Genomic DNA, 57671 nt, shown 5'->3' on the forward strand with positions numbered 1-57671 from the left:
GCACCCGGCCGTCCTGACCGGTCACCTCGCGCAGCACGTACGCGGATTTGCCGACGATCGCCTGGATCCCGAACCGCTGGCTCCGGGGCTGCAGCCCCTTGAGATGGCGCCTGGCGACGGGTCGGATCGCGACCACCCCCGCGCCCAGGGAGGCGACGAAGACCAGGAGCTGGAGCGGGAGCGGCAGTCCGAGACCGGCGGCGACGGAGGCGATGAGGGCGGCGCCCCCGAGCAGGCCGAGAGCGGTGGTCAGGGTGAAGATCTCGGCGACTACCAGCACGACCGCCAGAATCAGCCAGATGACCCAGTAATCCATGCTCCGGCCCTCCTGCCTTTTTCAACGGGTCGGACGTCGGGGAGGTTCCTTTCCCTACCGTATGTCTTCTGCTCGACGCCTGTCAGGATCGATCACGACGCTCCTGCCTCGCGGGTGCGATCTTTCCCGACACCTCGCCCAGAGTGATCACGGTTCCGCCGGGTCCCGGGGCCGTCGCGGTGATCGTAACGGTGTCCCCGTCCTCCAGGAACGACCTGGTGGAGCCGTCGGGCAGCTTGAGCGGCTCGGTCCCGTTCCAGGTCAGCTCGATCAGCGAGCCGCGCTCGCCCGGCCCGGTGCCGGAGATCGTGCCGCTGGCGTAGAGATCGCCGGTGCGCAGCGCGGCGCCGTTGACGGTCATGTGGGCGAGCATCTGGTCCGGCGTCCAGTACATGTCCCGGTACGGGGGACGGGAGACGACCTCGCCGTTCACCGCGACCTCCAGCCGCAGGTCGAGCCCCCAGGGCTCCTCGCGGCGCAGGTAGCCGAGCGGCTCGGGATCCTGCGCCCTGCCCTCGACGCGGGCCTCGGACAGGGCGGCGAGCGGGGTGATCCACGGTGAGATCGAGGTGGCGAAGGACTTGCCGAGGAACGGGCCGAGCGGGACGTACTCCCAGGCCTGGATGTCGCGGGCGCTCCAGTCGTTCACCAGGGTCACGCCGAACACGTGGTCCTCGAAGCGTCCGGCCCGGTCGCCGAGGGCCGTCGGGGTGCCGACGACGAACCCCAGCTCCGCCTCGATGTCCAGCCTGACGGACGGGCCGAAGACCCCCGCGCCGCGCTGCCCGGACGGCCGGGTGATCGGGGTGCCGGAGGCGACGACGGTCCCGGCCCTGCCGTGGTAGCCGACCGGCAGGTGCCGCCAGTTCGGCTTGAGCGGCTCCTCGTCGGGGCGGAAGATCCGGCCCAGGTTGGAGGCGTGCTCCAGCGAGCAGTAGAAGTCGACGTAGTCGGCCACCTCGATCGGCAGGTGCAGCGTCACCTCCTCCAGCGGGACGAGGTGCGGCTCGACCACCGGCAGGTCGGTGCGGAGCTTGTTCTGGATCAGGGTGCGGGTGTCGCGCCAGGCGACCGGGCCCCTGGCCATGAAGGCGTTGAGCGATCCGGTGGCGAACACCTCGTCGTGCAGGGCCCCGGCCAGGTCGACGATCTGATCGCCGTACCGGACGCCGACGCGAGGGGTCTCCCCCTCGTGGCGGGAGAAGACTCCGTAGGGCAGGTTCTCCAGGCCCCAAGCCATCACTTGCTCTCCTTCGTTGTGCGGGTGGTCACGCTCGGGCGCCGGGCGACGAGGCCCAGGGCCGTCAGGTCCTCGATCGGGGTGCTCGTGCTGCATGATCCGTACGAGACCAGCAGCTTCCTGGCGCGCGTCGCGGTCTCCTGGGGAACGGCCCGCGCGAGCCGCACCAACTCGCCGACGTCCGTCAGCTTCAGCACCGGCACCGGATCGTGGCCTTCGGTGGCCGCGCAGACCGCGAGGACCAGGTTGAGGAAGCCGTGCCGGTCCACGCCCAGCGCGGAGTCGAAGTGGCGGACCGCGTTGTGCAGGCCCGCGGTCGCCTTGAACGGCACGCCGTACTCCGCGCAGTGCGCGATGAGGGCGCCCAGGTCGACGGCGCTGGGAAAGGCGTCGGCGGTCAGTCCGCCGCAGCGGAACTTCAGGCCGGGCCCCGAGCCGTCGCGCGGCAGGGGCCCACGGCCGTCGAGGGGCACCTCGACGAAGAGCCTGGCCCCGGCGGGCAGCCCGTCGGCCAGCCGCTCCGACACGGCCTGAGGCGTCTCGTCCGGCGCCTGCCGCACCTCGACCAGCTCGACGGTGAGGCCGTCGAGTGGCGGGAGGGCGGGGGTGTCCATGATCAGGCCGAGCCGGATCGGGAAGGTCAGGTGGTCGCGGAGCTCCGCCAGGCGGCCGGCCGGGCAGAGGAACCGGTGGGTGAGCACCGGATCGTTGCCGGCCAGGTCGTTCCTGTGCCGCTCCAGGGCCTCGGTCATCGGCAGCCCGGTCGGCGGGAACAGTCCGGCGTCGTCGACGAGCCCACGGAAGAGCGCCGCCGTTCCCATTCCCGGGTCCGTGTTCATGTCTGTACCCATGGCCCTGCCCATACCCAGTGGCGATCCCGTGACCGTGTCCGCCCCGCACCTGTACTCGGGGTGGCCGAGGAGGCGGGGTCCGTGCTCGGGCCGACCGTGGCAGCCGAACCCGCCGCCGGGCACCCGCCCGTCAACGGGCCCACGTCCACGCGTAGCCGGGGTCCTCCACCGACAGGCCGGCGGGGCCGAGGTCGAGGGGACGGAAGGTGTCGACCATCACGGCCAGCTCGCTCGTCTGGGTGTGGCCCTGCCCGACCGCCTCGATGACCGCCTCGACGGCGCCCGGCTGCGGGCCGTGGGTGAACCCGGCCGGATGCAGCGAGACCGAGCCGATGTCGATGCCCGAGCCCCTGCGCGCGGTGTAGTCGCCGCCCGCGTAGAACATCAGCTCGTCGGAGTCGACGTTGTGGTGGTTGTACGGGATCGGGACCGCGTCGGGGTGGAAGTCGAGCGGCCGGGGGCAGAACGAGCAGATCACGAAGTTCGGGCCCTCGAAGGTCTGGTGCACCGGCGGCGGGGCGTGGGTGCGCTTCACGATGGGCTCGAAGTCGTTGATGTTGAACGCGTACGGGTAGAGGCAGCCGTCCCAGCCGACCACGTCGAACGGGTGGTTGCGGTAGACCAGCCGGGTCAGCCCGCCGCGGGTGCGGACCAGCACCGGCACCTCCTCGCCCTCGACGATGAGGGGCTCGCCGGGGGAGCGCAGGTCGCGCTCGCAGTAGGGGGCGTGCTCCAGGAACTGGCCGTGGGTGGACAGGTAGCGCTTGGGGGGGCGGATGTGCCCCGCGGCCTCGATGGTGAACGCCGTGACGCGGCCCTGCGGCACCCAGCGGTGGATGGTCCCGGTGGGGATGACGACGTAGTCGCCCTCCCCGGCCTCGATCACCCCGTACGTCGACTCGAACCTGACCCGTCCGCTCGCGATGTAGACGCACTCGTCGCCCATGGAGTTGCGGTAGAGCTCGCTGGGCGTCTCGCTCGCGGCGTACGACATGCGGACGTCGGCGTTGCCGGCGAGCAGCCCGCGCCCGGTGACCAGGTCGCCTCCGACCGGCAGGTCCTGGGTGCGCAGGTGACGGGGGGAGAGCGGCAGGTTGGGGACGAGCCTGCCGGCCTCGGTGGGCTCGACGGCCTCGGCCTTGAGGATCGCCGTGGGGAGATGGCGGTGGTAGAGCAGCGACGAGTCGCTGGAGAACCCCTCCTCACCCATCAGCTCCTCGGCGTACAGCCCGCCGTCGGGCCGCCGGAACTGCACGTGCCGCTTGCGAGGTATCTCCCCCACGACCCGGTAGTACGGCATCCGCTTCTCCCGCTCTGTCCGCTTATCGGACACTCGTGTCCTTTATACGAACAACCATCTGTCAGGGCGGGATGGATGTCAAACGTCGTCCGCCGGTTCCCGGTGTGCCGGACGGCTTGACAGCCGGGCGTAACGGCGGTGGAGAAGGAGAGCCCGGGGCTGTCGCGCGTTCCGCCGGTCGGTGCGGGGCCTGGAGAACCGCACCTCGGCCGTCAGGAGGGAGGCCGAACATGAAAGAAGGGCCCGCTGAGGAAGCGGGCCCCGGTTGCTCCGGCGACAGAGCGTCTCTCAGCGCATCAGGGCTTGCGGCCGACGGCGCAGAACTCGTCCACCTCGCGGAGGCCGCCGACGATCGACGGTCCGGGACGCCAGAGCGGGCACGAGACCACGCCGGGCTCCACCAGTTCCAGACCCTCGAAGTAGCTCGCGATCTGCTCGGGGCTGCGCAGGATGTACGGGACCGAGCCGGCCTCGTTCCAGATGGCGATGGCCTTCTCGAACTCCTCGCCGTTGATGACGTTGGTGCCGTCGGCGACCGCCAGGTAGCTGCCGGAGGGCAGGGCGGCCAGCAGGCGGCGCGCGATCGAGCGGCCCTCGTCGATGTCGGGAATGTGCCCCAGGATGTTCATCAGCATGAGCCCGACGGGCCTGTCGAAGTCCAGGGTGGCCTGGGCCGCCTTCAGGATCCCGTCGGGGTCGCGCAGGTCGGAGTCGATGTACTCGGTCGCGCCCTCGGCGGTGCCGGTCAGCAGGGCGCGGGCGTGCGTCAGCACCATGGGGTCGTTGTCGACGTAGACGATGCGCGCGTCCGGGGCCACCCGCTGGGCGACCTGGTGGGTGTTGTCGACGGTGGGCAGCCCGGTGCCGATGTCGAGGAACTGGCGGATCCCGCCCTCACCGGCCATGTACTCGACAGCGCGGGAGAGAAACGCCCTGGACGAGCGGGCAATATCCACGATTTCAGGAAATATCCCGACAAACTGGTCGCCGATCTCACGGTCGATGGCGTAGTTGTCCTTGCCGCCGAGCCAGTAGTTCCAGATCCGGGCGGAGTGGGCCACACCGGAGTCGATCGGGGTCGCCGGCCGCCGGTCGGAGGCGTGCGGGGAGGTCTCGTCGGACACGGAGGCTCTTTCTCTGGCGTCAGTGGGGGAAGATCTCTATTTTGCCATCTTGTCGGTCCTATGCCGCTCTCGTCATTGTTTGTCGTTTATTGCGGTATTTAATATGCGGAACCGTCAGGCCAAGCGGACTGCTCGGGATGATGGATCTCGGGGCGAGGGGAAGGGGACCACGTCCACCGAACCGCCAGGCACATGGGCCGGACGGGGCGGAGCGGAAAGGGATCACATCCGTCGGATCGTCAGGCGAGCGAGCCGGACAGTTCGGCGGCGGCGGCGGCCACCCGGGGACCGACGGAGTCCTGGTCGAGGGGGGTGAAGGCGACCACGCCCACCGATGCCTCCAGCCAGGGGACGCCGGGCACCGGGGCGGCGACACCCCGGGCGCCCTCCTGGAGTTGCCCCTCGGAGACCTGGTAGCCGGTGCGGCCCTCGCGCAGGGCGAGGATGGCCAGCCCGGCGGCACCCCGGGTCAGCGGGTGGCGGGACCCCTCGCGGTAGGCGACGTGCATGTTCGTCCAGGAGGGCTCGACCACCGCCACCGCCAGGCCCTCGTCGCCCTCGGCCACCGTCAGGTGCGCGGTCGCGCCCACCTCCTCGGCCAGCCCGCGCAGGGTGGGCAGAGCGCCCTCCCGGAGTAGCGGCTGCACGGCACGGGCCAGGACGAGAACCCCGAAGCCCAGGTGGACCCGCCCGGCACTGTCCCGGCGGACGAAGCCCTCGCCCTGCAGGGTGGTGAGCAGGCGGTACACCGCCGGGCGGCTCAGCTCCAGCTCGGCCGCCAGCTCCGTGGGAGTACGACCCCGGCGCCCGTCGGCGAGCAGGCGGAGCAGCCGCAGGCCGCGCTCCAGGGTCTGCGAGGATTCGGCCGGCATCTAGGACACCCACTGGGCTGGAACCATGCCCCGATTATCGCCGCCGCCCCGGCACCGGCCGGTACGTCCCCTGCCGAAGGCGAGCACGCTCCGGCCCCGGCGGAGTACGTCGCGGAGATCCTCGATGGCGCCGGGGAGCCCGAGCCTCGCTTCGGCCTGCACGAGCGGGTCCCCGCCAGGGGCCCGCCTGCGAGCGGTCGGACGGATCTGTGACAGGGGATCCGGGGTCCGGCCAGGTTCGCACGAGCGGTCAGATCGATTGGTGATCAGTTGTCATGCCGGTAATAACCGGCAGCCGGGAATGTGGAGTGCTTTGGCAAGAATTGCGAGATACCCCTGACGTAAGTTGCTAGGTCCCTGTACCTCGGCGAGGGGACCTTGAGCATGAGCGAGATGCTGATCGCCCAGGTTGAGCGGTGGGCACGGGAGATCCCTGACGCTCCGGCCTACACCTTCCTTGACTACTCCGCCGGGCGCGACGGGGTGCGGCACACGCTCTCCTGGGCGAAGGCCGACCTACGGGCACGGGCGCTGGCCGTACGGCTGCGAGAGGTGATGCATCCGGGCGAGCGGGTGGCGATCCTGGCGCCGCAGGGGCTTGAGTACGTGGTCGCGATGCTCGGGGCGATGTACGCCCGGGTGGTCGCGGTACCGCTCTTCGCGCCGGACCTGCCCGGTCACGCCGACCGGCTGATCCGCGCCTACGCCGACGCCGACCCGGTGTGCGTGCTCACCACGACGCCCGCCCTGGAGGGGGTGCACGCCTTCCTGGACGGCCGCTCCGTGCCCCGGCCCAAGCGGATCATCACCCTGGACACGGTCTCCGACCTGCTGGCCGACGAGTGGGACCCCGAACCGATCGGCCCCGACGACCTGGCGTACCTGCAGTACACCTCCGGCTCGACCCGTGCCCCGGCGGGGGTCGAGATCGGCCATGGCAACTTCACGGCCAACGCCAGGCAGTTGTGGACCGCGTTCCGCGCCACCCCCAGGGTGTCCACGGCCGCGCTCTGGCTGCCGCTCTTCCACGACATGGGCCTGATCGCCACCATCGCCGCGCCGATCGTGGGCGGCAACCAGTCGATGTTCATGGACCCGGTGGCGTTCGTCATGCACCCGGTGCGCTGGCTGCGGATGCTCTCCGGGCAGGAGGACGTGTTCACCGGCGGCCCCAACTTCGCCTACGAGTACACGGCGAGCCGGGTCACCGAGGCGGAGAAGGCCACGCTCGACCTGTCCGGGGTGTCGGTGATGCTCAACGGCGCCGAGCCGCTCCGGGGCGGCACGATCGACCGTTTCTCCGAGGCGTTCGCCAGGTGCGGGCTACGGCCCGAGGCGCACACCCCGGGCTACGGCCTGGCCGAGGCGACGGTGTTCGTCACCGCGATGGACCGGGACCTGCCCGCCCGCGTCACCCTGTTCGACCGCGACGCGCTGACCGCGGGGCGCGCGGTGCCGCACACGGGACGGGGCCGGGTCAGCGACCTCGTCTCCTGCGGGGTGCCGACGGGCCAGCGGGTGGTCATCGCCTCCGTATCCGGCACGACGTCCGGCATGACGTCCGGTACGGCCAGACCTGACGGCGAGGTCGGCGAGATCTGGGTGCGGGGGCCCAACGTGGCGCGGGCCTACTGGCGGGACGCCGAGCGCAGCGCCGAGGTCTTCGGCAACGTCCTCGACGGGGAGGAGGGCACCTGGCTGCGCACCGGTGACCTGGGCGTCATGCACGGGGGCGAGCTCTACATCACCGGACGGATCAAGGACCTGATCATCGTCGACGGGCGCAATCACTATCCACAGGATGTGGAGGTGACTGTGCAGGAGGCCGAGGAGGCCATCCGCAGGGACCATGTGGCCGCGTTCGCGGTGCCGGGGGAGGAGACCGAGCGGCTGGTGGTGGTGGCCGAGCGGTCACGGAAGGCCGACGGGCGGGACATCGACGAGATCGCGGCCAACGTCCGCGCCGCTGTCACGAAAAATCATGATCTGCGGCTGCATGACTTCGTACTGGTCGAGGCGGGGGCCGTGCCGCGCACGTCCAGCGGGAAGATCGCCAGACGTGCCTGTGCGCGGGCCTACCTGGACGGCGAGTTCCCGCCCGGCGCCTTCCCCGCCGACGGGCTTCCGGCCGATGCGCTTCCGGCCGATGGGGTCTCGGCCGATGGGCAAGGTGCCGGCGTCTGATGTTCGAGTCGCTTGGGCGGGCCGTCTACCGAGGGCGCTGGTCCCTGCTGGTCCTGGGGACGGTGTTCGCGGTCCTCGCCGGCTACTTCGGGCTGGGGCTGTTCGGCAGGATGTCCGACGGCGGCTTCGAGGACCCGGGGGCCGAGTCGACCTCGGCCGCCGAGTGGAGCCAGAAGTGGTTCGGCGGCAACTCACCCGACGTGGTGGCCCTCTACACGCATCCCAGGTACGAGGCCACCGACGAGCGGTTCGAAAAGGACGTGCGGGAAGCGCTCCGCGCACTGCCCGCCGAGCAGGTCGCGAGCACCACCACCTACTGGTCGACCAAGGCCGGGGAACTCGTCTCCGAGGACGGGCACTCCACCTACGCGCTGATCACCCTGCGCGGCGGGCAGCTGACCAAGCAGAGCGGGTACGAGAAGATCAGGGACGAGCTCCGCAGAGCGCCCGCCGGGTACACGGTCAAGATCGGCGGCAGGATCCCGCTGCTCAAGGACCTCAACGCGCAGACCGGCGCCGACCTGCAGCAGGCCGAGGCCATCTCGATGCCGGTCCTGCTCGTCCTGCTCGTCATGGTCTTCGGCAGCCTGGTGGCGGCGGGCCTGCCACTGGTCGTCGGGCTGCTCTCGGTGGCCGGGGCGCTGTTGCTGCTGAGGCTGCTCACCGAGGTCACGGACGTCTCGGTGTTCTCGCTGAACGTCGTGACGATGCTCGGGCTCGGCCTGGCCATCGACTACTCGCTCTTCGTGCTGAACGCCTTCAGGGAGGAGATCCACAGAGGGGCGTCCACCGAGGCGGCGGTCGTGCGGACCATCGCCACCGCCGGACGCACCGTCGCCTTCTCCGGGCTGACCGTGGCGACCTCGCTCAGCGGGCTGCTGCTCTTCCCGCAGATGTTCCTGCGCTCGATAGGGCTGGGCGCGGCGGCGGTGGTGCTGGTCGCGATGGTGTCCGCGATCGTGGTACTGCCCGCGCTGCTGGCCGTGCTCGGGCCGAAGGTGGACGCGATCAAGGTCATGCCCGATTTCGGCAGTCGCAGGGGCGGCACCTGGCACGCCATCGCGTCCAGCGTGATGCGCCGCCCGGTCGCGTACCTCCTCGGGGTCGGGCTGCTCCTCGTCGCGCTGGCCGCGCCCTTCGCGCACGCGCGGTTCGGCAGCGTGGACCATCGCGTACTGCCGGAGGGGTTCGAGAGCCGCCAGGTGGCCGAGGAGATCAACGCGAGGTTCGCCAAGAACGCCCTCGCGCCGATCGAGGTCATCGTGCTCGTCGAGCGCGACCTGGTCGGGCCGATGACCGCGTCGGCGCCCGGCGCGCTCACCTCCGAGGTCGGTACCCAGCGCGGCCCCATCGGCGTCGGAAACTCGGGGATCACCCCGGTCACCCCGGTCGGCCCGCTGGACGTCAAGGTCTTCGCCGAGCGGCTGGAGGCGCTCGACCACGTCACCGGCGTCGACGTCACCGGCGTCTCCCAGAACAGCGGCGCCGTGCGGCTGGCGGTCCGCTACGACAGGGACCCGATGTCGGACGAGGCCCGCGCGCTGGTCGACAGGATCCGCGAGCTGCCGCCCGAGCCGAACTTCCAGGACGTCGTCGTCGGCGGCCCCACCGCGGCTCAGCTGGACCTCCAGGCCAGCCTGCGGGCCACCCTGCCGTGGACCGCACTGGTGGTCTGTCTCATGACGGGCCTGCTGCTGTTCGCCGCGTTCGGCTCGATCCTGCTGCCGGTCAAGGCGATCCTGATGAACGTCGTGTCGCTGGGGGCGTCGTTCGGCGTGATCGTCTGGGCCTTCCAGGACGGCCACCTCGCGAGCGTCCTGGGCTTCACCCCGACGGGGAGCATCGAGGCGACCATCACGGTGCTGATCCTGGCCGTGGTGTTCGGGCTCTCCATGGACTACGAGCTGTTCCTGCTCAGCAGGGTCCGTGCGGAGTGGCTCAGAACCGGCGACAACACCGTGGCCGTGGCGGTCGGGCTGGAGCGGACCGGAGGGGTCATCACCAGCGCGGCCCTGCTGCTGCTGGTCGTCATCGGGGCGTTCTCCACGGCCGGGATCACGATCGTCAAGATGCTCGGCGTCGGCATGTTCGTGGCCATCGTGGTGGACGCCACCCTGGTCAGGGCGCTGCTGGTGCCCGCGACAATGCGACTGATGGGCGAGGCCAACTGGTGGCTGCCGAGCTTCCTGCGCGGCTTCCACCGGCGGATCGAGATCCGCGAGCACGCCACGGACGAGCTTCCCGCCACGTACGTGATGGTGGAGCGCGCGGGTGCCCCCGGTGCCCACCGTGCCGCTCCCGCGCGCCGCCTCGCCCACTTCCCGCGGCTCCCGCAGCTCGCCGCCGGAACCTCCCCGCAGGTTCCCGCCGGGCCTCCCCCGCCACCGCCCGCCGAACCGCCGCCGATCGCCCCCGCCGTTCCGGTACGCGTCATCAGGACCGGCCGGGACGGCGACTGGCAGTGGGCCGAGGAGTTTCCCCCGTCCCCCGCCTCACCTCTGGACCCGCATGTCCCGGTGCCGGATGTCCATGTGGCAGAGGGGGAATCCTGGGACTCGTCCATGGACCCGCATGTTCCGGTGCCGGGTGTTCGCGCTGCAGGGGAGGAGTCCTGGGGTGTGCACCTGGACCCGCATGTTCCGGTGCCGGGTGTTCGTGCTGCGGGGGAGGAGTCCTGGGGGGCGCCCGTGGACCCGTATGTCCACGCTGAAGGGGCGCCCGCGGGCTCGCATGTCCCGGTGTCGAACGCCCGTGCGGCGCGGGAGGAGACCCGGGGCTCGCGCCCGGACCCGGCGGTACCGCGCAACGGGTCCCGCACCCCGTCTCCCGAGCCCGGTACGGCACGTCCCTGGCGGTCCCGGATCCCGGATGCCTCCTTCCGGCAGAACCGGTCGAATCCCTACCCCATGCCCGGACTCGACGCCGAGCCGCCCCCGCCCGCCCGGCCGGCGGCCAGGCCCGCCGCCGCGTCCACCGCACCGCCGAGGTCCGGACCCGGGCCGGCCGGGGGGAGGACCAGGAAGGTCATCAAGCCGAACCTGGACGGTCCCGGCTGGCACTGGGCCGAGGAGCAGGAGAAGCCGTCCCCGCCGGAGCCCCTGCTGACCGTGCGGGACGCGATGGAACAGTCTCCCCGTCACCCGGCCCCCGTACCTGGGGAGACGGGGAGGCCGGAACCCGGGGAGGGGGCGGAGGACGCGCGCCGCGCACCGAGCCTGCCGCCGGTCAGCAGCCATCTGATCGACCAGCTGGAGCCGCTGGTACGGCCGGTGGCCAGGGCGATCGAGCCGGCTCCTCCGGCGCTCCGGCAGGCGATCCCGGCATCCCCACAGGCTCCCCCCTCGGCCCCCTCCCCGCCTGCGGTTCCGCAGACCCCGGCCCCGTCACCGTCGTCGCTTCCGGTCTCTCAGGCTCCTGCCTCCCAGGTTCCGGTACACCAGGCTCCGGCCTCCCAGGTTCCGCGACCTCCGGCGGGGGTGCAGCGGAGGGCGACGGTCCCCGCTGCCGTACCGCGTGGTGAGGGGGAGGCCGTGGGCAGGGCGCCCGCGAGGCGGGAGGCGGAGGAACCGGCGGGAGGCTGGGTCGCCGTGGGCACCAGGACCACGCGGGTCGTACGCCCCAAGGCCGACGGATCCGGCTGGGAGTGGACAGAGGTGGACGAGTGAGCGATCGGGCCGTACCGGACGCACAGGTCGTACCGGCTCCGTCCGCCGCGTTGCCATCAGGGGCGCCATCAGGGGCGCCGGCAGCGCGGCGAGGGCTGCTGCTACTGGTCATCGGGCTGGCTGGATTCGTGACGACCCTGGACAACACCGTCGTGACGGTCGCGCTGCCCACCCTGCAGGCGGAGTTGGGCGCGTCGCTGGCGGCGCTCGAATGGGTCGTCACCGGCTACGTCCTCACCTTCTCGGGCTTCATGCTCGCCGGTGGCAGGCTGGCCGACGTCTACGGCCGTCGCAGGGTGCTCGTCGCGGGACTGGCCGTCTTCGCGGCGGCGTCCCTCGCGGCGGGGCTGGCCACCTCGGTGGGCGCGCTCGTCGCCGCCAGGCTGGTGCAGGGTTCCGGGGCGGCGCTGATCCTGCCCGCGATGCTGGCGATCGTCGCGGTCGGCAACGACGAGCGGCGGCGGTCCGTCGGGGTCGCCGTCTGGATGGCGTCAGGGGCGGGCGCGCTCGCCCTGGGGCCGGTCGTCGGCGGCTATCTCACCCAGCACTTCCACTGGAGCTGGATCTTCCTGCTCAATGTCCCGCTCGGCGTCCTCATCATCGCGCTCGCGACCGTCGCGATCCCGGAGTCGCGCGACGAGCGGGCCGCCCGGGTGGACGTCCCAGGGGTCGCGTCGTCGGTGGTCGTCCTGTCGGCGGGTACCTTCGCCCTGACCTTCGGGGCCGAGCTGGGCTGGACCTCGCCGCCGATCCTGGTCGCGGTGCTGTTCGCGGTGGCCGCCGCCCTGCTCTTCGCCGTCGCCGAGAGGCTCGGCGAGGACCCGATGGTGGACCTCGCGCTGTTCCGGTCGCGAACCTTCACCGGCGGGGTGATCGCCCAGGTGCTCTGGGGACTCGGGGTCAACGGGGTCTTCTTCTTCACCGCGCTGTTCCTGCAGGGCGTGCTCGGTTTCAGCCCCACCGCGTCCGGGCTGGCGTTCGTGCCGCTGGCGCTGCTGGTCGTCGTGGTCACGCCGCTGGTGCCGTTCGCGGAACGCCGGATCGGCGCCGCGCGCACCGTGGCGCTGGGGCTCGTCCTCGTCGCCGCGGGCATGGCCGCCGTCGCGTTCCTGCGCCCGGGGGACGGCTGGGCCGAACTGCTGCCATCGGTATGCGTGATCGGGATCGGCTCGGCGCTGACCATGCCGCTGGGGTCGGCGGTGCTGGGTGCCGTACCCGAGTCCAGGGCAGGGGTGGCCGGGGGGGTGTTCAGCGTGGCCCGGGAGATGTCGGGGCTGTTCGGCATCGCGATCATCGGAGTGATCGTCAACGGTTCCGCGAGCTTCACGGCCGGCTACTCGACGGGCCTGCTGGTGGCCGCGGGGCTGGTCGTCACGGGGGCGGCCATCAGCCTGGTGACGCTCCGATGAGCCGCCGGACCGGTGAGTTCCGGCGGGCAGTCGGTTCTGGGAGGCTCCGGTGAGAATCGCGGTCCTGGCGTTCGGTTCGCGGGGTGACACCCAGCCGTGCGTCGCGCTCGGCGCCGGGCTCGCCCGGCGGGGGCACCAGGTCATGATCGTGGCGGCGGGCCGCTACGGCGGGCTGGTCGAGGAGGCGGGGCTGGAGTTCAGCCCGATCAGCGTGGACCCGCTGAAGATCATGGAGTCCGAGGAGGGGCAGGCGTGGCTGCGGAGTGGCCCCGCCGGGTTCGCCAGGGGGTTTCGCATGATCGTGGAACCGCTCGCCGAGCGCCTGGTCGCCGAGGTGGACGCGGCCTGCGCCGGAGCCGACCTCGTCCTGTCACCCGCGCTGGGCGGTTTCGGGCACCATCTCTCCGAGCGGTACGGCATGCCGTACGCGCTGCTGCACTTCCAGCCCAGCGAGCCCACCAGGGCCTTCCCCAACCCGCTGGTGCCGTTGCGCACGCTCGGCGGAGCCGGTAACCGGGCCAGCTACGCGCTGGTCGAGGGGTTGAGCTGGCTGCTGCTCGGCCGCATGGTGAACCGGCTGCGGGGCCGGGTGCTCAAGCTCGGGCCCATGCGGGGCAGCCCGTTCCGGCGGGCACGGGCCGATCGGGTGCCGGTGCTGTGCGGGGTCAGCCCCTGGATCGTCGGCCGCCCGCGGGACTGGCCGGACTACGTGCACCTGACCGGTTTCTGGTCGCTTGAGCGCGCGCTGCCTCCCCGCTCCGAGATCGTCGCGTTCCTCGACGCGGGGCCGCCACCGGTCTTCGTGGGCTTCGGCAGCATGGTTCCGGCCAACCCGGTCGCGACGGCGGAGACGGTGGTGGCGGCGCTGCGCAGGGCCGGGGTGCGGGGGGTCCTTCAGGGCATGCCGTACGAGGGCGCCGACGACATGCTCGTCATCGGCGACATCGATCACGAGTGGCTCTTCCCGCGAATGGCCGCGGTGGTGCACCACGGCGGCGCCGGGACCACGGGGGCGGGCCTGCGGGCCGGGATACCGGGGGTGATCTGTCCCTTCTTCTCCGACCAGCCGTTCTGGGGAGCACGGGTGGCGTCGCTGGGGGCCGGGCCCGCGCCGCTGCCGATCGGAAGGGCCACCGTGGGAGCGCTGGCCGCACGGGTGGCACATGCCGTACGGGATCCGGGAACGCGGGCGGTGGCGGCGCGGCTGGGGGAGCGGCTGCGGGCCGAGGACGGAGTGGGACGCGCGTGCGAGGCGCTCGGAGCCTGACCCGAAGGCTCAGCGCCGGGTCAGGGATTCGGTGGTGCTCAGGCCGTTTGAGGCCTGACGGCGTGGGGTTCGCGGTGGCCCGCCGGAGGGGCTCCACTCATGCCAGCGACCTCCCGGGTTTCCCGCTAGCTGCAATGTGCCGACGCCGCTCCCCTGAGATCCTCGAGGTGTGGCCATAAGTTGTCTAATCGTCGATGATAGCGATCACTTCCGCTGTGCCGCCCGGGCGTTGCTTGAGCGGGAGGGGATCGCCGTGGTCGGCATGGCCTCCGCGGGCGAAGAGGCCCTTCGGCAGATCAGCGATTGCCGGCCGGACGTCGCGCTCGTCGACATCGATCTCGGTGAGGAGAGCGGTTTCGACGTCGCTCAGCGGCTCGCGCGGGTGCGGCCCGACAGCCGCCCGCACATCATCATGATCTCGACCCACGCAGAGAGGGACTTCGTGGACATGATCGTGGCCGGTCCCGCCATCGCGTTCCTGTCGAAGTCAGCCCTTTCCGGGGCGGCGATCCGCGACATTCTCCGGGAAGCCTGCGAGGAGGGGAAGCTGGGCTCCAGCTGACCCGGGGCGTGTTCCGCGGGTCTCCCACCGGATCGGCCCGCGACGCCAAGCCGCCTCATCGGTACCACCGGCCCCACCGGTCCTTCACGGCACGTCGGCCGTCCCCCGGGCGGTGCCCCCTGTCAGCGGGATTCGAGGAAGGCCAGCACGGCGAGGACACGGCGGTGGTCGTCCTCCGTCCCCGGTATCCGCATCCTGGACAGGATGCTGTGCACGTGCTTCTCGACCGTGCCCTCGGTGATCCAGAGTTTGCTCGCTATGCCGGCATTGGAGCGTCCCTCGGCCATCAGGGCGAGGACCTCCTGCTCGCGCGTGGTGAGAAGTTCCAGCGGATCGTCCTTGCGGTGGGCCCTGATGAGTTCCCGCACCAGGCTCGGATCGACGATCGAGCCGCCCAGGGCGATGTGCTCAAGCGTCTCCATGAAGTCGCTCACCCCGGTCACCCGGCTCTTGAGCAGGTAGCCGACCCGGTGCCCGGTGGCGAGCAGCTCCATCGCCTCCTCCACCTCGATGTGCGCCGACAGCAGGAGGATCCCCATGTCCGGGAACTCCTCACGGATCACCCGGGCCGCGTCAAGTCCCTCGTTCGTATGGGTCGGGGGCATCCGGATGTCGAGGACGACGAGATCCGGCCGGTGCTCACGGACCAGAGGGAGGATCTCCGCCGCGTCTCCGGCCTGGCCGACGACTTCGAAGCCCGACCGTGTCAGGAGGCTCGACATCCCCTCGCGGAAAAGCACGTCGTCGTCCGCCACTGCTACGCGTATCCGGTTCTCGTACACGACCATCGTCCTTTCGTGGTCTGTTTCCCGCCGGACCTGTCATTAAAAGAATGGCTACTTTAGGGTTAAGGAATTCCCAATACTCTGGACAATTAGCCGTAAGTCCGCCAGGCGGGGTACGGTCAGGGACGAAGTGTGAAATATCCCGTTGACATGCGAGTATCTTAGTACTTATGCGCGAGCGGCTGCTGTCGTCATTGGCGCACACAGAGCGTCAATCCTTCGTGCTGGGGATTGTATGCGGCGCCGTGTGCATCGCGGCGGAAGTCGTCCTGTCCACTTTTCTGTCCCGCTTGACACCGGGTGGTTTCCTGAGCGGGATCTACCTGCTCGGCGTGCTGTTGATCTCGGCCGTCTGGGGCCTGTGGCCGGGACTGGTGACCCTGCTGGCCAGCGCCATCGCCTTCGACTACTTCACCCTCCCCCCGCTGGAGGCCTTCTCCCCCGGGGAGAACTGGCGCTGGACCCCGCTTCCGATCTTCCTTCTCGTCGGGCTCGCGACCAGTTTGATCGCGGCGCGGGTGCGCTCACTGGGCGTCCAGGCGAACGAACGTCGCCGCGAAGCGGACCTTTCCGTGCAACTGGCCCACATCCTGCTGGGTGCGGAGAATCTGAGCGCGGCGCTGCCGCCGGCCTCGCGCCTCCTGGCGCGGGGTCTGGGGGCACCGAACGTGGAGATCCGGCTTGATGAGGTCCCCATCGGTGAGCACGACGAGGCTCTGCCGCTCATGGAGAACGGCAGCCGGATCGGCACGCTCGTCGTTCCCGCCGGCGTGCCGGAGGACGTGCGGATACGCCTGCGCGACCGGATGCTGCCCTCCTTGGAAGCACTGTTGCGGGCGGCCCGCGATCGCGAGAGCGTCAGGGCGGTCCTGGCGTCCAGCCGTGACGAGCTCCGCAGGATCGCGCAGGAGCAGGCGACGTTGCGGCGTGTCGCGACGCTCGTGGCGCGGGGCATCTCCTCGACGGAGCTGTTCAACGCGGTCGCCTGCGAGATGGGCTCCCTCATGAAGGCGGACCACGTGTCGATCAGCCGCTACAACCACGACCACACGACGGTGGCGGGTTCGTGGAGTCTCCGGGAGGACGCGCGGAAGGTGATGCCTATCGGCTCGCAGTGGCCGATCAACGAGACGCTCGTCTCCGGCATGGTGCTGAGGACGGGAAGGCCGGCCCGGATAGCGAACTATGAGGAGGCCTCGGGAGCGATCGTGAAGTGGGCCCATGACATGGGCGTCACCTCCGCGCTCGGCTCTCCCGTGATCGTCGATGGCTCGCTGTGGGGTGTGGTGCTCGCCTTCTACAACCGCTGGGAGCCAAGGCTCGAAGGTGCCGAGGGGCGGATGAGGGACTTCACCGAGCTGATCGCGACCGCCATCTCGAACGCGCAGGCCCGTGCCGATCTCGCCGCCTCCCGTGCGCGCCTCGTCGCCGCGTCCGACGAGACCCGCCGGCGCATCGAGCGCGACCTGCACGACGGTGCCCAGCAGCGGCTGGTCTCGCTCGGGCTCGAACTGCGCGCGGTGGAGGCCGGGGTGCCACCGGGGATGACCGAGCTCAGGGAGCAGCTGTCCCAGGCGGTCCAGGGGCTGACCGGGATCGTGGAGGATCTGCAGGAGCTCTCCAGGGGCATCCACCCGGCGATCCTCTCGAAGGGCGGTCTCGCACCCGCGCTGAAGACGCTCGCACGCCGCTCCGCCGTTCCGGTGGAACTCCAGCTGGGCTCCGTCCCGCGCCTGCCGGAACGCGTCGAGGTGGCTCTCTATTACACGACGGCGGAGGCACTGACCAATGTGGTGAAACACGCGCACGCCTCCGTGGTGTGCGTCACCCTCGACGTGACCGGGGCGACGGTCCGGCTCTCGGTCAGCGACGACGGGACCGGGGGAGCCGAGTACGGCGGGGGGTCGGGGCTCATCGGGCTCAGGGACCGCGTCGAGACGCTCGGCGGAAAGCTGACGATCACGAGTTCCGCGGGGGAGGGGACGTCGCTTCTGGTGATGGTGCCGATCGAGAGCTGACGGCCGCGGCCGGCCTTGCCGGGGTGAGCGGGGGATCTGCCCCACCGGCCGCCGGCCGGTGGGGCAGGCTCGCCCGGGAGGCATCGGGCGAGCGGGCCGGAGAGGGAACTCGGCCGCGGGTCCGGGGGAGCTTGGACGGGCGGCCGTCCGGTCAGGGGCGGGGGCTTGGTGGATCCCGCGGTCATCCGGACAGGTGTCAGGAGGCGGTCTCTTCATGGTCGTCCAGCCGTGCGGCGGTGGCGAGCGGAAGGCGGAGGACGAACCGTGCGCCGCCCAGGGGAGAGCCGTCCACCTTGATGGTTCCCAGGTGGGCTTCGGCGATGTCACGGGCGATCGTGAGGCCGAGCCCGGTGCCTCCCCGATTGCGGCAGCGGGCCGTGTCCAGCCGGGTGAACCGCTCGAAGACCCGTTCCCTGTCGGCGTCGGCGATGCCGTCCCCGTCGTCGGTGACGGTCAGCTCGCCGTATTCACCGTCCCTGCGCACCTCGACCAGCACCGTGCGCCTGGCATGGCGCTGCGCGTTGTCCAGGAGGTTGGAGAGGAGCCGGTCGATCTCCGCGTCGACGACGTTCGCCCTGACACCGGGGACGAGCCGAAGTCGTACGGGGATGTCGTCCTCGCGCCGCGAGACCGTAGCGCGGGCCAGCTCGCCCAGGTCCGTGCTGACGAACGCGTCCGGCGGGTTCGTGCCGACCTTCGCCAGCATCAGCAGGTCGCTGACGATCTTCTGAAGCCGGTCGACGTTTCCCAGCGTGTCCGCCAGCAGCTCGTGCAGGTCCGTCTCCTCGGGATGCAGCCGGGCCTCTTCCAGGAGAGCCCTGAGCCCGGCGATCGGGGTGAACAGCTCGTGCGAGGCGTCGGACACGAATCGCTGCTGCTGGAGCAGAGACCGGTCGATCCGGTTCCTGGCGCTCTCCATCCGCTTCAGCAGGTCGCTGGTCGCCAGGGCGAGACAAATGATCTCGTCCGACCCTGGGAGCCCGTGGAACCGGCTGCTCAGATCGTTGACGTGCGGCGACATGAAGATCCTGTTTCGGTCTGCACCGATTGGTGCGCTTTCGAGAAGGGTGGTGGAGTCTCGTCATCGACTCGACACCGCGGCGGAGATTCCCCGTCTCCCCGGGCGGTTGCCCTCACCACCATGATGTTGTCCCCACCGCCCGTCGTCTGCGCTGGCAGCCTCCGTTTGTCGCTTCACGCCAGCGGGATACCGGCATTCCGGCTACCTGCAATGCCCCGGGCTCCTGCCCGCGTGGGACGCCGGATCGGCCGGGAGGTATCAAAGTCCTGTGGGTCCTTGACTGGGGCTGTTGAGCCCATTGCGATCTGGGTAAAGTGTGGATCGATCGTTTTGACCAGCTTTACCCGGGGAGTTCAGGACATGCGACTTACTCTGCGCCGGGCCCTCGCCGTCGGCGCCGCGCTCGCGCTCGTCGGGATCATGACGCCCGGGGCCGCGTACTCGCAGGACGATCCCCGCAGCTGCAACGATCTGATGGGGGCCGACGCCCCGGCCTACGTCGTGTGTCACTGGCTGGCCAAGCCGGAGGAGGCCCTCGGCGTCGCGCTCTTCTGGGGCAGCGACGACGCGGCCCACCTCAAGGAGGCCAACCCGATCGGCGGCAAGTTCATCGACTGCTCGGCCGGCGCCTGCCCCGAGCCGCCCGGCGGCGGCGCCGAGGGCGACGAGAACTCCCCCCTCCCCGAGGGGGCGGGAGAGGACGGCGCGCCCGAGTGCGAGGCGGGCCAGCAGTGCTCGATCGACGGGCACGGCGAGGGCGGCGACGGCACCGTCAACGGATCCGAACTGACCGGTGCCGCCAAGTCGACCTCCACGAGCACCCAGGATCCCGCCGTCGCGGCGGCCGCGCGGACTCCGGCCGGCCAGGCGATCACCGCGGCGAAGGCCCAGCAGCTGCGGGTCTGGATCGACACCGAACTGGCCGACGACTGGAAGGCGGGCACCGAGGCCTTCACCGCCGCCGTCAAGCGCATCGGCGCGCTTGCCGCGCGTCCGGAGGTCGCGGGCATCCGGTTCACCTCCCAGCTGGGCTACAACAGCACGTTCAAGACGGACGCGGAGATCACCGCGTTCGTCACCGCGGCCTCCGACGCCCTCCGCCAGGCCGCGCCCGGCAAGCGGCTGGGCGTGCACACCGTGGTCCCCGAGCTCGCCTGCGGCGCCAACGACACCTGCAAGGCGGAGATGCGCAAGCGGTACCCGCTGCTCGCCCCCGAGAAGATCGAGTCCCCGCTGATCGCGGGCCGCGTCGACCAGCTCTCCCTGGACACCGGCCTGCTGTACGGCGGCTACGACACCTGGAAGATCGACGCCGAGCAGGCCCACCGCAACCAGTGGATCCAGGTCCGTGCCCGGTCGTGGGACGTCCTGACCCAGATCGCCGCGGAGGAGACCGGTCTCGTCGGCCAGGTGACCGATGAGCAGATCGCCTCCCGGCTGTCGGTGCCGGTCAAGGACGGCGCCGCCCAGCAGGTGAACGTCTGGACCCGCGTCCAGGACGCCCAGGGCGCGGTGAACCGGCTGACCGCCTGGGAGCAGCTGAAGAAGCTCACCCCGATCCAGCGTCGCCTGGCCGCCGTCTACGACCCGGCCAACCCCGAGGTGGACGTGACCACCGACCTCAAGAAGCTCTCCGAGGCCTTCGGCCAGATCTATCTCGCGGCCGTCTGACACACTCCCGCGACCTCCCGGTGAAGCGGCTCAGGCCGATTTCACCGGGACATCGCGAACCGGCAGACCCGGTCGGCGGGCGGGGCGAGCGGGGGAGTCCCCGGCCTCCTGGCTTTCCGGGTGCCGAATGGCCACCGGGCCGGGCGGGGAGGACGTCACGTGCCTCCCTGATCGGTGAGATGTTCCAGCGCGGTGAGGTCGATCTCCATGACGCTCGTCCCCGGTGGCAGGCCCAGGGCCTGGACCGTGGCGGTGTGCAGCTCGCCGGCGTGGCCGAGCACCGCCTCGCCGACGAGCAGCTCCAGGCAGCGTCCAGGGCGCCAGGGCGCGTACTCGGTGGGGCGCGTGATCAGGCCGGCCCCCATGACGTACGCGGCCGTCCGCGCGGTGTCGACGGCGCGGGCCCACGACGACTCGCCGGTCAGGGCGATGGCGAGATGGCTGGGCTGGGCGGGGACGGTGGCGTTCAGCGCGTCGAGCCGGCTCGCGGTGGGGCGGTGGTCCGCCAGGGGCCAGAGGGTGGGGTCGGCGCCCGTGCGGGGTGCGAAGACCACTCCCTGCTCGAAGAGCGCCGGGTAGTGATTTCCCAGGGCGAGGTTGAGCCCCAGCGCGGCCAGCAGCCCGGGGAGGAGCGTGGTGCGCAGCGACGGCTCGCGCGGGCTGATCGGGTTCGTGAGCGTCAGCGTGGCGCGGCGCGGGTCGTCGGGCGCCAGGCCGAAGGCGTCCCATGCGGCGTCGCAGACGAAGGGGAAGCGCGGCGTCTCGACGTACCCCGCCCCCGCCAGCGCGTGCCCGATCCGCCGTCGCAGGCTCTGCGAGCGGGTGAGCCCCCCGCCGGCCTCCCGTCCCCGCGGGCCTCTCCTGCCGTGGCCGCCTCGGGCCAACGGGATGATCTCCAGATCGGGCACGGCCCGTGCGGCCGGCACGGCGCGTGTGGTGGCCGTGCTCCGGGGGCGGGGAGTGGGCCTGGGCCTGCCGCCGGGGGCGAACTCGTCCATCCCGAGCGGGAAGCGGATGTCGCCGCCGACGATGTCGCTGATGTCCTTCAGGCCGTGCCGGAGCATCAGGGTGCGCTCGACGCCCACGCCGAAGGCGAACGCGCCGTACCTGTGCGGATCGACGCCGCAGGTGGTCAGCACCAGGGGGCGGACCGTGCCGCACCAGCCCCACTCGATCCATCCCCCGCCGCCGCACGTCCCGCACGGGCCTGCGGCGGCGTCTCCGGCGGCGTCCTCGGAGACGTCCTCCCGGACGCCGTGGCAGACCGCGCACTCCACGTACACCTTCGCCGACGGGTCGGTGTAGGCGGACCGGTGGGTGCGGAGCCGGGTCACCGTGCCCCTGCCGAACACGGCGGCGGCGAAGTGGTCGAGGGTCTTCTTCAGGTCGACCATGGTGAGCCCCAGGTCGACGGCGAGACCCTCGACCTGGTTGAACACCGGGCTGTGGATGGTGTCGGCCGCGTCGGGACGGAAGGCGCGGCCCGCGCAGACCAGGCGGAGCGGCGGGGTCCTGCCGAGCATCGCCCGCACCTGCGCCGGTGAGGTGCGGGTGCGCAGCACGAGGCCCGACCTCCCGCCGGGCTCCGCGGGGTCTTCGAGGTGGAAGGCCCGGCCGGGGGTGCGGCCGGGGTGGTCGTCGTCCATGTTGAGCGCGTCAAAGGCGAACCACTCGGCCTCGACCTCGGGTCCCTCGACGATGCGGTAACCAAGGTCGAGAAAGACGTCGGTCATCTGCTCGGCCATGACGGTCACCGGATGCCGGGCCCCGCGCGAGTCGTGCGGCGCGCCCCCGGCACGTCCGCTGGATGCGCTCCTCATTGACTGTGCTGCCTCTTCCTGTATGAGCGCGCCTCCCGTGCTTCCCCGAGACGGTCAGGCGAGAGCCGCGGGTCACCCTTCGCGGGGATACGCGGGGATACGACGGCACGCGACCGGACGACCTCGCACGTGAGACCGGAGGTGGGATCCGCGTCCGACGTCCGTTACGGAACGCCGGAGTTCACGCGCGACCTCGAACGTCCGCCACGCTGGGTGTTGGAACAACTACTCAAAGTTATTATCTGGTCAACGGTGAGTCAACACGCCACCGGGTCGGCGATGAGGGTTCGAGAGGACGGCCGTTCCGTCAGGGGCAGGTCATCGGCGCGTGTCCGCCTCTTCGGGAAGCGGATCCCCGGGGCCCGCCGAACGCCGCCGGATGATGTCGACGGCAGCGGATCGTCGGGCCGGGACCGGCGACCGCCACGCATCCGGCTCTCACGTTCCGCCGAGCAGGTTCCAGACGTTCTCCTGCTCCCGGGGTGCGGAGGCGTCGTCCTGGGCGGCCTTCAGGCCCAGGGCGGCCAGGATCATCGGGAAGGACCTGCGGAACTCGCGCTCCCAGTAGGGCCAGCTGTGGGTGCCGTCCTGGTACAGGTTCACCACGGGCTTGATGCCGTGGAAGCGGAGCTTGGCGATCAGGTCCCTGGCCGTGTAGGCGGAGATCGGCTCGCCGAGATGGGCCGGGCTCCAGGGGACTCCCGGCGGGTCGAGTTCGCCCAGCCTGCTGGTCGTGCCGCTGGAGATGTAGATGCTCACGCCGCGCAGGTTCCCGGCGTGGGCCGCGGGGTCGTTGGCCCTCCAGACGTCCCGGTTCCTGAGCGGATCGCCCCACAGCGCCTGCGGATCCTGTCCCTCGGAGGCCTGTGCGTTCATGATGAGTTCGGGGATGCCCGGCAGGCGGGTGGACATGACGCCGCTGTAGGCGCCCACGAAGCGGAACATCCCCCGGTGCAGCGCGGCGTACTTCATCGCGCCGTACGCGCCCATGGAGAGCCCCGCGACGGCGCGGCGGCTCCCCGCGCGGTAGCCGGTCTCCAGCAGGCGGCGCACCTCGGAGGTGTGGAAGGTCTCCCAGCCGGGTGCGCCTCCCTTGCCCTTGTTGTACCAGTTCGAGTAGTTACCCGCCCGGCCCGCCTCGGGCATCACGATGATCGCGTCCATGTCCTCGGTCATGCCCGCGATGTCGGTCATCCGGGTCCACGAGGTGTAGTCGTCGGCGCCGCCGTGCAGCAGGTACAGGACCGGCCAGGTACGGCGCGCGCCCTTCGACCAGCCCTGGGGTACCAGCACGCGGACCGGCAGGGTCGCGTTGACCGCGGGCGACGAGATCTGGAGGTCGAGCATGCGCGGGCCGAGCCAGGTCTCCTTGACCACGCGCGCGGCGCCCGGCCTGGCGGCAGGCCAGGGCCCCCATGGGCTCCTGCCTCCCTTGCCGGCGGAGGGGCTCGGGCTCGGCTGCGGTTTCACCGCCGGTCTCACCGCCGAGGCGGTCCTGCCCGCCGGTCTGGTGATCAGGGTGTTGCTCTTCGCGGGTTCCCCTTTCCGGGCGGTCCCTCCCGCCGGGTTCACCTCCGGAGCGGTCCGGGCCGCCGCGCCTGCCTCGCCGCTCCTGTCACCGAATGCCGAGGCCCAGGCCGGGTCGGCGTGCGCGGTCGAGGGGAGTCCGACGACAAGCGCGGTCGCCAGCGCCAGAAGTCCGCGTCGAGCAGGTCGCATGGTCGTTCCTCCGCCCGGCCTGGAGACAGTGGCCGTGGCAGGCGACCCTAGGCGGGGTGATCGCCTCTCAGCTATGAGCGTTCGCAACGAAATGACGCGGTCACTTGCGCTTTAACCACAAATCTCATCAGATATCGCGCGTTATCACGTTCGTTATAAAACGCCGAGATGGATTGTGGTCTGCCATGGCTCCCTTATCCCGATATGTCTGGGTAAGTTTGCCGACCACCTCGGGTGTTCTTGGAGCTGCCACGTGGACCTGTTCGGTGAAGACGAGATTCGCCGCTTCCTCACGGGGCGTATCGCGGCCCGCTGCCGCCTGTCCCTCGCGGATGTCGACCCCGACCGTCCCCTGGAGGAGTTCGGGCTCTCCTCCCGCGACGCCGTCGCGGTGGCGGGGGAGTTGGAGGTGCTCCTCGGCCGCGAGCTGGGACCCACGCTGGTCTGGGAGTATCCCACGATCAACCGCCTGGCCAGGGGGCTCGCGCCCCGCGCGCGGACCGCCCCGGAGAAGGCCGGACCGGCCGTCTCCGACGAGCCGATCGCGGTGATCGGCGTCGGGTGCCGCCTCCCCGGCTCGGTACGCGGTCCCGGAGACTTCTGGCGGCTGCTCATGGCGGGCGGCGACGCCGTCGGCCAGGTGCCCGAGGGCCGGTGGGAGCCCTTCGACGACGGATCTCCCCGCACCGCCGAGGCTCTGGCCAGGACGACCAGGCACGGCGGCTTCCTGGAGGACATCGCCGGGTTCGACGCGGAGTTCTTCGGGATCGTCCCGGGCGAGGCCGAGACCATGGACCCGCAGCAGCGACTGCTGCTGGAGACGGCCTGGGAGGCGCTGGAGCACGCGGGCGTCGCGCCCCGGTCGTTGCGCGGCAGCCGCACCGGCGCGTTCGTCGGCATATCCGGCAACGAGTACGCCCACCTGACCGCGGCCGACACCGCGAGGGTGGACGCCTGGACCGCGACGGGCGCGGCGTTCAGCATCGCCGCCAACCGGCTCTCCTACCTGCTGGACCTGCGCGGGCCCAGCCTGGCGGTCGACACCGCGTGCTCGTCCTCGCTGGTCGCCACGCACCTCGCCGCAGGCAGCCTCAGGTCGGGGGAGAGCGACCTGGCCATCGCCGCCGGGGTCAACCTGCTGCTCTCACCCGTGATCACCATGGCGTTCGACCAGGGCGGCGGCACCGCGCCCGACGGGCGCTGCAAGAGTTTCGACGCCTCGGCGGACGGGATGGTCAGGGCCGAAGGCTGCGGGGTCGTCGTGCTCAAGAGGCTGTCCGACGCCCAGCGGGACGGCGACCGGGTCATGGCGGTGCTCCGCGCCACCGCGGTGAACCAGGACGGCCGGTCGAACGGGCTGGTCGCGCCCAACCCCGAGGCCCAGGAGGAGCTCCTGCGCGGCGTCTACTCGGGTCTGGGCAGTCCCGGCTACATCGAGGCGCACGGCACCGGCACCTTCCTGGGCGATCCGATCGAGGCCCGCGCCGTCGCCGCCGCCCTCTGCGAGGGCCGTACCGCGCCGCTGCTCCTCGGCTCCGCGAAGAGCAACCTCGGCCACCTGGAGGCCGCCGCCGGGATCACCGGCCTGATCAAGACGGTCCTCGCCCTCCACCACGGCGTGATCCCGCCCAGCGTCCACTTCCACCGGCCCAACCCGCACATTCCCTGGGAACATCTCCAGGTCGTCACCGCCCCCACCCCCTGGCCGGACGGGTACCCCCTGGCGGGTGTCTCCTCCTTCGGCTTCGGCGGCACCAACGCCCACGTCGTCCTGGAGCCCGCTCCGCAGTGGCGGGAACCGGAACGCGAGGGGCCGGTAGCGAAGATCTTCCTGCTCGCGGACGTGTCTCCCGAGCGGGTCAGGGATCATGCCGGGACGCTCGCGAACTGGGCCGACGCCGAACTCGCCGAGCCCGCCCGGCCCGATGCCGCCTCCCCGGACGCGTCCGCCGCCGGGAGCACCCCCGCCGCGGGGGCCCGTCGGCAGGTCTCGCTCGGCGATGTCGCGCACACCCTCGCCCGGCGGGCGGGGCGGGGCAGGGCAGGGGCCGCGGTCGTGGCCGCGAACCGGGAGGAACTGGTCGCCGGGCTGCGGGCCGTACGGGACGGGGCGGGCGTCACCGGAGCGGCGCAGGCCGGGGGGCGCGGGCCGGTCTGGGTGTTCTCCGGCTACGGATCGCAGTGGGCGGGCATGGGAGCCCGCCTCTACGCGGAAGAGCCGATATTCGCCCGGACCATCGACGAGCTGGACCCGATGCTCGCCGAGGAGGCGGACATCCGGCTGCGCGAGATCATCGCCGAGGGGGCGGACGTGCCGGGGGTGGCCCTCGCGCAGCCGGTGATCTTCGCGGTGCAGGTGGCGCTGGCCCGGCTCTGGACGGCGTACGGGACGCGGCCGGCGGCGGTCGTCGGGCACTCCATGGGGGAGGTCGCGGCCGCCGTGGTCGCGGGCGGGATCGGGCTGCGGGACGCGGTACGGGTGATCTGCCGCCGGGCCGCGCTGCTCGGCACCATCGGCGGCGGCGGGGCCATGGCGGTGCTTGAGGTGCCCGCCGAGGAGGTGCCCGGTGACCTGCACGTCGCGGTGTACTCCTCGCCCAGGCAGTGCGTCGTCACCGGCGCTCCCGACCGGCTGGCCGCCTTCGCCGCCGAGGTTGAGGCCCGCGGCCTGCTCGCGCGGGTGCTGACCGCCGAGGGTGCCGGGCACTCGCCACAGGTCAAGCCGCTCCTGCCCAGGCTCCGCGAGGCCCTGGAGGGCATCGCGGGCGGCAAGCCGGAGCTCCCGTTCTACTCGACGGTCTTCGACGACCCCCGCGAGGTGCCGACCTTCGAGCCCGCCTACTGGGCGGCGGGGGTGCGCCGCCCGGTCCGCCTGCTCGACGCGATCAGGGCCGCCGCGGCGGACGGTCATACCCTCTTCACCGAGATCAGCCCGCACCCGGTCCTGGCCGGAGCGCTGCGCGAGAGCCTTCCCGCGGGAACGGTGATCACCCACTCCCTGCGCCGGGGCCACGACGAGGAGATCCGTGCCCAGCTCGCCGCGACCGTGGTCGCGATGCCCTCGCTGCTGCTGCCGTCCTCCTCCGGCACGCTCGCCGACGTGCCGTCGTCACCCTGGCGGCACGAACGCCACTGGGTCTCCGCCGCCAGGTCGTCCGCGCTCCCGCCGGGCACTCATCCGCTGCTCGGGGTGCACGTCGAGAGCCCGGCGGGGCACGTGTGGACGACCAGGCTGGACGACCTGTCCGACGTCCCCTGGCGGCTGGAGCCCGCGGTGTGGCAGCCGCACGGCCTGCCGGTCATGCCGCTGGCCGCGGTCGCGGCCCTGGCCCAGGCGGCGGCCCTCGCCGGGTACGGTCAGGCCGAGCTGGCCGACGTCAGCCTGAACGGCTTCCTGCCGCTGCCCGCCACGGTCACCACCACCCTCACCCCTTCGGGCGAGGTCGAGATCGACGCCAGGAACGCCGCCGGGGTCTGGGTCCGGTACGGCACGGCGAGGATCGTCGCGGACTCGCCCGTCGTCGCCGCCGTACCGAGCCCGGCCGAGCTGGCCGGACGGCTGCGCGTACCGGCGGGGACGCCGGTCGAGATCGAGGTGCTGGAGCCGGACGGCACCCCGGTCGGGCTGCTGGCCAGGGACGTCCCGGCCGGCGCGCTACCGGTGCCCCTGGCGGGCAAGCTGGTGCGGCGCCTCTGGGCCACCGAGGCGGGGACCGAGGCCCGGCCTGCGGAGCGGGGACTCGACTCCCTTCGGGGTCGTGGCTGGCTCATCCTGGCCGGAGACGAGAACCCGCGGGCCGAGCGCCTGGCCGCCGAGCTCGCCACCGCCGGGCACGCCGCCCGCACGCTCACGATGCCCTGCCTCTCCCCGCCTCCTGCCGCGGCCTCGTCCCTGGTGCCGGCCCAGCGACCCGCCCCGCACACCGCGACCCGCCTCGTACCATCGCCCCCGGCCGGACTACCGGCGAGTGACGAGGTCGTGCTGCTCGTCCCCGCGGGTCTGACCCCGGCGGGGAGCGAAGCGCTGCTCCTCGCGGTGACCGCGATCGTCCGCGAACTCGTGGGGCCGCGGGCCGGTGAGGGGCCCGGCGGCGGTGCCGGCACCCGGCTGAGGATCGTCACCGACCGGGCACAGGCCGTACTGGACGGGGAGCCGGGTGACCCGGGGGCCGCCGCGCTGCGCGGGCTGGTCCGGGTCCTGGCCTTCGAGCATCCGGAGCTGCGAGCCTGCCTGGTGGACGTCGACGACACGGAGTCGCTCCTGACGGAGCTGGCGGCCGACGAGCCGGACGACGAGGTCGCCTGGCGCTTCGGCGTCCGGTACACCGCCCGTCTCGCCGCCGTACCCGACCTGGCGGGCGGCCCTGACCCCGGCGCCGGCGCGGCCCACGGGTCCGGCACGGTCGGGCGGCGCGGGGCGACACCGGTGGTACGGCGCGGCGGGGGATATCTGATCACCGGAGGGTACGGCGGCCTGGGGCTGGTCGTGGCCCGCTGGCTGGCCGAGCGGGGCGCGGGGCGGATCGTGCTCGGCGGGCGGTCGGGGCCGTCCGCCGAGGGGGCCGCCGAGATCGAGCGGCTGCGCGAGCTGGGCGTCGACGTCCAGGTGGTGACCGGCGACCTGGCCGCGCCGGGGGGCGCCGTACGGCTGGTCAGGGCCGTGATCGACGGAGGGGTGTGGCTCCGTGGCGTGGTGCACGCGGCGGGCGTGCTGGACGACCGTCTCGTCGTCGACGTGGGCTCGCCGGACCTGCACCGGGTCTGGTCGGCCAAGGTCCACGGTGGCCTGGCACTGCACCAGGCGACCAGGCACGCGAGCCTGGACTGGTGGGTGGCGTTCTCCTCGGCGGCCGCGCTGCTCGGCTCGCCCGGACAGGCCGCCTACGCGGCGGCGAACGCCTGGCTGGACGCGCTCTGCGACCTGCGCAGGTCCGAGGGACTGCCGGGAACGACGATCAACTGGGGCACCTGGGCCGAGGTCGGCGGGGCGAGCCAGGCGGCGCCGCCCGCCGTCTCGCCCATCACGCCCGGCGAGGGAGTCGAGGCGCTGGAGGCGCTTCTCGCCGCCGAGGCGGACGCGGCGGGCGTGCTGCGGCTGGACGTGGCGACCGCCGTCGAGCTGTTCCCCGGCATCGCGCGCATGCCGTACTTCGCCGACCTGGCGGGCGCGGGGGCGAGCTCCGGAGGCTGGGCGGGTGCCGAGGCCCTGGCCGGCATGGAGCCGGGCAGGGCCGTCGAGATCGTGGTCGGCAAGATCAGGGAGCGGACGGCGGCGGTGCTGGGGTTCGACGTCGCCTGGCTCCAGGAGGACACGGTGCTCACCGAGGCGGGCCTCGACTCGCTGGCGGCCACCCGGCTGCGCGGCACGATCGAGCACGACTTCGGGGTGGTGGTGCCCGCCGCGCCGATGCTGCAGGGGGCGACCCTCGGGGACGTGGCCATGGCCGTCGCCGCGGAGCTCGGCCTGCGCGGCACGGCGGCCCCGGCCCGCCAGGTGGAGCCGAGGGACGTGGCGGAGCGGCAGGTCGTCGCCGCGCTCACCCGGATACTCGGGCGCGAGCCGGGGGTGACCGAGGAGATTCCCGAGGACGTCCTGCCGGTCCTGCTCGACGTCCTCGGCCGGGAGACGGGCCGTGCGCTCGCCGAGGGCGAGGGGGAGGGCGAGGGCGAGGGTAAACAGGCCGGCCTGCGGACCGGTGCCCAGGTGGCCGACCTAATACGGGGGATCGACGAGGAGGAGGCCGCCCGTGGCCTCGTCCGCCCGCTCACCCCCGCCGCCCACGCCTACCTGGCGGCCCGCCCTACCGAGGTGGGGAAGCGGGTGCCGCTCTTCCTGGGGCATCCGGCGGGTGGGACCACGGGGGTGTACTCGCTGCTGGCGGGGCTGCTCGGCGCCGAGCAGGTGGTGTTCGGGCTGGAGCGGCCGGCGGACATGGGCGTGTTCGGTCCCGAGGCCGGGGTCGAGGAGCGGGCCGCCCGGTACGTGGAGGAGATCAGGAAGGTGTGCCCCTCCGGCCCCTACCGGCTGGGGGGTTGGTCGTTCGGGGGAATCCTGGCGTTCGAGATCGCGCGGCGGCTCGGGGCGGAGAACGTGGAACTGGTCGCGATGATCGACTCGGGTCTGCCCGACGAGGTCGAGGCGGCGGAGCGGGCGGAGATCGTCGCGCGGCGGTACACGGACTTCGCCGCCTATCTCGACGAGACCTACGGGGTGCGGGTCCGCCTCTCCGGGGAGGAGCTGGTGGCCCTGGACGAGGCCGGGCAGCTCGCGCTGGTGGAGGCGCGCGTCGCCGAGTCGGGGGTGCTGGACCTGCTTGGGAAGGCCATCCTGCGGCACCAGATCACCTCGCACGAGGACACCCGGGCGCTGGAGGCGTACCGGGCGGGGAGCTACCCGGGGCGGGTGCTGCTCTACCGCTCGACGGAACCGACCCCGTGGGCCGTGGAGGACGTCCGCTACGCCCATGCCGACGACCCCTCGCGGGGGTTCGGCCCGTTCAGCCCGGCGCTGGAGATCGTCACGATCCCCGGTTCGCACCACCTCAACCTGCTCGATCCGCCGCACGTCGAAGTCGTCGCCGCTCACCTTGGAGGCCAGGAATGACCCTCGCACAGGCCGTCGTCGACGGCGCCGATCCCGAAGAGCTCGCGCGGCTCGACATTCCCACGACCTTCAGGGCCGCGCACACCCGCAAGGGTGAGGTGGGCATGTTCGGCCGGAGCAGGCACGGCGTGAACGGCGTCGACAAGGACATCACCAGATCCGTCCACGTGGGCGAGGTGCCCATGCCGGAGCTCGGCCCCAACGAGGTGCTGGTCGCCGTCATGGCGAGCGCGATCAACTTCAACACCGTGTGGACGGCCATGTTCGAGCCGATCCCCACCTTCGCCTTCCTGGAGCGGTTCGGGCGCGAGGACCCCCGGCACGACAAGGACTTCCACGTGCTCGGCTCGGACGCCTCCGGGGTGATCGTCCGGATGGGCGCCGCGGTACGGCACTGGAAGATCGGTGACCGGGTCGTCGTCTCGCCCGCCTACGTCGACGAGCAGGACCCGATCAGCCACTCCGACTCCATGCTCGGCTCCGACCTGCGCGCCTGGGGGTTCGAGACCAACTACGGCGGGCTGGCCGAGTTCGCGGTGGTCAAGTCCACCCAGCTGCTGGCCAAGCCCAGGCACCTGACCTGGGAGGAGGCCGCCTGCAACATGCTGTGCGCGTCCACCGCCTACCGCATGCTGGTCAGCGAGCGCGGATCCCGGATGAAGCAGGGCGACGTCGTGCTCATCTGGGGGGCGACCGGCGGGCTCGGCGCGTACGGCGTGCAGCTGGTGAGGAACGGCGGCGGCATCCCGGTGGGTGTCGTCAGCTCCGCGGAGAAGGCGGAGCTGCTCCGCAGGATGGGCTGCGAACACGTGGTGGACCGCTCGCAGTTCGAGCATCTCGACGATGAGAAGGCCTGGCGGAGGTTCGGCGCCGAGGTCCGCCGCCAGGTCGGCGAGGACCCGCACATCGTCTTCGAGCACACCGGTCAGGACACCTTCGGTGCCTCCGTCTACGTCGCGCGGCGCGGTGGCTCGGTCGTCACGTGCGGGTCGTCCAGCGGCTACGACCACGCTTACGACAACCGGCACCTGTGGATGAAGCTCAAGCGGATCGTCGGCTCCCACGGGGCGAACTACCAGGAGTGCCACGAGGTCAACCGGCTGCTCTCGCTGGGCTTGCTGCATCCCACCCTGTCGGCCGTCTACCCGCTCGCCGAGACCGGCGACGCCGCCCGCGCCGTGCAGCTCAACGAGCACGTCGGCAAGGTAGGCGTGCTCGCCCTGGCGCCCACCGGGGACCTCGGCGTCGAGGACCACGCGCTCAGGGAGCGCGTCGGCGAGGACCGGCTCAGGCTGTTCCGGGGCCGGTAGGGGCGCCGGTGCGGCGGGAGCGGGCCAGCGCCAGCCCGCCGAGGACCATGGCGATCAGCCCGACCACCAGGGCCACGTAGCCCCCGACTATGCCGTAGCCGGTGCCGGGACCACCGTCGGCGGCGGCCACCACCAGCCCGCCGACGACCGCGCCGGCCAGCCCCGCCACCAGGGCCACGATGGCCCCCCTTCGCCCGTTGCCGGTGCCGATACGACCGGCGGAGCGGGCCAGGGCCAGCCCGCCGACGACCACGCCGGCCAGCCCCAGCAGCGCGGCCACCAAGGACCAGAGACGCCCGGTGGTCAAGGCGTAGGCACTGGCGGGGTCCGGCTGGACCAAGACGTGTGCGGCCGCCGGTGCGGCAAGCTCGAAACCTTCGATCAGGGTGGCTCCGGCCACCGCAAGCACAAATCGGACTGACATGAGGTGCTCCTTCTCCCGCCGCGAGTGGACGTCGCCTGATCATGCCCGCCGGACCCACCGCCGGTCGTCCAGCGGACGCAGGCGATTCGCGCTGCCGCCGATGTCGCAGCCGGCTACCGCGGACGCCGCAGGAGCCGCGAAGGTACCGCGTGTGCGGTAGCCGGCCGATCATCCGCGCGCAGGAGTCGCCCGCGCGGACATCCGGCTAAGGTGCGCGCATGGGTACGGGACGGGCCGGTGTCAAAGATTGGGCGATCGCCGTCTGCGTGGCGGCGACGCTGCTGGTCACCGGGCTGTCCGGGCAGAACCCCGCCACGAACCTCGACCTGTTCGGCTACGCGCTGCTGGCGGCCGGCGGCCTGGTGCTGGCCGCGCACCGCCGGGCTCCGGTTCCCGTCCTGGCCGTCACCGGGCTGTGCGCGGTGGGTTACCAGGCGGCCGGTTTCGACGTGCCTGCCGTTGCGTACCTGTGCGCGGTGTACGCGGCCGTACGGGCGGGACACCGCACCATCACGGTGGTGGTGAGCGTGCTCATGCTGGCCGCTCTTCCCCTCGCGGCCCTGGCCTCGGGTCTGCACGACACGGGCGAGGCGCTCGCGCAGGCCCGCGGCGCCCTGGAGATAGCCTGGCTGATCGCCGCGGGCGCCGCGGGTGAGGCGCTGCGGCAGGCCGAGCGGCGGGCGGAGGAAGCCGAGCGCACCCGGGAGGAGACCGCGCGGCGCCGCGCCGATGAGGAGCGGCTGCACATCGCGCGGGAACTGCACGATTCGCTCACCCACCAGATCTCGATCATCAAGGTGCAGGCCGAGGTCGCCGTCCACGTGGCCCGCAGGCGTGGTGAACAGGTGCCGGAGGCCCTGCTGGCGATCCAGCAGGCCGGACGCGAGGCGACCCGGGAGCTGCGCGCGACCCTGCAGGCGTTGCGCGAGGACGACACGACCCCGCCGCGTGGGCTCGACCACGTCCCGGAACTGGTGGAACGGGCCCGTACCATCGGCCTGGACGCGACGCTGACGATCGAAGGGCAACGACACGACGTGCCGGTCGCGGTGAGCCGGACCGTCTACCGGATCGTTCAGGAGTCGCTCACCAACATCGCCCGCCATGCCGCCGCCGCTACCGCGTCGGTCCGGATCGACTACCGTCCGGACGCCCTCGCGATACGCATCGATGACGACGGCAAGGCCACACCGGACACCGCCCCGGTGCCCGGCGTCGGGCTGCTCGGGATGCGCGAACGAGTCACCGCCCTCGGCGGCCGGCTGTGCGCGGAGCCGCGCAGCGAGGGAGGCTTCACCGTCCAGGCCGAACTTCCCGTGGACCGAACGTCATGATCCGTGTCCTGCTGGTCGACGACCAGCCGCTCCTGCGCAGCGGATTCCGCGCTCTCCTCGACCTCGAAGACGACATCGAGGTGGTGGCCGAGGCCGGCGACGGGATGGAGGGCCTGGCCCTGGCCAGGGAACATCTGCCCGACATCGCTCTCATCGACATCCAGATGCCGGTCGTCGACGGCATCGAGGCGACCCGGCGCATCGCTGCGGACCCGGCCCTGGCCGGGGTGCACGTCGTCATCCTGACCAACTACGGCTTTGACGAATACGTCTTCAACGCGCTGCGCGCCGGCGCAGCCGGATTCCTCGTCAAGGACATCCAGCCGGAGGACTTCCTGCACGCCGTACGCGTCGCCGCGCGCGGCGACGCGCTGCTCGCCCCGTCGATCACCCGCAGGCTCATCGACAGGTACGTCACCCAGCCGCTCGACACCGGCACCGGCACGGGGCTGAAAGAACTGACCAACCGCGAACGCGAGGCCGTCGTCCTGGTCGCGCGGGGCCTGTCCAACGACCAGATCGCCGAGCGCATGGTGATCAGCCCGCAGACCGCGAAAACCCACATCAACCGAGCCATGGCCAAGCTGCACGCCCGTGACCGCGCTCAGCTCGTGATCCTCGCCTACGAATCCGGACTGGTAGCCCCGCGCGGCTCCTGACCTCTCCTCCCATCACCCCGCGCCTTCAAACGCCCACTGAGGACCGGCCATGGCGACGCCGGTCACCTGGAGCTCATGGACGGCCCGGCTGCCGGGTATCCGCCTGGTATCCGCTGGTTCGGCCACCGCGGTCGGTCGTTTCCGGTCCGCGGTGATCAGGCCGTTCCGGCGGCGGCGGACTGGCGGGCCCGCAGGACGATCTCCAGCTCGAACCGGACGTCCGGGTCGCTGAGCTGGTCGCCGTACAGCTCCTCCAACTGCCGCAGGCGATAGCGCACGGTCTGCGGGTGCACGTGGAGCCTGGCGGCGACCTCCCCGGCACCCCGGCCGTGCCGCAACCACGCCAGCAGCGTCTCCGCCAGCCGGTCCTGCTGGCTGGGCCGCAGGTGGGCCAGGGGCGCCAGCCGCACCTTGGTGAGCGCGGTGACCAGCTCCTCGTCCTTGAACACGATCAGCGTGGCCATGTGGTCGGAGCAGCGGAGCAGGCCGCGCTGTTCGGTGAGCACGCCGCGCCTGTGCAGGTCGAGCGCCTCGCGGGCCCAGCGCAGTGAGGTCGCGGCGACGGCCAGCGGGACTGCGGGACCCACGGCCGCCTTCCAGCCGCGCAGGCTTCTCTCCAGGGTCTGGGCCTGCCCCGGGCCGTCGGGGTCGGGCACGATCAGGCAGGGCCCCGGCCGGTCGAGACCGGCCAGCACGTCCGGCGGCAGCGAGGGGGGGCGGTAACCACCGGGATGCTCCTCCAGCGCGACCCCGGCCACGGTCTTGGGCAGCCGCCATCCGGCGGTCTTGGCCAGGTCGGCGATCGCGTCGGGGGACGCGGCCGGCTGGCTGAGCAGCAGGTCCATCAGCCGGTGGCGGCGGCGCTCGATCTCCCCGGCCGCGCGGGCCCTGGCCTCCTCGAACCCTTCGGCCGCGGCGTCGGCCAGCTGGTCGAGATAGACGAAGATGGCCTCCCCCAGGTCGTAGAGGTGCTGCGGGGTGAGGCCGAGTTGCTCGGACTGCTCGGTGAGCCGCCGCCAGGCGACCCGGGCGCCCAGGCGCATCGCGGTCTGCAGGGGGTCGAGGTTGCGGCCCTCGTTGGCCTCGCCGCGCCCGATCGTCCGGAAGACGTCGGGCTCCCACGGCGCGTTGGGGTTCTCGATCCGGTCGACGAACTGGCGCAGGGCCTCGTCCACGGCCAGCCTGATGACCTTGATGTAGTTCGTGTCGGCCGGCCGGGCGTACTCGGGGATCCGCGCCGTGATCTCGTCGATCACCTGGTGCGCGACCTGGGCCAGGCCCGGCCTCAGGAGCCTGGCGACGTTGGCCGGAGCCGAACGCCACAGCCGCTGGTCGGGCAGGTCGTGAGATCTCGTTCTTCGGCCGTTCAAGCCGGGGACAGCGATCCGGGTGTGTTCCTTTGTCGCCATGGACCCTCCTGTCGGAGTGCGCCTCAGATTCTCACCTAATTGACACTTTGGACAATTAGCAAACGCTTGTTCTTGTCTCAAATGCAACATGTGATGTCTTCGACGGGAGGGACTGATCGGGGCTGAGCGGTCCCGTGCCTGGCCAAGGGGTACGGGAGGCGACGGGGCGTACCGGCGGCGAAACCGAGGTCGGCGGGGCCGGGGTTGACAAGAGCGGGGTCGGCGGGGCCGGTCGGTCGGTAAGACCTGCCGTCGCAGGGGCGCGGAGGCGGCGGGCGTGCCGGCGGTGAAACCGAGGTCGAGAGGCCGGTGGGACCTGGCGTTGGTCGGGTGTCCGCGATGGAGGAACCGGACCTGATCGGGGTGCCCGGTTCGGGTCCTGGGCGGGCACCCCGATCGGATCAGGTCGGTCAGCCCCTGGCCTGGGCGAGATAGCCGGCGAACTCATCCAGGGAGATGAGGCCGTCACCGTCCTGGTCGATCCTGACGACGGCGGCCGCGGCCGCCTCGGGGGTGATCGGCTGGCCGAGCACCTCCATGAGCCTGGTCAGCTCGGGGACCGAGATGAGGCCGTCACCGTCAACATCGACGATCTTGAAAGTTGTCGCGTAGTCGTCCGCCACGATCGCATCCGCCTTAGGCAGCAGGGAAATCAGACGGCAAGCACACTAGCGGCATTCAGGGTGCCCTTCTCGGCCGAACCCGGAGGATTACCTCTGTCCGGGTACCGCACGGGCAGGGGCGCCGCCGATTCGATCGGCGGCGCCCCTTTTTTTTCGCGCCCTATGGCTGGAGGATCCGTGAGTGGTGTGAAAGCCGGTCGACGGCTCAGGACCGCGCGTTCGCCATCGTCCGGCACGCCTCGGCCCAGGCCCGGCACGCGTCGGCGCACTCCTTCATCATCGGGTCGTTCTCCATGGACATGCACGCGTCGGCGCACTTGTTCGCGGCCTTCGCGCACATCGTGGCCATCTCCTTCGCCATCGGCGACTGGCGCATCATCATGTCCGCGCAGAGGCGGGTCATGTCGGCACAGTCCATGAGCGGGCCTATCAGTGCCATGTCGGCGTACCGACCCCCCTGCATGAGGCAGTAGGTCATGGTCTGCTCGCAACGGCTGTGGCTCTCCAGGCACATGTCAATGCTCTTCTGTACCTGAGGGTTCATCTTCACCGCATGGCTCATGCTTGCTCCCCGTGTTCGTGACCGCTCTGCTTTAACGGCCGAAGATCTCGCACCAGTGTTGTGCCCCGCCGGACGCCTCGGCCTCTCAGAAAAAAGCGGCTTTAATGCCCCATCGAAATAGTTTTGTGTATAAATTCACCTATCGTCTGTAGGGTTAGTGGGAAAGTCATGGAGGTTGGGCGGCTCCTCCCAGATCCTGTGGGGAGCCGCCCGCCGGACACCGGGCCGGAACGAGTTCCGGCCCGGTGTTCCCCGCCACTCAGAGCACGGCGCCCGAACCCTGGCGGGCGGGAGCCGGGCCCTTCCGCTTGGGCCGCGGCGGCGCGCCTGGCTTGCGCTTCTCCAGCTCGATCGCCGCCGGCCCCGCGACCAGCGCGGAGGAGAGCGTGCCGACGATGATCCCGATCAGCAGCGCCACCGCGAAGTCGGTCAGCGAGTCGCCACCGAGCACCGCCAGCGCGGCCAGGATGAACAGCGCGCCCAGACCGGTGTTGACGGTACGGGGCACGGTCTGCAGGATCGAGGTGTTGACCACCTCGGCGAACGAGCTCTTCGGCCGCGCACCCCACAGCTCGCGGACCCGGTCGAAGACCACCACCTTGTCGTTGACCGAGTAGCCGATCACGGTGAGCATCGAGGCCAGGAACACTCCGTCCACCGGCTTGCCCAGCCAGGCGAACGCGCCGATCACGACCGCCGCGTCGACGACCAGGGCCACCACCGTGGCCAGGCCGAACGTCCAGCGGAACCGGAAGGCGAGGTAGGCGAGCTGTGCGGCGAGCGCGACGCCCAGCGCGATCAGCGCGTTGCGGCGCAGCTCGTCCCCGAGGCTCGGCCCGATGAGCTCGTCGCGCTCCTTGGTGACCTGGCCACCCTCGCTCTCCAGCGCCTTCTCGATCTTCACCACCTCGGCGGGAGTGATCTGACCCGTCCGTACGGAGATGTCCTCACCGGAGGCCTGCACCACCGCGTTGGGGAACCCGGCCTTGCTGACCAGCTCGCGGGCGGCGTCGGCGCTCATCGGGGTGGTCGTGGAGTACTCCACGAGCCTGCCCCCGGTGAACTCCACGCCGAAGTTGAGCCCCCGCACCGCCACCCCGGCCACGGACGCGGCCACCAGCAGGCCGGTGACCGCGAAGTACCAGGCGCGGCGGCTCATCAGATCCGGCTTGCGGGTGTTCAGCCAGGCGCGGACCCGCCCGATGTTGGACAGGCCGGTGATCTTCGGCCGTGCGGACACCACCTTGAACCTCACCGCCCACTGGGCCAGGACGCGGGTGATGACCATCGCGGTGATCAGCGAGGCGATCACACCGATGCTCAGCGTGACGCCGAAGCCGCGTACCGGGCCGGAGGCCAGGAAGAACAACAGCCCGGCGGCGAGCAGGGTGGTGATGTTGGAGTCGGCCACCGCGCTCCACGCGTTGCGGAACCCCTTCTCCAGCGAGCCTCCGAGGTTGGGCGTCTCGGCGTACTCCTCACGTGCCCGTTCGAAGACCAGCACGTTGGCGTCGACGGCCATGCCGATCGCCAGCACGAAGCCGGCCAGTCCCGGCAGGGTGAGCGTGGCGCCGAGCCCCACCAGTGCCGCGTACGAGATGAGGGCGTAGCAGGCCAGGGCGATGGCGGCGAGGAAGCCCACCAGCCGGTAGATCACGATGATGAACAGCGCGGTGAGTGCGATGCCGATGACCGCGGCCCAGGCGCTGGCCTTGATCGCGGCGGCGCCGAGCGTCGGGCCGACGGTCCGCTGCTCGACGATCTCGACGGGCACCGGCAGCGAGCCGCCCTTGATCAGCAGGGCCAGGTCCGAGGCCTCCTCGGCGGTGAAGGTGCCGGTGATCTGGGTGGTGTTACCCGGCAGGCCGACCTTGCAGCCCACGTCCTCGTTCACCTGGGGGGAGACGATCACCTTGGAGTCGAGCACGATGGCGATCCTGCGCCTGGGGTCGCCCGGCTCGTTGCAGGCCGCCTCGCCGGTCAGCTTGGCCCACGCCGCCCGTCCCTGGTCGCGGAAGTCGACGGTGACGAACCAGCCACTGCCCAGCTGGGCGTCGATCCCGGCCTCGGCGCCGCCGACGCCGTCACCGCTGAGGGCGGCCGGCCCGATGTGCAGCGGGGCGCCGCGATCGTCGGGCAGGATCTGCTCTCCCTTGCCCGGCTTGGTCTCCGCTCCCGGGTCGGGGGCGCCGAGGACGGGGTGGAAGGTGAGCTGCGCGGTCTTGCCGATGACCTCGGCGGCCTTGGTCGGGTCCTGCACACCCGGCAGTTCCACGATGATGCGCCGCTCGCCGGAGCGGGCCAGCGGCGCGTCCGCCACGCCCAGGCTGTCGGCCCGGCGGCGGAGCACCTCAAGGGTGCGGTCGGTGGCCGCGGCGTCGGCCTTGACCGTCGGCGAGTCCTGGGTCTCCAGTACGAGTTGGGTGCCGCCGCGCAGGTCGAGACCGAGGCGCGGCGACATTGTCAGGGCTATGTACAACGAGGTGGCGATGACGGCGAGCGCCGCTATCGCGCGTACCACCGGGGCACGCGACATGGAAGCCTCCACAGGCTGGGGGAGTTGTCCTCGGTCACGCCGAAGGAGCGTTCAGGGACGGCGGCACGCTTCGCGTACGGCAAGAACGCCTTTCGGCTGGGGAGAAGGCGTTCTCCGGGTACGGGAAAAAACGTCTTCGCTCAGGGCGGAGGCGTTTTCACGTACGGCGAAGAGACCCGGAGCGGTTCCGGGGGTTTCAGCCGGCTGTGGAGGCGGGTGGTGCGCGCCCCGGCCTGACGAGCAGGGCCGCGAGCGGGCGGGTGTCCTCGTCACCCGCCGGGCGGGTGAGCGGGCCGGCGGCGAGGAACAGGTGCCGGAGGTCGGTGGGCGGGGTCGCGAGCGGGTGGCCGCCCCCGCCGCCCAGGCCGGCCCCGGTGCCGGCGAATCCGGAGACCAGGGAGTGCCGCTGCACGCCGTCCAGGAGCGGGCGCGACAGCGGCTGATGCTCGCCGACGGCCTGGACGACCGCGGCGTGCCGGGCGAGGGCGGCGGTGCTCCCGCCCAGCCCTCCGGAGACCAGCAGCGGCAGCAGCAGGGTCAGCAACCAGCCGAAGGGCGCGCCGCGCCTCAGCTGTCGCATGATCTCCTCCTGGCCGTCATCGCTGTCCACCGTAGCCCTTCGGAGCCGCTGCGCTCCCCCTCACGTCAACTCCGGGGTGCATTACCCCATAAATGCGCAAAGAGAGGGCAATGCGGACGCATGTGACTCACCCATGCAGCCGACCTGTGGTGGAAGAACACGGTCGTCCACTGCCTGGGCAGCCTGGGGGACTTCGTGGAGTTCGTCAGGACGGCCAGGGACCGCGGCATGCGGGTGATCGCCGACCTGGTGGTCGACCACACCTCCGACGAGCACCCTTCAGCCCTGAGCGGTCTCCGATCCGGTGTCGCCGGTCTCTCCCGGCTCGGTGAAGAGGGTGAGCTGGAGCCCGGCCGGGCCCTCAAGGCGGGAGTTGAGCGAGTTCCACGGGGTCCGGACGGGCTCGGCGACCACCGTGGCCCCGGCTCCGGCCAGTTTCGCGGTGACGGCGGGGGAGTCGTCGACCTCGAACGCCACCCGGATGTGCCCGGCCACCCGCCGCCCCACCTCGACCTGGTCGATGAACTCCGCCTGCGAAGGATCGGCGATCTCCAGCGTGGCCCGGCCCGCCTCCAGGATCGTCACCCTGCCGTCAGGTGAGGAGTAGGCGGCCCGCTCGGGCAGGCCGAGCACGTCGCGATAGAAACGCAGCGCCTCCTCGTAGTCGGCGGCGGTGACGACCAGGCGCATCTCTCGGGCGGTCATGACGGCTCCTCACACGGTCAAAACGAGCATCCCGTGCGGGACAGCGTGGTCGGCACATCCGGTATTCCTCGCCCGGCTCACCGCGGGGCGGGAACCGGCACGGGCGCGGTGCGCTCCCGGTGGGTACGGGCGACCGCCGGGGTGCCGTGGCTCAGGGCCGGTGCGGGTGGTCGCGGCGCGGGTCCCGCCGGGTCTTGAGCCTGTCCAGCCGGTGGATCAGCTCGTCGCGGACCTCCGCGAGCGCGGCGGGCAGATCCTGCTCATAGGAGTGGGCCACCAGCGGCTCCGTGCCCGGGAGCACGCATTCGAGCGTCACCCGCTGCTGGGGCGTGTCGCGGTCCTTGACACTCAGCCGCAGCTCCACCGCCTCACCGGGATAGGAGAGCAGCCGCCTTCCCAGCCCGGCCAACCGCTCGATGATCCCCTGACGCTCGCTCTCGGCGAGGCCCGTCCCGAACCTGAGCCGCTCGGCGACGACGTTCTGCTCCTCGGCACTCGCATCTGTCATCGTCGACAGCCTCCTTCGGGTGTGGTCACAACATTACAGTCAGTCATCATCGTTATCCCGGGCGGCGCCGAGGTGACTTTCCTCGCTGTGTCGCAGGGTCGCCGTCCCGGCTGCGGTTTCTCTTGCTGTAGGGGGGCTAAAATCCCATTCGGTGTCGAGCACGAGGAGAACGGTCCCGGATGGATCTGAATACGCTGCGTGATGTTTCCGAGCTGAGTGACCCCATCGAGCGCGCACGGGTTCTGGGCCGTCTCATGACCGAGGAGCAGGAGCGCCTGGAGGAGGCGGCGAAGATGCGCCGCCAGGCGATCGCCGAGGCTCGTGACTCCGGCATGGGCCTGGAGGAGATAGGGGTACACCTGGGCGTCTCCCCGGGCCGGATATCCCAGATGCGGAAGGGGCCGACGGCCCGTGCCCCCGAGGGAGCGGCGGCCCGCGTGCCGAAGGTGCTGGTCCGGCGGGCGCTGCCGACCGACCCCGCCGTGCGCGCCTCCGCGTCCCTCTTTCTCGTCGAGGCGGAGCAGCAGGGGATCAAGCCGGACCGCAGAATGCTCTACGTCGGCCCGGAGCCGGCGAGTGATCACGTGGCGGCCTGCCTGCGCGTCGAGCCCGGCACCGAGGTGATCGCCCGCCGGAAGATGATGACGGCCGACGAGGTTCCGGTACGGATCGCCACCAGCTACTTCCGGGCGGACCTGTTCGGGGGGACGCGCATCGCCGAGCCCGAGTTCGTCAAGCCGTCGCTCCAGTCGGCGCTGGTCGCCCTCGGGCACGTCTTCGGCCATGCCGAGGAGAACCTGACGGCTCGCCCGCCGACAGCCTTCGAGTACGACACCCTGGAACTCGAACCGGGGGAGTGGGTCGTGCAGGTCCTTCGAGCCGGATACTCCAGCGAGGACACACCGGTCCACGTCCTGGAGACGATCTGCGCCGCGAACAGGCACATCTTCTCGATCGGCCAGGTCTCCGGGGACGACGAGTTCTGACCGGCCTGCCGGCAGGCGCAGGTCACATCGGCCAGGTCTCCGGGTACGACGGGTTCCGACCGGCCTGCCCGACAGGTCCGGGCCGGTCACAGCCGTCACCCCCGTCCACTGCCTGATCGTCGAGATCCGGCTCCCCGTACCGTTGAGATCGGAGAGAACGCCTGTGACAGTCACGGCCACGACGCGGACCTCGGTGTCCGTTCCCGCCGGGCGGTTACCCGCCTACGTCTACGACCTGGCCGAGCTCGACGCCCACGCCGGGGCAGTCCGGGCCGCGCTGGGAGACGTCGAGCTGTACTACGCGGTCAAGGCCAACCCCGACCCGGAGCTGCTGCGGACGCTCGCTCCGCACCTCGACGGCTTCGAGGTCGCCTCCGGCGGGGAGCTCGCGCATGTGCGGGAGCACTTCCCGGACGCGCCGGTCGCGCTGGGCGGCCCCGGCAAGACGGACGACGAGCTGTTCAGCGAGGTCACCCGCCTGCATGTGGAGAGTCCCGGCGAGCTGCGCCGCCTGCTCGCCTCCGGTCGCTCCGCCGACGTGCTGCTCAGGGTCAATCTGGACATCCCGATCGAGGGGGCCTCGCTGGCGATGGGCGGCGGCGCCACGCCGTTCGGGATGGATCCCGCGGGGATCGCCGAGTGCGTCGCGCTGCTTGAGAGCCAGGACGCCGTACGGCTGCGCGGGATCCACGCCCACCTGGCCAGCGGGCTCGACGCACCTCGGATGCTGGAGCTGGCGGCGGCGGTCCTGGACTACGCGCGGACGCTGGGGGCGGGTGAGATCAATCTCGGCGGCGGCATGGCCGTCTCGTACGCCGACCCCGGGACGCGGTTCGACTGGCAGGCCTACGGGGAGGGCCTCGGGCGGCTGCGCCGTCCCGGTGAGACGCTCAGGATCGAACCCGGGCGCTCGTTGACCGTCTACTGCGGGCGCTACGTGACGCGCGTCATCGACGTCAAGCGCGTCCACGGCGAGCTGTTCGCGGTCGTGGCGGGCGGGACCCACCACATCCGCACCCCCGCCACCAAGGGCCACGACCAGCCGCTGGTCATCACGGAGCCCGGCGAGCCGATCACGATCGTCGGCCAGCTCTGCACCCCCAAGGACATCCTGGCCCGCCGGGTGCCCGTCGCGCTGAAGCCCGGTGACCAGGTGGAGTTCACCATGGCGGGCGCCTACGCCTGGAACATCTCCCACCACGATTTCCTGATGCACCGGAGACCGAGCTTCCACTACCTGGCGCCGTCAGCCCGCTGCGGTGGGTCGCCAACCCGGGTGTGAGGATGTCGCCGAGTGCGCATATGCTGCGCTTCACCGCTTTCGTGGATAAAAGGGAGAAGCTCGCCGTGTACAAGGAGTTCGCAATCGAGGCCGTGGTCTGGGTCATCCCCGTGGCAGTGCTGCTCGGGCTGGCTTTCATGATCACTGCCTGACCTGGACGCGGCCGAAGAGCCACCACAGCCACACCTGTGACGCCACCAGCAGGGGAGTGAGCAGCACCATCGAGGGAGTGAGCAGGGCGAGCGTCGCCGGGTCCGCCAGGTGCTCCGCCAGTGGCAGGCGGGCCCCGGCCAGCAGGCAGGCCAGAGCCATCCCGGCCGACGTCAGGGCGTAGACCGCACGCCCGGCCGAGGGCCCGGCGAACCGCCGGGCCCGCTCCCGAGGGGCGCCGTCGAGCCGGAGCCCGGCCAGCGCCAGCCCGTGGGCGGCGAACAGGACGGCCCCCAGCGGAGCGGCGACCAGCGCGCCGAGACCGACGGTGAACCCGTCGCCCATCCCGACGAGGATGAGCCCCCAGCTCAGCACCGCCAGCCAGCTGCCCGCGACCACGGCGCCCTCGCACCGGGCCCGCCAGGCGGCCCGGTCCACCCGCCCGCGCAGCCAGATCCCCGCGTCGCGGGCGACCCAGCCGAGCAGCAACGCGACGAACGGCAGGTACAGCCCGCTGAGCATCTCCCCCTCCAGCACGGGGAACGCGCCGACCAGTACGCCCACCGCCGTGACCAGCCAGACCTCGTTCGTCAGGAAGAACGGGGTGATGGAGCCGAGCACCCGGCCGCGCTCCTCGGGGGTGCGGCCGAGATACGGCAGCAGCATGCCGACCCCGAGATCCGCGCCCGCGAGGACGAAGTAGCCGACCGCGAAGAACGCGAGCAGGGCGATTTCCATAGCGATTTCCCTTTGCGAAGGCCGGTGGACAGCGGGGCTGTCAGAAGGCCAGGACCGGAGTCGGCTCGGCCGGGGCCGGGCCGGTGGCGGGTGCCTCGGGGCCCTGGCGGGCGCTGCGCGCCAGGATCCAGGCGTTGACGGCCATCAGCAGGACGGACAGCGTGATGAAGGCGATCAGCGAGACCCAGATCGTGCCCGGTGACAGGTCGCTCAGCGCGTCCTCGGTCGTCAGCAGGCCGTTCACCATCCAGGGCTGGCGGCCGGCCTCCCTGAACACCCAGCCGGCGATCATGGAGACGAACGGCAGCGGGATCATCGCGATCAGCAGCAGGTGCCAGGCCCGCGCCCCCAGGACCATCCGGCGGAACGAGGCGAGCAGGACGCTCAGCGCCGACACGAGCAGCAGCACCGTGAAGACACCCAGCATGATCATGGCGCTGATCTGCGTCGGCGCGACGGGCGGGATATAGTCCCCCGGACCGTGGGTGGCGACCATCTCGGCCTGCAACCGGGCGATCTCCGCCTCCCGCCCGCCGAAGACGGCGGTCTTCATCGGCTGGAGGGACGGGAACTGCACGCCGCCGAACGTGGCGTTGACCAGCAGCGCGGGCAGCGTGGTGAACACGCCGATCCGCAGGGACCTGCGGAAGAACTCCTGCTCGGCCGTCCCGCGGCGCAGGTGGTAGGCGCTCACCCCGGCGAGGAAGAACCCGGCGGTCACCAGGGCGCCGGAGAGGATGTGGGCGAACGCGAGGAGCGCGTCGGGGTTGGTGAGCACCGCCGCCGCGTCGGTGAGCCGCAGCGTCCCGTCCACGACCTCGGCACCGACCGGGTTCTGCAGGAAGCCGTTGGCGACGAGGACCCAGTACGCCGAGGCGTAGGCGGTGATCGTGACCACCCAGATCACGCCCAGGTGCGCCCAGCGGTTCAGCCGGTCCCAGCCGAAGATCCACAGGCCCAGGAAGGTGGACTCGATGAAGAAGGCGACGAGGGTCTCCATCGCCAGTGAGGCGCCGAACACGTTCCCCGCGAAGTGCGTCAGCCCGCTCCAGGCCATCCCGAGCTGGAACTCCATCACCAGCCCGGTGAGGATGCCCATCGCGTAGTTGATCACATACAGCCGTCCCCAGAACCGGGTCATCCGCATCTGCGTGTCGGAACGCGTCAGCGTCGCCCGGGTCTGCATGACCGCCAGCACCGTGGCCAGGCCCAGGGTGAGGGCCACGAACAGGAAGTGTGCCCCCGAGGTCACGGCGAACTGCAGGCGGGCGAGATCGAGCGTCTCCATGCCGCTCATGCTTCCGGCGCGGTCACCGCCCGCGCGTCCCTCCCCGGGAGGCACCTGCCGTACTCCAGGAGTCGTGATCCCCGGCCGTGGCCGTACGCCTTCCAGTGCACCGGCCCGGGTTCGCACGCGAGGTTCGGCCACATCGGACCAGACGATCTCGATGAAGGGCGGCGGGGTCCGCCGGGCGGACCCGCGGGGTCAACGGGTCGCGGTGATCAGCTCGAAGGGGCCCGGCAGGACGGTGACGTCCCTGAAGCCGCTCTCTTCGAGCAGCCGCGCGTAGTGCTCGATCTCGTAGAGGCGGCTGACGCAGCTGTCGACGCCCATGAGGAAGTACGACCAGAAGAACTGCCCGGCGAGCCGGTCGGGGGTCCTGAACTCCTCGCAGATCAGAATCCGCCCGTCGGGGACGAGGGCCGCGTGGGCCTTCCGTAGCAGCGCCCGTGCTGTGGAGACCGGCCAGTCGTGCAGGACGCGGACGAACGACAGCGCGTCGTACCCGTCGGGCAGGGGGCCGTCGAGGAAGTCTCCGGCGACGAATCCGAGCCGCCCGCCGAGACCGCTCTCCTTCCTCGTACGGCCCACCAGCGGTTCCGCCGAGGGAAGGTTGAACACGTCCACCTGGAGGGCGGGCGAGCGTGCCAGCAGGTGGGCGGCGAGGGTGCCGTCACCGCCGCCGACGTCGAGCAGCCGGAGCGCCCGCTCGCCCCACAGCCGCCCGGCGTGCGCGCGGAACGTCTCGATGACGGGGCCGAGACCCGCGGCCATGCTCTGCTCGAAGTCGGCCAGTCGCTCCTCGTCGCGCGGTGGCCAGTCGAAGGTGGCCGCGGGGATCGACATCTCGCCGCGCAGGACGTCGACGAGCCTGCCGTGGAGCAGGCGCCACGGATACCGGTCGCGGTCGCGCTCCAACGAGCCGGGACCGGCGACGGCCTCCGCCGCCTGCCTCAGGCCGGGGACCGCCCGGTAGCGGGCCAGGCCCAGGTCGTCGCCGCTCTGCTCCCGGTGGACGAAACCGAGGCTTTCCAGGCAGTCGAGCATCTTGTACAGCCGGCCGGGTACGACGCCGAGCCGCACGCTGAGATCGGACAGGGAGACGGTGTCCGTCCGAGTGTCCGTCCGAGTGTCCGTCCGAGTGCCGCTTCGGGCGCCGGTCTCGGCACCGGGTTCGAGGGCGTCGAGCAGGCCGAGGCGCAGCGCGGTCTCCACGACGTCCATCGCCTTCGTACCGTTGGCCAGGAGGCTCAGCAGAGCCCGTGGCGACAGGGGGGTGACGCTCATGCGGTGATCCGCTCCCGTTCCGTCTCGACGGCGTCCATGAAGGCGTCGACCTCGGCGATCGTGTTGTAGATGTGGGGCGCCACGCGCAGGGATCCGCGCCAGCTGCACACCATGCCCCGGTCGACCAGTGACCTGCTCACCCGCTCGTCCCCGTCGAATCGCAGGCAGACGACGCCGCCGCGCCGGTGTGGCTCCCTCGGGGTCACCACCTCGATTCCGGCCGCGTCCGCGCGTTCCAGCACCCGGCCGGTGCACGCCAGCGAGTGCCCGCGGATCGTCTCGACGCCGATGCCGGACAGGAGGTCGAGGCCGACCCTGGACATCATCGGTCCCAGCGGCACCGGTGTGCCGGAGGCCAGGCGGCGGGCGTCCCCGGCCAACACGACCGGTGAGCGGAAGGAGGTCGGGTCGGCGCCGGCCAGCCAGCCGGTCGCCGCGGGTCGCAGGTCGGCGATGAGGTCGGGGCGCACGTACAGGAACGCGGTGGCGGCGCCGCACATCCACTTGTGGGCGCCGCCCAGCACGAAGTCGACGCCCAGTTCGGTGACGTCCAGGGGAACCGTGCCGACGGTCTGGTAGGCGTCCACGATGACGTACGCGCCCACGCTGTGGGCCCTGGCGACGATCCGCCGCAGGTCCAGCAGCGCTCCGGTGGAATAGCTGCCGTGTGAGACGCACACGCACCGGGTCCGCTCGTCGATGGCGGCCTCCAGCGCGGCCTCGTCGAACCCGGGGCCCGAGCCCACGATCTCCAGCTCCGCTCCGTACCGGGCGAACCCCTGCCAGATGAGCGGCACCGTGGGGAATTCCAAGCCGGTGGTGACCACCTTGCTCCGCAGGCCGCCGAAGTCCAGGCAGGTGCCGATCCGGGCGAGCAGCGTGCTGAGGTTCACGTCGGTCACGACGGAACCCGGGGGTGCGCCGAGGAAGGCGGCGAGGGCGTCGGTGTAGGCCGACGTCTGTTCCAGCCAGTCGCCCCACACCTCGTCCCGCCACCTGGTCAGCGTCCGCCAGTAGCGGCGCAGCACCTCCTCCACCCCGCGAGGGACGGCGCCGGTGGAGTTGCTGTTGAGGTAGACGCAGGTGTCGAGCAGCGGGAACTCGGCGCGCAGCGACCTCATCATCCGGTCGTGGTCCGCGCCGCCCGTCCTGTCGATGAGGTTCAGGGCGCCGCCGCCGACGGGGGTCGCGGCGCTGTCGTCGGTGCGGGTCATCAGGAGCCCTTCTCCGCGTGCCTGGACTCTCCGGGCGCGTACCCGCCGTCGCGTTCCCAGGTGGCGGTCATCTCCTCGCGCACCTTCCACAGCTGCCGGAAGAGGGGCTGTGTCATGCGGCCGGTCAGCACCTGCGTCGGCACGCCGTCGAGCGCCGCGGTGCTCCGGCTGATGCCGATCGTCCTGCGGACGAGCATGAAGTGGGTGACCAGCCACATCTGGTAGCCCTCGTCCACGTCGAGGAGCAGCTCGAACGTGCGCTTCAGGTCACTGTGCCGGGCGTCCCGCGCCTCGTAGACATCCGTGGCCGAAACCCCGCGGCGGGCGGTCAGCCGGTCGAGCGCGTCCGATATGTACTGGGCCGCCACGCGCAGCCGGTTGTACCCCGGTGACTCCTGCCCGCTGCCGTTCCCGAGATGCCGCCGGATCGTCTGGTACGAGTCGGGCGTCAGCGTCTCCAGGACCCCCAGCTCGTCGTTGAGGCAGCGGACGATGCGCGCGATCCGGTCCAGCCGCGCCGAGGCGTCCCAGAGCGCGTCCAGGTCCAGGTCGCCGACCAGCTCCGTCATCTCGTGCGCCAGAAGTTTCAGCCACACCTCCTGCGCCTGGTGGACCATCTGGAACATCAGCTCGTCGGAGGAGGCGAGTTCGTCGGCGGTGGGTTGCAGGGAGCACAACTCCGAGGTCCGCACATACACCTCGTAGTCCAGCTTCCCCTCCCCGACGAAGGTTTTGAGGATCGGGTTGAAGATCGGCTCTGAAACCACCCTGCGCAGTTCTTTCATGACGGGTTCGTTGAGGTTGACGTGCATGCTTCTCCTCGTAGGCGTTGTCAGGCGGCCGCGGGTTCCCCCGGGACTCCCGCCGGACTCACAGAGCTGTGTGCCGGTCTTCCGGCGATTCACTTATGACATCGGAGCGTGTGACGGTCCGTGTGCCGCCCGGCGGTCACGGGGTGCGAGATGTCCCTCGCCAGGTGGTCGATCGTCGTGTCGGGTCAACAGCCTTTTCCAACCTCACTTGTCCTCACATCTCCGGCAAGCGAAATGTGTGAGGAGAATTGATGATGGAAAGCGTTTTCGGCGTTCTTTGTACGGTTTTTGAAGCGTTATCCGATCCGGGTAGAGGTTCCTTTTTCCCTCTTGGGAGGGACTTGCGAATGACTTGGAAAGAGCCGCCGGGCAGTGTGAAACAAGACACCTTAAAATTGGTAATGAACTGTAGTAAAGGGCCGGTTCGGCAGCCGGGAGAAACGTGGCCGGGTCTCCTTCGCTCCGGCTCTCACGCCTTCCGGGTGACGCCGGCACTGACCAGGGCGTCCGTCGTGCGGCGGACTCGGCGCCGGCCCCGGCCTCCGTCGTACGGTGGTCTCACCATGACCGTGGCCTCCGCCGGGAGGCTTCGGCGTCGCCGGTGGTTCGATCGGGAACGCGGGCCGGGTTCCGCCCGGCACGGTCCGGTCAGGGGAGTTTGGTCCAGGGGCCCGGGGCGTGCTCGTCCTTGGGAATCCAGAGCGCGGGCTGGAGCTCCCGCAGTCGCGGGGCGCAACCGTCGTTCCAGGGGAAGCGGCCCGCGGCGTCGGGCCAGACGATCTCCATGAAGGGCAGCGGGGGCCCCTGGTAGAAGTGCAGTGCGGTGCCGAACAGCGACCGGTACCAGCTGGTGTCCACCGCCTTCGCGACGACCGGGTAGTTCCTGATCACGTCGTCCCGCTCCCGGCCCTCGACCAGGTGGTGCCCGGCGGCGATCCGGTCGGCCAGGGTGCTGAGGCAGTTGCCCATCACGTCCACCCGGAGACCGAGCATCACCACCTCGGGGGAGCGGAGCGTGTGCCACAGCCCGACGGTGAAGGCCCAGCCGGGACCGTCCTCGTCCTCCGGGATCATGACAATCGCCCACCCCCGGTCCCGGACGCTCCGCAGCGTCCTGAGATCGGCCTGGTCGAGCTCCACCTCCCGCTCGACGCAGAGCAGGCAGTGGCATACCGGCTGGTCAGACATATGCCGAGCGTAGTGCTCTGTACGTATACAAGCTGACAAGTCCCCCGGCACCGTCCGGCCCTCATTCATGCCGCCGAACGGGTCCGGACCGGCCGGGCGGGCGCGGGTCTCACCGGGTTCGACAGCGGGGGCCGCAGAGACGATCTCGGCTCGCTTCGCCTGGGAGGCACGGTTCGCCCGGGAGGCTCGGATCATCCGGGAGGCGCGGTTCGCCTGGGAGGCTCGGATCATCCGGGAGGCCGATGAGGATTCCCGGCTGGTACGGCGGCCGACGGATGAGGGGTGAGCCTCTGCCGAAACGTGCACGCGCGCGATCCCCGGGTGCCGGAAAAGCATTCGACGTCCCCGATGTCGCGCTGAGATAGTGGTCGGCGCCGGATGTCCGAAAACCGGATGTCTGAAAGACGGGGCCCGGCGGTTCGCTCGTTTCCTGTCCCTCCCCGGCGCAGGTGCCGGTCGCGCGGGCAGGGCCCCAGCAGACGTGTCGATCAACAGTGGGTGAGTCATGATTCCGGTCGGTGAGAAGGAGATACGCGGATCCTTCGTCAACTGCTCCAAGGGGGAGGCACGCAGGATCAACCTGCCCAGGAGCCTGCCGGAGACCCCCTGGGCCGACCTTGACTTCCTGGGCTGGCTCGACCCCGGCGCGCCCGACCGCGGCTACCTGGTCGCCGAGCGGCACGGCGAGCTCGTCGGTGTCACCCTGCGCCTCAGCCGGGAGGTGCGCAGGAGCTATGCCAAGAGCACGGTCTGCTCGATCTGCGTGACACCGCACGCCGGCACCGGGATCTCCCTGTTCGTCGCGCCCAGGGTCGGCGCCGCGGGCCGCCAGGGCAACACGGTCGGCACCTACATGTGCGCCGACCTGGCCTGCTCCCTCTACGTGCGGGACATGAAGAAGACGGAGCTCGGCGTGCGGTTCGAGACGCTCAGCAACGAGGAGCGGATCATGCGAGTCGTCGTCAACCTGGAGAGCTTCCTGGACAAGGTCTTCGACGGCGACCTGAGCTCGGGCGCGGCCTGAGCCGTACCCGCCCGGAACCACAGCCGCCCGGAGCCGCGATCGCGGCTCCGGGCGGTCCTGTCACCAGGCGACCGGCAGGGACGTCAGGCCGTACACGACGCTGAAAGAGCGGAAGTGCGCCTCGGGCTCGACCACGCGTAGCTCGGGGAAGCGCCCGAGCAGTGCGGGGAAGGCGATGCGCATCTCCATCCGGGCCAGCGGTGCGCCCAGGCAGTGGTGCACGCCGTGGCCGAAGGCCAGGTGGCCGGGCGCGCCCCGGGTGATGTCCAGCGTCTCGGGGTCGGGCAGGAACCCGGCGTCGCGGTTGGCGGCGGGCAGCGCGCAGACCACCAGCTCGCCGGGCCCGATGACCTGGCCGGCGATCTCGACCTCCGTGGTGGTCACCTTGGCGGTGCCGGAGTGGACGATGCTGAGCCAGCGCAGCAGCTCTTCCACCGTCGCGTCGATGCGCTCGGGCTCCTTCCGCAGCAGCTCCAGCTGGTCGGGATGGCGGAGCAGGGCCAGGGTGCCCAGTCCGAGCATGTTGGAGGTGGTCTCGTGTCCGGCCAGCAGCAGCAGGGTGCCGATGCCGACGAGCTCGTGCACCGTCAGGTCGTCGCCGTGCTCGCGCACCAGCGTGCCGAGCAGTTCCTCCCCGGGGTCGACCCGGGCGCGGGCGACCAGTTCGCCGATGTAGGCGCGCGACTCCAGCTGCGCCGTCAGACGCTCCTCGAAGGGCGCCCCCACATCGAGCATCTTGCTGCTTGTGCGCTGGAAGTCCTCCCGGTCGGCGTACGGCACCCCCAGCAACTCGCAGATCACCAGTGAGGGGATCGGCAGCGCGAACGACGACACCAGGTCGGCCGGGGACCCGGCGCGTTCCATCGCGTCCAGGTGCTCCTCGACGATGCGGGTGATCCGCGGCTCCAGCCGGCGCATCCGGCGGATGGTGAACTCCGGCGTCAGCACCCGGCGCAGCCGGGTGTGCTCGGGAGGATCGAGGGCGAGCATGTTGCCCGCGCGCAGCGCCGCGATCTCCTCCTTGCTCATCTTCGTGTCGGACGGTACGAAGTCGATCCCCACGGCGTTGCTGAACCGTTCGGGGTCGCTCAGCACCGTCCGTACGTCCGCGTAGCGGGTCACCAACCAGGCATCGACGCCGAAGGGTGTGCCGGTGCGCCCGATCCCCTCCCCGTCCCGCAGCGCTCCCAGTTCCGGATCCGGGTCGAACCCTGCTCGCCGCATGTACAGCGGAGGCGTCGGAGTCTCGCTCATGTAGCTCCCTTGCTGACCGGCCGTCCTGACTGTTCCGAAAAAACGATAACCAGCCGTCGCCTCCCCGCAAGGGATCCCGGCGGGCGCGATATCGCCCACCGCGCTGACCTGCGCGCGCCTCGGAACCCCGGCGTTATGAGGGCGACACCGACGTTCCTGCCGGACCGACCGAAAAGACCAGCGGGCAGGCTGCCACCGGCATGGCGGAGCCGGCCGCGGTGACGATGCTCCGCGCACTCGTATTCGATCTAGCATGACGGTCTGGCCCCGGTACGGTGATCCGTTCGAGGGGCATCCACCTGTTCACGGCGTCCCGGGTGATGACCGCGGTCATCGCGCCGGCTCGGTGATGTGAGAGGGCGGCAGGACGATGGACACCAAGGGATGGGCGGTCAGCGTCCCCTCGGGGTATCGCGTCGGTGACTGGCGGGTCGGCAGGCCCGTCGCCACGGGGAGCTGGGCGAGCGTCTACCGGGGAACGCGAGACGGGAGAGAGGCGGCGCTGAAGTTCCTGCCCACCGGCACGCTCACCCGGCGGCAGTTGCGGCACCTGCGGGACATGACGGAGCGGGAGTTACGCCTGCACGACAGGCTCCGGCACCCCCGGCTGATCCGGCTGCGGGAGACGCTCGTCGTCGACGATGCCGGGAACTCCGAACTCGACGGCGCGTGCGTTCTGGTGATGGACCTGGCGGAACGGTCACTGGCCGATCTGATCGGGGAGGGGGCTCCGGTTCCCGGCGCGCCGAGGCTGATCGCCGAGATCTGCGAGGGGCTCGCGCACATGCACGCCGAGAGGTGGGTGCATGGAGACCTCAAACCCAACAACGTGCTCGTGATGGCCGACGGCTCGGTACGGCTCGCCGACTTCGGCCTGGCCACCGAGATGGACGGGACGCACGGCTACCTTCCCCCGATGGGCTCGGTGGACCACGTGCCCCCCGAGCGCTGGGGGGAGCCGCTGAGCGAGAAGGGGCACGCGGTGCGGGCCTCGGCCGACATCTGGGCGCTGGGCGTGACGGCGTGCCAGCTGCTCACCGGCCACCTTCCCTTCAGCGCCCCCACCGCTCGCGCGCGCTATGTGGCCGCCGTCGAGTACGCGGCGGGCGAGTCCCCCCTGTCGCTTCCGGTCTCGCTGCCCGAGGCCTGGCGCTCCTGGGTCAGCGACTGCCTGGACCCCAACCCGAGGTCCAGGCCCAGCGCGGTCCGCCAGCTCTACCGCGCGCGACTGCTGGCCGGCACCTTGAGGGGGTCGCCCCGGCGAACGGGCCGCCAGGTGGCGAAGACCATGGCCTCGGCGGTTCTCGTGCTGGCGGGTGTCTCGGGGGCGGGGATGGTCGACTCGCGGGTGGCCGACCCGTTCGGGCGGTGGTTGCGCTCCGGCTCCGACATCCCCCGGGAGTATCGCGCGCTGATCGTCGAAGCCGGCACGATGTGCGCGGACCCAGGCCTGAGCCCGGCACTGGTCGCCGGAATGCTGAAGGCGGAGAGCAACTTCGACGCGAACCTGTTCGACACGGCCAAGGACGAGTACGGCCTCGCGCGCTGGACGCCGTCGGTGCTCCAGTACTACCTGCCGTTCGACCGCCGGGGCACCGTCCTCACCCCGCCCCTCTCGCCCGAGGACACCATCCCCGCCGTCGGCCGCTACCTGTGCATGCGGTTGCCGCTGCTGGCCGGGGTGCCCGGAGACCCCGGGCTGCTGGGCGCGGTGGCGTTCCGCTCCTCCGACGACGTGGTCCGCCAGGAGGGTGGGATTCCCGCGCGCTTCCAGGCCTACGCCGACCTGGTACGGCGACACCGGGCCGCCTACGAGCCGTGATACACCCGTTGCATGGTCCCCGAGGGCGATGACCACTTCACGCTGGTCGACCCCGACGGCGAGGGTGGTCCACCGGGCCACCCTCGACAGGGTGTGATCAGCTGTCCAGCCGCTTCAGATGCTCCTCCCGCACCAGGTCGAAGCGGAGCGCCACGGAGACCAGCGCGGCGCGCTGCCAGTCGGCCTTGCGCGAGCCCGACGGCGGCTTGACGCGCAGTTTCGTACGCGCCAGATAGTCGATGTGGAAGTTGACCGCGGCCCGGGTCAGTTCCGCGCCGCCGGGAACGTCGCGCAGCCGCTCCAGGATCTCCGGCACCGTCGGGATGACCGGGGACGAGCCGTCGCGCAGCCGCGGCTCGCAGAGCGCGATCAGCACGAGAAAGTACTTCGCCGTCTCGTCCACGGGGAAACCGGAGACGGTCGGCTCGCCGACCGCCGCGCTCTCGGGCGCGTCGGGGTCGATGAAGCTGTGCTGCGAGGCGAAGACCAGGAAGGAGCAGGCGCCACCCGCCACCGGGAGCACCACGCGGGCGAACTCGAACGGCACGGGCGCCGCCACCCGCCGCGGAGCCACCTTGAGGAACTCCCCGCCGCCCTCCGGGTTCTCCACGACCAGGGTGGCGTCACGGCTGAGGTTGGTGAGCAGCCAGTAGTCGTCCACGGCCCGGATGATCCCGGCCCGCCGGGAGATCCCCGGATGGTCCAGCGGGAAGTCGACCGGGGCGCTCTCCGTTCCGCGGCCGAAGGTGACCTCGCGACCCGGAGGAAGCTCGATGACGACCGCTCCGTCGTCGGGGGCCTCGGCCTGCAAGAGGATCGTTCGCATCTGTTCTGCCCCCTAGCACCCTGGAATCTTCCAGGTTCCCGGAACATCAGCCTATGTCGAACGATGTCGCTCGGCGCCGTCGCCCGCCGCCCCTGACCGGCGGTCTCAGGAGGCTCGTACCCTTTTTTCGAGGAAGCAGGTAACAACCGAGGGTCCCCGGCCACTTCCCGGTGTCAGAAGAACACATCCGGGACGAAGGGGGCGGGGCGGTGACGGACGACTCGCAGAGATTCACCGACATGTACGACGAGTGCCGGCAGCGCGTCTGGGCCTACGTGGTCAGCCGCGCGGGACGGCAGGTCGCGGACGAGGTGGTGAGCGAGACGTTCGCGATCGCCTGGCGGCGGCTGGATGACGTGCCGGAGCCGGCGCTGCCATGGCTCCTCGGGGTGGCCCGCAACGTGCTGCGCGACAACATCCGGGCGGAGATCCGGCGGGACGCGCTCAGCGCCGAGTTGCGGGCCTGGACCGAGGACGACGTCGCGGAGCAGGTCACCGAACGGCTCAGCGTGCTCAGGGCGCTGACCGGGCTGTCGGAGGACGATCGGGAGATCCTGATCCTGACCGCCTGGCAGGGGCTCTCCCCCCGCGACGCGGCCCAGGTCGTCGGCTGCTCTCCGACCACCTTCCGAGTGCGGCTGCACCGCGCTCGCCGGCGGCTCAAACAGCGGATGGACACCGCCGTGAGTCCCGAGCCCCGGATGAGGAACCTCAGCGAGGAGTGGTCATGAACCCCATCGATCAGCTGCGGGCCGCACGCCCCGCGCACCTGGACGACACCCCGGTCGACCCGCGCACCAGGGCCGCCGAGCTCTCCCGTGCCATGGCACGACCCCGGCCGACCCCGGCCAGGCGCAGGATCGTACGCCCGGTGTGGGGTCTCGGCCTCGCCGGAGCCGCCGCGGCCGTGACCGCGGTCGCCGTCACGATCTCCGCGACCGGCGGTACGGCGCCGCGCGCGCCCTCCGCCCAGGTGATCTCGAGCCCGGCGACCACCACCCCGCGCATCGAGCTCTCCGGGCGATCCATCCTGCTCGCCGCCGCCCACGGGGCGGCCCGCCAGCCGGATGTGACCGGTGCCTACTGGCACACCGTGTCGGTGAGCCGGAACCTGTTCGAGGCGGCCGACGGGGACTACACCGTCGTGGACCGGCAGCGGAACGAGGTATGGACCCCGTCGGCGACCGGCGGGGAGCAGTGGAGCCGGACGCGCTCCCTCGGCGCGGAACCCGCGGGTCCGGACGACAGGGCGGCCTGGGAGCGGGCCGGTTCCCCGGCCGAGATCCAGGTCAGATCCCCCAAGGGGGGCGACAATCCGAAATTCGGCGATCTCACCCTGTCGACCGAGCCGGGAGCGGCGCAGGACGGCCACGCCCCCCTCGTCGACGGGGACAAGGTGTTCTGGCTGGGCCGCAACGTCACCATGAAGGACCTGCGCGGCCTGCCGAAGGACCCGGACAGGCTCAAGGCGTGGCTGCTGCGCTCGTACGGGGGGCACGGCACCGAGTCGGACGCCCCGATGTCGTCGGACGCCTGGCTGTTCGCCGTCACGGTCGGGCTGATCACCGACATGCCGGTCACCCCGCAGGTGCGCGGTGCCGCCTTCCGGATGCTCGCCGACCTGGAGAGCATCGAGGTCGTCCGTGACGTCGTCGACGCGGAGGGCCGTACCGGCAGCGCCGTCGCCATCGAGGAACGGGCCAGGGCGAAGGCGGACGCCAAGGGCGGCGAGGGGATCCTGCGGAACCGCCTGATCTTCGACGAGGTGACCGGGCGGGCACTGGCCAGGGACAGCGTCGTGGTGCGGCCGGGCGGCCTGCAGGCCGGATTCGCGCCGGGCACCGTGTGGAACTCCGAGACCGTCCTCGAAGCCGGCTGGACCGACGAGAAACCCGCCTCCTGACTCCCGGAGGACTCGCCGTACGCCCGGGGCGTACGGCGAGTCCTCCGGGCGAGGCGCCGGACCTTCCCAGCCGCTCGGAGAGCGGTACGGATTCGGCGTTCCGCTCTGCCTGCGGCCCGGCGCGCCGCGCGCGGTGGCAGGCTGAACCGTGTTCGACGTGGATCCGAGCGGGCGGGAGCCGGGATGGGTACGGAGGAACGGATCGAACGGGCCGGGTTGTTCCACGAGCGCGCGATCTTCGGCGGCGAGGCCGACGCGCTGGTGATGGCCGAGCGGGAACTGGACGCGGTCGAGGCCGACCTGGCTCTGGCCCGCGGCAAGGTGGCGCAAGCGCGTTCCCTCGCGGAGGGAGACGAGGACCCGCAAGGGCTACCGCTCTTGGAGCGCGCGGCACGGCTCTACCGGACGCTCGGCGACTCGCGCGGCGAAGGCGAGGCGCTGCTCTGGACCGCCCTCTTCCATCAGGTGGTCCGCCGCGACGACGACACCGCGGTGCCGATCCTCGAACGCTCGTACGAGCTGGCGACGCGGGTCGGCGACAGGATGACGATGTCCTACGCGCTCCGGCACCTGGGCGTCGCCGAACACACCGCGGGCCGGTTGGAGGTGGCGCGGGAGCGCCTGGAGGAGTCGGTACGGCTCCGCCGGGAGCTCGGCTTCCTGCCCGGTGTCGCCGCGAATCTGGTCGGGTTGTGCTACATCGCCCTCGCGCAGGGCCGCCGCGACGACGCGCTCGCCCTGGTCGAGGAGGCGGGCGCGCTCGCCGAGGCGAGTGGCGCGAAGGCCATCCTGCGCCAGGCCGAGGAGGCACGCGGGCAACTGTAG

45 protein-coding genes and 1 pseudogene (1 of these 46 only partly in view) are annotated in these 57671 nt (G+C 71.3%); 20 read left to right on the forward strand and 26 right to left on the reverse strand.

All coding sequences use genetic code 11. The features are described 5' to 3' along the window. From ABT061_RS12615 to ABT061_RS12640, 6 genes are all read right to left on the reverse strand, one after another. A protein-coding gene (locus ABT061_RS12615; RefSeq protein WP_350915756.1) for an NfeD family protein crosses the window boundary here: on the reverse strand, positions 1–316 show its 5' portion. It extends 122 nt beyond the left edge of the window; 316 of the gene's 438 nt are visible here — the first part of the coding sequence; it begins with the start codon at positions 314–316; the stop codon falls past the left edge of the window. A gap of 82 nt (positions 317–398) precedes the next feature. Beyond that, entirely contained in the window at positions 399–1556 is a 1158-nt protein-coding gene (gene fahA, locus ABT061_RS12620) for a fumarylacetoacetase (RefSeq protein ID WP_350916151.1), read from the reverse strand. Further along, a complete protein-coding gene (locus ABT061_RS12625) occupies positions 1556–2395 on the reverse strand; it encodes a hypothetical protein (RefSeq protein WP_350915758.1) in 840 nt (279 codons plus the stop codon). Before ABT061_RS12625 ends, fahA begins: the two co-directional genes overlap by 1 nt. Positions 2396–2537: 142 nt before the next feature. Further along, complete coding sequence (locus ABT061_RS12630; protein ID WP_350916153.1) at positions 2538–3707, reverse strand: homogentisate 1,2-dioxygenase; 1170 nt, start codon at positions 3705–3707, stop codon at positions 2538–2540. 296 nt (positions 3708–4003) lie between these two features. Further along, a complete protein-coding gene (locus tag ABT061_RS12635) occupies positions 4004–4831 on the reverse strand; it encodes an SAM-dependent methyltransferase (protein WP_350915760.1) in 828 nt (275 codons plus the stop codon). Positions 4832–5070: 239 nt separating this feature from the next. Further along, positions 5071–5703, reverse strand: a complete 633-nt coding sequence (locus ABT061_RS12640; RefSeq protein WP_350915762.1) for an IclR family transcriptional regulator — start codon at positions 5701–5703, stop codon at positions 5071–5073. 384 nt (positions 5704–6087) lie between these two features. Here ABT061_RS12640 and ABT061_RS12645 point away from each other — a divergent pair, with 384 nt between their 5' ends. The 5 genes from ABT061_RS12645 (at position 6088) to ABT061_RS12665 (ending at position 14790) form a co-directional block, all read left to right on the forward strand. After that, positions 6088–7887 (forward strand): fatty acyl-AMP ligase, encoded by a 1800-nt coding sequence (locus ABT061_RS12645; protein ID WP_350915764.1) that lies wholly within the window; start codon positions 6088–6090, stop codon positions 7885–7887. Beyond that, positions 7887–11552 carry an MMPL family transporter gene (locus tag ABT061_RS12650; RefSeq protein ID WP_350915766.1) on the forward strand — a complete coding sequence of 1222 codons (3666 nt, stop codon included), beginning with the start codon at positions 7887–7889 and terminating at the stop codon, positions 11550–11552. The genes ABT061_RS12645 and ABT061_RS12650 overlap by 1 nt, the downstream gene beginning before the upstream one ends. After that, entirely contained in the window at positions 11549–12961 is a 1413-nt protein-coding gene (locus ABT061_RS12655) for an MFS transporter (protein WP_502991435.1), read from the forward strand. Before ABT061_RS12650 ends, ABT061_RS12655 begins: the two co-directional genes overlap by 4 nt. Positions 12962–13010: 49 nt before the next feature. After that, positions 13011–14228 carry a glycosyltransferase gene (locus ABT061_RS12660; protein ID WP_350915768.1) on the forward strand — a complete coding sequence of 406 codons (1218 nt, stop codon included), beginning with the start codon at positions 13011–13013 and terminating at the stop codon, positions 14226–14228. 169 nt (positions 14229–14397) lie between these two features. Continuing rightward, a complete protein-coding gene (locus ABT061_RS12665; protein WP_350915770.1) occupies positions 14398–14790 on the forward strand; it encodes a response regulator in 393 nt (130 codons plus the stop codon). Between the two features lie 122 nt (positions 14791–14912). Here the strand turns inward: ABT061_RS12665 and ABT061_RS12670 are convergent, their stop codons facing one another. Continuing rightward, a complete protein-coding gene (locus ABT061_RS12670; protein WP_350915772.1) occupies positions 14913–15578 on the reverse strand; it encodes a response regulator in 666 nt (221 codons plus the stop codon). Between the two features lie 167 nt (positions 15579–15745). On the opposite strand from ABT061_RS12670, the gene ABT061_RS12675 reads away from it, so the two are divergent. Beyond that, positions 15746–17593 carry a sensor histidine kinase gene (locus ABT061_RS12675; RefSeq protein ID WP_350915774.1) on the forward strand — a complete coding sequence of 616 codons (1848 nt, stop codon included), beginning with the start codon at positions 15746–15748 and terminating at the stop codon, positions 17591–17593. Positions 17594–17789: 196 nt separating this feature from the next. Here the strand turns inward: ABT061_RS12675 and ABT061_RS12680 are convergent, their stop codons facing one another. Next, positions 17790–18614, reverse strand: a complete 825-nt coding sequence (locus tag ABT061_RS12680; RefSeq protein ID WP_350915776.1) for a sensor histidine kinase — start codon at positions 18612–18614, stop codon at positions 17790–17792. Positions 18615–18974: 360 nt separating this feature from the next. Here ABT061_RS12680 and ABT061_RS12685 point away from each other — a divergent pair, with 360 nt between their 5' ends. Further along, positions 18975–20285 (forward strand): hypothetical protein, encoded by a 1311-nt coding sequence (locus tag ABT061_RS12685; protein ID WP_350915778.1) that lies wholly within the window; start codon positions 18975–18977, stop codon positions 20283–20285. 155 nt (positions 20286–20440) lie between these two features. Here the strand turns inward: ABT061_RS12685 and ABT061_RS12690 are convergent, their stop codons facing one another. Together ABT061_RS12690 and ABT061_RS12695 are read right to left on the reverse strand one after the other, a co-directional pair. Continuing rightward, positions 20441–22105 (reverse strand): tRNA ligase subunit PheS family protein, encoded by a 1665-nt coding sequence (locus ABT061_RS12690; protein WP_350915780.1) that lies wholly within the window; start codon positions 22103–22105, stop codon positions 20441–20443. A gap of 438 nt (positions 22106–22543) precedes the next feature. Continuing rightward, positions 22544–23824 carry an alpha/beta hydrolase gene (locus ABT061_RS12695; RefSeq protein WP_350915782.1) on the reverse strand — a complete coding sequence of 427 codons (1281 nt, stop codon included), beginning with the start codon at positions 23822–23824 and terminating at the stop codon, positions 22544–22546. Positions 23825–24077: 253 nt separating this feature from the next. On the opposite strand from ABT061_RS12695, the gene ABT061_RS12700 reads away from it, so the two are divergent. Both ABT061_RS12700 and ccrA read left to right on the forward strand, forming a co-directional pair. Further along, positions 24078–30428, forward strand: coding sequence for an SDR family NAD(P)-dependent oxidoreductase (locus tag ABT061_RS12700; protein ID WP_350915784.1), 6351 nt, complete (start codon positions 24078–24080; stop codon positions 30426–30428). Then, positions 30425–31738: a crotonyl-CoA carboxylase/reductase gene (gene ccrA / locus ABT061_RS12705; RefSeq protein WP_350915786.1), complete on the forward strand. Its 1314-nt coding sequence runs from the start codon at positions 30425–30427 to the stop codon at positions 31736–31738. Before ABT061_RS12700 ends, ccrA begins: the two co-directional genes overlap by 4 nt. Here ccrA and ABT061_RS12710 read toward each other — a convergent pair. Then, on the reverse strand, positions 31716–32162 hold the full coding sequence (locus ABT061_RS12710) for a DUF6223 family protein (RefSeq protein ID WP_350915788.1): 447 nt from the start codon (positions 32160–32162) through the stop codon (positions 31716–31718). The genes ccrA and ABT061_RS12710 overlap by 23 nt on opposite strands. A gap of 218 nt (positions 32163–32380) precedes the next feature. Between ABT061_RS12710 and ABT061_RS12715 the strand changes: the two genes are divergently transcribed. Beyond that, positions 32381–33496, forward strand: coding sequence for a sensor histidine kinase (locus ABT061_RS12715; protein ID WP_350915790.1), 1116 nt, complete (start codon positions 32381–32383; stop codon positions 33494–33496). Further along, positions 33493–34155, forward strand: a complete 663-nt coding sequence (locus ABT061_RS12720) for a response regulator (protein WP_350915792.1) — start codon at positions 33493–33495, stop codon at positions 34153–34155. Before ABT061_RS12715 ends, ABT061_RS12720 begins: the two co-directional genes overlap by 4 nt. 155 nt (positions 34156–34310) lie before the next feature. Here the strand turns inward: ABT061_RS12720 and ABT061_RS12725 are convergent, their stop codons facing one another. The 5 genes from ABT061_RS12725 to ABT061_RS12745 all read right to left on the reverse strand — a co-directional run bounded on the left by ABT061_RS12725 (position 34311) and on the right by ABT061_RS12745 (position 39865). Further along, positions 34311–35564: a PucR family transcriptional regulator gene (locus ABT061_RS12725; protein WP_350915794.1), complete on the reverse strand. Its 1254-nt coding sequence runs from the start codon at positions 35562–35564 to the stop codon at positions 34311–34313. A gap of 410 nt (positions 35565–35974) precedes the next feature. After that, positions 35975–36187, reverse strand: coding sequence for an EF-hand domain-containing protein (locus tag ABT061_RS12730; RefSeq protein WP_350915796.1), 213 nt, complete (start codon positions 36185–36187; stop codon positions 35975–35977). Between the two features lie 205 nt (positions 36188–36392). Beyond that, positions 36393–36749: a four-helix bundle copper-binding protein gene (locus ABT061_RS12735; RefSeq protein ID WP_350915798.1), complete on the reverse strand. Its 357-nt coding sequence runs from the start codon at positions 36747–36749 to the stop codon at positions 36393–36395. 259 nt (positions 36750–37008) lie between these two features. Further along, positions 37009–39285, reverse strand: a complete 2277-nt coding sequence (gene secD / locus ABT061_RS12740; RefSeq protein WP_350915800.1) for a protein translocase subunit SecD — start codon at positions 39283–39285, stop codon at positions 37009–37011. Positions 39286–39481: 196 nt separating this feature from the next. Next, positions 39482–39865 (reverse strand): hypothetical protein, encoded by a 384-nt coding sequence (locus ABT061_RS12745; RefSeq protein ID WP_350915801.1) that lies wholly within the window; start codon positions 39863–39865, stop codon positions 39482–39484. Positions 39866–40009: 144 nt separating this feature from the next. Between ABT061_RS12745 and ABT061_RS12750 the strand changes: the two are divergent. Next, positions 40010–40144 (forward strand): annotated as a pseudogene (locus tag ABT061_RS12750) (alpha-amylase family glycosyl hydrolase); the annotation flags it as partial. Here the strand turns inward: ABT061_RS12750 and ABT061_RS12755 are convergent. Together ABT061_RS12755 and ABT061_RS12760 are read right to left on the reverse strand one after the other, a co-directional pair. Continuing rightward, complete coding sequence (locus ABT061_RS12755; RefSeq protein ID WP_350915803.1) at positions 40145–40570, reverse strand: VOC family protein; 426 nt, start codon at positions 40568–40570, stop codon at positions 40145–40147. A 151-nt stretch (positions 40571–40721) separates the two neighbouring features. Continuing rightward, the gene (locus ABT061_RS12760) at positions 40722–41078 is read right to left on the reverse strand and encodes a hypothetical protein (RefSeq protein ID WP_350915805.1); all 357 of its coding nucleotides are present in this window, start codon (positions 41076–41078) and stop codon (positions 40722–40724) included. A gap of 179 nt (positions 41079–41257) precedes the next feature. On the opposite strand from ABT061_RS12760, the gene ABT061_RS12765 reads away from it, so the two are divergent. The 3 genes from ABT061_RS12765 (at position 41258) to ABT061_RS12775 (ending at position 43498) form a co-directional block, all read left to right on the forward strand. Next, positions 41258–42064, forward strand: a complete 807-nt coding sequence (locus tag ABT061_RS12765) for a GntR family transcriptional regulator (protein ID WP_350915807.1) — start codon at positions 41258–41260, stop codon at positions 42062–42064. A 163-nt stretch (positions 42065–42227) separates the two neighbouring features. Further along, complete coding sequence (locus ABT061_RS12770; RefSeq protein ID WP_350915809.1) at positions 42228–43346, forward strand: alanine racemase; 1119 nt, start codon at positions 42228–42230, stop codon at positions 43344–43346. A gap of 20 nt (positions 43347–43366) precedes the next feature. Beyond that, the gene (locus tag ABT061_RS12775) at positions 43367–43498 is read left to right on the forward strand and encodes a hypothetical protein (RefSeq protein ID WP_343974738.1); all 132 of its coding nucleotides are present in this window, start codon (positions 43367–43369) and stop codon (positions 43496–43498) included. On the opposite strand, the gene ABT061_RS12780 is transcribed toward ABT061_RS12775, so the two are convergent. The 6 genes from ABT061_RS12780 to ABT061_RS12805 all read right to left on the reverse strand — a co-directional run bounded on the left by ABT061_RS12780 (position 43488) and on the right by ABT061_RS12805 (position 50017). Next, the gene (locus ABT061_RS12780) at positions 43488–44234 is read right to left on the reverse strand and encodes a cytochrome d ubiquinol oxidase subunit II (RefSeq protein ID WP_350915811.1); all 747 of its coding nucleotides are present in this window, start codon (positions 44232–44234) and stop codon (positions 43488–43490) included. The genes ABT061_RS12775 and ABT061_RS12780 overlap by 11 nt on opposite strands. 40 nt (positions 44235–44274) lie before the next feature. Continuing rightward, positions 44275–45522, reverse strand: coding sequence for a cytochrome ubiquinol oxidase subunit I (locus ABT061_RS12785; protein ID WP_350915813.1), 1248 nt, complete (start codon positions 45520–45522; stop codon positions 44275–44277). A gap of 198 nt (positions 45523–45720) precedes the next feature. Further along, entirely contained in the window at positions 45721–46803 is a 1083-nt protein-coding gene (locus tag ABT061_RS12790) for a methyltransferase (RefSeq protein WP_350915815.1), read from the reverse strand. Beyond that, entirely contained in the window at positions 46800–48017 is a 1218-nt protein-coding gene (locus ABT061_RS12795) for an aminotransferase class V-fold PLP-dependent enzyme (RefSeq protein ID WP_350915817.1), read from the reverse strand. The genes ABT061_RS12790 and ABT061_RS12795 overlap by 4 nt, the downstream gene beginning before the upstream one ends. Continuing rightward, positions 48017–48829, reverse strand: coding sequence for a tryptophan 2,3-dioxygenase family protein (locus tag ABT061_RS12800; protein WP_350915819.1), 813 nt, complete (start codon positions 48827–48829; stop codon positions 48017–48019). The genes ABT061_RS12795 and ABT061_RS12800 overlap by 1 nt, the downstream gene beginning before the upstream one ends. Before the next feature lie 648 nt (positions 48830–49477). Further along, positions 49478–50017: a DUF4262 domain-containing protein gene (locus tag ABT061_RS12805; RefSeq protein ID WP_350915821.1), complete on the reverse strand. Its 540-nt coding sequence runs from the start codon at positions 50015–50017 to the stop codon at positions 49478–49480. A gap of 505 nt (positions 50018–50522) precedes the next feature. Between ABT061_RS12805 and ABT061_RS12810 the strand changes: the two genes are divergently transcribed. Continuing rightward, on the forward strand, positions 50523–51041 hold the full coding sequence (locus ABT061_RS12810; RefSeq protein WP_350915823.1) for an FBP domain-containing protein: 519 nt from the start codon (positions 50523–50525) through the stop codon (positions 51039–51041). Positions 51042–51101: 60 nt separating this feature from the next. Here ABT061_RS12810 and ABT061_RS12815 read toward each other — a convergent pair whose 3' ends face one another. Then, on the reverse strand, positions 51102–52295 hold the full coding sequence (locus ABT061_RS12815; protein ID WP_350915825.1) for a cytochrome P450: 1194 nt from the start codon (positions 52293–52295) through the stop codon (positions 51102–51104). A gap of 370 nt (positions 52296–52665) precedes the next feature. On the opposite strand from ABT061_RS12815, the gene ABT061_RS12820 reads away from it, so the two are divergent. Then, complete coding sequence (locus ABT061_RS12820) at positions 52666–54117, forward strand: serine/threonine-protein kinase (protein WP_350915827.1); 1452 nt, start codon at positions 52666–52668, stop codon at positions 54115–54117. A 97-nt stretch (positions 54118–54214) separates the two neighbouring features. Here ABT061_RS12820 and ABT061_RS12825 read toward each other — a convergent pair whose 3' ends face one another. Next, complete coding sequence (locus ABT061_RS12825; RefSeq protein ID WP_350915828.1) at positions 54215–54943, reverse strand: FHA domain-containing protein; 729 nt, start codon at positions 54941–54943, stop codon at positions 54215–54217. Between the two features lie 209 nt (positions 54944–55152). On the opposite strand from ABT061_RS12825, the gene ABT061_RS12830 reads away from it, so the two are divergent. From ABT061_RS12830 to ABT061_RS12840, 3 genes are all read left to right on the forward strand, one after another. Next, on the forward strand, positions 55153–55674 hold the full coding sequence (locus ABT061_RS12830) for an RNA polymerase sigma factor (protein ID WP_350915829.1): 522 nt from the start codon (positions 55153–55155) through the stop codon (positions 55672–55674). Beyond that, positions 55671–56846 (forward strand): CU044_5270 family protein, encoded by a 1176-nt coding sequence (locus tag ABT061_RS12835; protein ID WP_350915831.1) that lies wholly within the window; start codon positions 55671–55673, stop codon positions 56844–56846. Before ABT061_RS12830 ends, ABT061_RS12835 begins: the two co-directional genes overlap by 4 nt. A 183-nt stretch (positions 56847–57029) precedes the next feature. After that, on the forward strand, positions 57030–57671 hold the full coding sequence (locus tag ABT061_RS12840) for a tetratricopeptide repeat protein (RefSeq protein ID WP_350915833.1): 642 nt from the start codon (positions 57030–57032) through the stop codon (positions 57669–57671).

Source organism: Streptosporangium sp. NPDC002544 (genome assembly GCF_040295965.1).
Taxonomy (GTDB): domain Bacteria; phylum Actinomycetota; class Actinomycetes; order Streptosporangiales; family Streptosporangiaceae; genus Streptosporangium.

Bases quoted from the DNA above. Each gene is read 5' to 3' on its own strand.
- fahA (WP_350916151.1), bottom strand. From the start codon at position 1,556: ATGGCTTGGGGCCTGGAGAACCTGCCCTACGGAGTCTTCTCCCGCCAC.
- ABT061_RS12625 (WP_350915758.1), bottom strand. From the start codon at position 2,395: ATGAACACGGACCCGGGAATGGGAACGGCGGCGCTCTTCCGTGGGCTC.
- ABT061_RS12630 (WP_350916153.1), bottom strand. From the start codon at position 3,707: ATGCCGTACTACCGGGTCGTGGGGGAGATACCTCGCAAGCGGCACGTG.
- ABT061_RS12640 (WP_350915762.1), bottom strand. From the start codon at position 5,703: ATGCCGGCCGAATCCTCGCAGACCCTGGAGCGCGGCCTGCGGCTGCTC.
- ABT061_RS12645 (WP_350915764.1), top strand. From the start codon at position 6,088: ATGAGCGAGATGCTGATCGCCCAGGTTGAGCGGTGGGCACGGGAGATC.
- ABT061_RS12650 (WP_350915766.1), top strand. From the start codon at position 7,887: ATGTTCGAGTCGCTTGGGCGGGCCGTCTACCGAGGGCGCTGGTCCCTG.
- ABT061_RS12670 (WP_350915772.1), bottom strand. From the start codon at position 15,578: ATGGTCGTGTACGAGAACCGGATACGCGTAGCAGTGGCGGACGACGAC.
- ABT061_RS12675 (WP_350915774.1), top strand. From the start codon at position 15,746: ATGCGCGAGCGGCTGCTGTCGTCATTGGCGCACACAGAGCGTCAATCC.
- ABT061_RS12680 (WP_350915776.1), bottom strand. From the start codon at position 18,614: ATGTCGCCGCACGTCAACGATCTGAGCAGCCGGTTCCACGGGCTCCCA.
- ABT061_RS12685 (WP_350915778.1), top strand. From the start codon at position 18,975: ATGCGACTTACTCTGCGCCGGGCCCTCGCCGTCGGCGCCGCGCTCGCG.
- ABT061_RS12690 (WP_350915780.1), bottom strand. From the start codon at position 22,105: ATGAGGAGCGCATCCAGCGGACGTGCCGGGGGCGCGCCGCACGACTCG.
- ABT061_RS12695 (WP_350915782.1), bottom strand. From the start codon at position 23,824: ATGCGACCTGCTCGACGCGGACTTCTGGCGCTGGCGACCGCGCTTGTC.
- ccrA (WP_350915786.1), top strand. From the start codon at position 30,425: ATGACCCTCGCACAGGCCGTCGTCGACGGCGCCGATCCCGAAGAGCTC.
- ABT061_RS12710 (WP_350915788.1), bottom strand. From the start codon at position 32,162: ATGTCAGTCCGATTTGTGCTTGCGGTGGCCGGAGCCACCCTGATCGAA.
- ABT061_RS12715 (WP_350915790.1), top strand. From the start codon at position 32,381: ATGGGTACGGGACGGGCCGGTGTCAAAGATTGGGCGATCGCCGTCTGC.
- ABT061_RS12720 (WP_350915792.1), top strand. From the start codon at position 33,493: ATGATCCGTGTCCTGCTGGTCGACGACCAGCCGCTCCTGCGCAGCGGA.
- ABT061_RS12725 (WP_350915794.1), bottom strand. From the start codon at position 35,564: ATGGCGACAAAGGAACACACCCGGATCGCTGTCCCCGGCTTGAACGGC.
- ABT061_RS12735 (WP_350915798.1), bottom strand. From the start codon at position 36,749: ATGAGCCATGCGGTGAAGATGAACCCTCAGGTACAGAAGAGCATTGAC.
- secD (WP_350915800.1), bottom strand. From the start codon at position 39,285: ATGTCGCGTGCCCCGGTGGTACGCGCGATAGCGGCGCTCGCCGTCATC.
- ABT061_RS12745 (WP_350915801.1), bottom strand. From the start codon at position 39,865: ATGCGACAGCTGAGGCGCGGCGCGCCCTTCGGCTGGTTGCTGACCCTG.
- ABT061_RS12755 (WP_350915803.1), bottom strand. From the start codon at position 40,570: ATGACCGCCCGAGAGATGCGCCTGGTCGTCACCGCCGCCGACTACGAG.
- ABT061_RS12760 (WP_350915805.1), bottom strand. From the start codon at position 41,078: ATGACAGATGCGAGTGCCGAGGAGCAGAACGTCGTCGCCGAGCGGCTC.
- ABT061_RS12765 (WP_350915807.1), top strand. From the start codon at position 41,258: ATGGATCTGAATACGCTGCGTGATGTTTCCGAGCTGAGTGACCCCATC.
- ABT061_RS12775 (WP_343974738.1), top strand. From the start codon at position 43,367: ATGCTGCGCTTCACCGCTTTCGTGGATAAAAGGGAGAAGCTCGCCGTG.
- ABT061_RS12780 (WP_350915811.1), bottom strand. From the start codon at position 44,234: ATGGAAATCGCCCTGCTCGCGTTCTTCGCGGTCGGCTACTTCGTCCTC.
- ABT061_RS12785 (WP_350915813.1), bottom strand. From the start codon at position 45,522: ATGGAGACGCTCGATCTCGCCCGCCTGCAGTTCGCCGTGACCTCGGGG.
- ABT061_RS12790 (WP_350915815.1), bottom strand. From the start codon at position 46,803: ATGAGCGTCACCCCCCTGTCGCCACGGGCTCTGCTGAGCCTCCTGGCC.
- ABT061_RS12795 (WP_350915817.1), bottom strand. From the start codon at position 48,017: ATGACCCGCACCGACGACAGCGCCGCGACCCCCGTCGGCGGCGGCGCC.
- ABT061_RS12800 (WP_350915819.1), bottom strand. From the start codon at position 48,829: ATGCACGTCAACCTCAACGAACCCGTCATGAAAGAACTGCGCAGGGTG.
- ABT061_RS12805 (WP_350915821.1), bottom strand. From the start codon at position 50,017: ATGTCTGACCAGCCGGTATGCCACTGCCTGCTCTGCGTCGAGCGGGAG.
- ABT061_RS12810 (WP_350915823.1), top strand. From the start codon at position 50,523: ATGATTCCGGTCGGTGAGAAGGAGATACGCGGATCCTTCGTCAACTGC.
- ABT061_RS12815 (WP_350915825.1), bottom strand. From the start codon at position 52,295: ATGAGCGAGACTCCGACGCCTCCGCTGTACATGCGGCGAGCAGGGTTC.
- ABT061_RS12820 (WP_350915827.1), top strand. From the start codon at position 52,666: ATGGACACCAAGGGATGGGCGGTCAGCGTCCCCTCGGGGTATCGCGTC.
- ABT061_RS12825 (WP_350915828.1), bottom strand. From the start codon at position 54,943: ATGCGAACGATCCTCTTGCAGGCCGAGGCCCCCGACGACGGAGCGGTC.
- ABT061_RS12835 (WP_350915831.1), top strand. From the start codon at position 55,671: ATGAACCCCATCGATCAGCTGCGGGCCGCACGCCCCGCGCACCTGGAC.
- ABT061_RS12840 (WP_350915833.1), top strand. From the start codon at position 57,030: ATGGGTACGGAGGAACGGATCGAACGGGCCGGGTTGTTCCACGAGCGC.